The organism is Alloacidobacterium dinghuense (assembly GCF_014274465.1).
In the GTDB taxonomy this organism is placed as follows: domain Bacteria; phylum Acidobacteriota; class Terriglobia; order Terriglobales; family Acidobacteriaceae; genus Alloacidobacterium; species Alloacidobacterium dinghuense.
The window spans coordinates 1845483-1903153 of sequence record NZ_CP060394.1 but is presented as its reverse complement, the minus strand read 5'-3'; the positions used below and the strand labels follow the sequence as shown (position 1 = coordinate 1903153).

The following is a 57671-nucleotide window of genomic DNA, read 5'->3' as shown; positions in this document are numbered from 1 at the left end:
CAATCTCTCGTCCTACCTGGTGGAGTTGGCGAGGCCCAGTCATCTGAATGCGAATCCGTATCTGCGCGGCTTCTATTTCACCGGCGTGCGCGCGCACATCGTCGAGCAGATGGTCAGCGCTCCGGCCGCGGTGCGGCAGACGGCACCGGCAGACGCAAGTGCCACGCGCATATTCTCTGTCCAGCAGATGCAAGCTGCGCAAGCAGCTCCGGCTCCGCAGGTGGTATCGCAGAAGATCGCCCAGTGGGCCTTCCTGCCGAAGCTCTTCCCCGTTGTCATCCTGCAGGATCGAAGCGCGCTTTCAAGCACCAGCAACAGTGGGCGCACACATACGTTCCGTCGCATCGTCTTCGGGACGGTTTCCGCCCTGCTGCTGATCTACCTGCTTTGCCTGGTCATTTCCTACGGCAACAACTCCCACCTGGAAAAGCAGATTTCGTCCGCCGCCGAAGCGCTCCCGCCGAGGACTGTGCCTGCAACCATGCTGGCTTCAACGCAGGATCTTTCGTCGCTCGACCAGCTTCGTTCGGCTGTTCTCCAGCTTGAGGGCTATCAGCAGAACGGGCCGCCACTGATGTATCGCTGGGGGCTGTATCACGGCGACAGCCTGCTCGAAGCAGCACGACGGATTTACTTCGATCGTTTCCAGCGGCTCCTGCTGACCAATACGCAGGTCAACATCGTCACCATGTTGGGCGGACTTCCAGCTACACCGCAGGCGGGAGCCGATTACTCGGCGGCTTACAATCCGCTGCGCGCGTATCTCATCACCACCTCGAATGCGGATAAGAGCACAGCGGAATTTCTTACTCCGGTGATGATGCAGTATTGGCTCAACGGCCGCACTCCTGAAACCGAGCAGCAGAAGCAACTGGCGCAACAGCAGTTCGATTTCTATGCCAATGAACTAAAGCGTGGGAACCCGTATTCCATCGCGCCGGCAATGCCAGTGGTCACGCATGCGCGCACGTACCTCGGCAGCTTTGGCGGGTACGACCGCATTTACCAGAACATGCTTGCTGCGGCGAACAAGGCCAATCCTTCGATTGATTTCAACCGGATCTATCCCGGCTCTTCTGTCGTTGTTGTCGAGTCGCACGTCGTTCCAGGAGCGTTTTCACGTAACGGCTTTGCGTTCATGCAGGATGCAATTCTGCATCCGGACCGCTACTTTAGCGGCGAGGCGTGGGTGCTGGGCGATCAGGCTCCTCCGTCGCTCGACCGCGCCAACCTCACACAGGAGCTTGCTGGCCGATATCTGGCTGATTACCTCAGCGAGTGGCGAACCTACTTGAAGCAGGCCTCTGTCGTGCGCTATCGCGGGCTTCCGGATGCGGGACAAAAGCTGCAGATTCTTTCGAATCCCAATTCCCCGCTGCTGGCCCTGGTCTGCACCGCTTCGCACAACACGGCGGTCTCCAACCCGGACATTCAAAAGGCGTTTCAGCCGACGCAGGCGCTTGTTCCTGCCGACTGCACGGAACATCTCGTATTTCCCAGCAACAGCGGGTACATCAATGCGCTGGTCGGGTTGCAGGGCGCGGTTTCCCAAGTAGCGCAGAGCCCGAATCCTACCGATCCCAACGCTGCGCAGCCGATTATCGGCGCTGCCGTCAGCGCTCATGGCGCGGTCAGCCAGGCGTCGCAGGCGTTCAATATTGATCCGCAGGCGCACGTGGAGCAGACGGTGATTGCGTTGATGCAGGCTCCCATCAACTCCGTTGAAGATGCAGTGCGCGGCGCGCGGCCCGAGCAGGCGAACGGCGGCGGCAAGAGCTTCTGCGGCGGCTTCTCGGCGCTGATGGCGAAGTTCCCCTTTGCGCCAAACTCAACAGTCGAGGCGAGCACGGCCGAAGTTGGCGCCGTCTTCCAGCCGGGGACGGGGTCGCTCTGGCAGTTCTACGATGCGACGCTGAAGCCGATGCTGCAGCAGCAGGGCTCGACATACGTTCCCGCGCCGAACGCTCCCATCAAGCTGAATCCGGCGTTCCTGCACTTTTTCAACCAGGCGACGGCATTGTCGTCGGCGCTCTATCCCGCGGGTTCGACTTCCCCCGCGCTGAACTTCACGGCGAACATCCTGCCTTCGAAAGGCATTCAGAGCGTCACGCTGGCCGTCGATGCGCAGCGGCTCTCGGGGGCCAACATTTCAAAGCAGCTGACTTGGTCGGCACAGTCGGCGCAGATGGCACAGCTGGTGGCGAACTACGGGTCGAATAGTTTGCCTTTACAGTTCAACGGCACGTGGGCGCTTTTCCACCTGATCGACAAGGGCAAGGTCGAGCAGCCGGGCAATCCGGTGCGGCTGGCATATCCGCTGGAGATTGCGAATACGCCGATTGTGGTCGACAACACCCCGCTGGTTGTGCGGATCGAGCTTTCCGGACCGAACGCCGGACTGCTCATGCCGGGCGGGCTCGCGATGCGCTGCGTGTCGGAGGTTGGGCGTTAGTCCCCCTTGTGTTTTTGTAAATTCTTCCAAATACAGGTACTTCCGATGAAGTACGGTCAAGATCCGCGTCTGTCCCAACTTACGGAGATCTGCCTGGCTCTGCCTGAAGCCGTGCGGTGCGATCAGGGGCAGCACGCGGCTTTCACCGTACGGAAGAAGAACTTCGCGTACTTTCTGAACGACCATCACGGCGACGGTATCGTTTCGGTCTGCGCGAAGGCTCTGCCGGGAGAAAACAGCGCGCTAATCGCTGCCCATCCCCAGAAGTTTTATCTGCCGGCTTATGTCGGTCCGCGGGGCTGGGTTGGGCTTCGGCTTGACCGCGGGAAGATCGACTGGAACGAGGTTCGCGACCTGATCACTGCCAGTTATCTTCAGGTTGCGCCCAAGAGGCTGGCCGCTCAGGTTGAGGAAGGTCTGGGTTAGGCCCCCCTATATTTTCGTAAATTCGTCCAAATAAAAATACTTGGCGGCATTACCGTTACCACCGCTGGAGCGGAGCAATTGAAAAAGCCCGCCAAGATCAGCGGGCTTCTTTGCTCCTATTTTCAGGATAGCAAATTTAGGCATAATTTCACGCCAGTAGTTGTTCGAACAACGATTATTTCACTGTCTATCTTCCCATTCTGGAACGAAGCTTAGATCAAATCGAGGGCCCTATGGCTCCATACCACTTGAGAATTTCCTCGAAGAGGCTGGCCATACAGGTGGAGTCAACTTTGCGGTAGATGCTTCGTGGCAGCCGTCCAGTATCCACGTCGTAGTCTCTTACGCTTCCTCGAAAGCGGTATCGCAAAGTCACAAGATTCTGTGAGTTGAAAAACGCTCCTTCTAGTGTTGTTTGCAAATCGTTTACCGGCCATCATCGTGGTATCGGATGAAGGAGTAAGCCATGAGCGCCGCCGATTTTTTCTTGACGCCAGAGCCTCTGGAGAGGCATGGCGGAAAATATGGAATCTCCAGCAATCAACCCCGGATCAGCCGGAAGAATCAAAGAATAGGAAAGCAATGAGATTCCGTATCTATAAATCGGGCACGCTCTGGATCTTTGCGGCGATCGACTTGCTCATCGGGCAGATTCCGCTTGCTACGTCGACCAATTGGTTGGTTCTCACGGTGATGGCTGATCAGGTATCGGTGAATTACCGGCTTCAATCGCTTTCGCGCTGCTAAAGTAAATCCCATGTCTCAAAATCGAGACATGGGGCACCCGCCCTTCGCGGCTCCATATTTCAAATGGAATACGCGCCTGAATCTCCTTCGGAAAAGTGCAGCAATACGCAGGTCACGTTGTCTACCGCTCCCTGTACTTTAGCGGCGTCAATCAGCGCCTGACACGCCTGCTGCAGGTTGGCCTGCCCGAAAATCAGCCGGGCTATGGCGTTGGCGTCGGCGTAGCGGGTGAGGCCATCGGTGGTGAGCAGAACGATGTCGCCCGCTTCCAGTTCCGCGCTGAAGAGGTCCGGTTCGACGGAATCGGTGGTTCCGATAGCGCGGGTGATGAGCGACTGCAGCGGCGAGGCTTCGGCGTCGTCTTCAGTCATGACGCCATTGCGGATCTGTTCGGCGAGGTAGGAGTGGTCGAGGGTGATCTGCACGCAGCCTCCGTCGCGCAGGAAATAGGCGCGGCTGTCGCCTACGTTGCCGATGACGATCTTGCGGCCATCCAAGCAAGCAGCTACCAGCGTTGTGCCCATGCCGCGCAGGTCATGGTTGGCGCGCGCGAGAGCGCAGACTTCCTGATTCGCGGCGGCGATGGCGTAATAGAGGCGTTCTTCGATGGTTAAGGATTCGGCTACCGGCGAGGTGGCCATCTCGCCGAAGGATTGAATCAGCTTGTGGACGGCGGTGCTGCTGGCAACTTCTCCGGCGGCCATTCCTCCCATGCCATCGCAAACAACAAAGACTTGCGAGGCGAGGTCGTAGCCCAAACTGTCTTCGTTGTTGGTGCGTTTGCAGCCAACGTCGGTCAATCCCGCGACTTCGAGCTTCAATCCGGTTTGGCTTTCCATCTTGTTGAGAGACTTGTTCCCAATGCAAATTGTCTCGCCGATTGCAATCGGATTTACAAGCCGGCTGCTGGATAAGACTGCCAGATGCGTGAGTGTCTGTAAAGATTACAAGACAAGGATAGTGGTTTGGTTCGAATCGAGAGAGCTATTTGGAATTTTCGTCAACTATGTGAGGCTGGAACCATGACGCTCCGCCGAATGGACTGTGGCTGGCAAAATCCGGAATAGGCGGAAGGTGGCCGCTCTTGATATCTGAGGTCTCCTGCATCCAACGCAGGCTATACTGCGCGCTCGGACCCGATTCACACCAGCAGCACGCGAGATGTCCGATCTCTGTTTGCCATGATGATTTCATTGCAGCCAACCTCGGTCGTTCTGCGGGGCCGATTATACCCCTTGCGGCCTGCCTCATCCCATCCGGAATTTTGCCCGCGACTCGAAATCGCTTCATAACCTTCTACCCTGCAACGATCAAAGCCCGGCCTGCACCATTTTCCGGAGCAGCAAAATAGCCGGTCCGGGACGCTTGATACGCGAGCTGCGAAATGGTCGCGGAGTGCGACTTTTTTCGGGCTTATGCACCGGAAATGGGGTACACTCGGGGCGTTCAGGCAGTTTGGCCCCCTCACTCCCCCGGCACAACTTACCCCCCGCAGAGGCCCATAATATGGCACTTGAGGTTGGCCAGCGCGTCGGTGACTATGAAGTTCTGGCGCTGCTGGGTTCGGGCGGCATGGGCCGCGTCTACAAGGTCCGAAACATCATCTCCAATCGCGAAGAAGCGATGAAAATCCTGCTGCCCGACTATGCGTCGGAGCCGGAGCTTGCCGCGCGCTTCATGAGCGAGATCCGGACGCTGGCGGGCCTGGAGCATCCGAATATCGCACAGCTGCGCACGGCGTTTCAGTTCCAGAATCAGCTGGTGATGATCATGGAGTTCGTCGAAGGCGCCACGCTGGAAGCACTGGCGAGCCAGACGCGCATTCCTCCGGATCGTGCGCTGGATTTTTCGACACAGGTACTCTCGGCGCTGAGCTACGCGCATGGACGCGGGGTGACACACCGCGACATCAAGCCCGCGAATATCATGATCACGTCGCACGGGCTGGTCAAGCTGACCGACTTCGGCATTGCCAAGTCGGCGAATGACATGCAGCTGACCAGGCCGGGAACGACGATGGGGTCGGTCTACTACATGTCTCCGGAGCAGGTGCGCGGTGGCACGGTAGACCAGCGCTCGGATCTTTACTCGTTTGGCGTGACGTTATACGAAATGCTCACCGGACGGAAGCCGTTCCAAGCGGATACCTCATACAGCGTATTGAATGCGCAGCTCAATGAAGCGCCGAAGCCTCCGGTGGAGATTAATCCAGCGCTCTCTCCGGAGCTGAACAACATTGTGCTGCGGGCTATGGTCAAGAATCCCGATGGGCGCTTTCGCACCGCTGATGAGTTCCGCGATGCGATTAAGAGTGTGCAGGGGAAGGCTGCCGCCGGCCAACAACCAGCGCAACCTGTGGAGCAGCAACAGGGATTCGCGCCCGTTTCCATGAGCGCTCCGGCTGGGCTAGGTGCGAACTCCAGCGCTAAAAGTCATCGTGGGTTGTGGATCGGACTCGGAGCCGTGGCGGCGATTCTGGCTCTGGTCGCGGCGGCTACGTTGCTCCCGCATCTGTTTAAGACGAACGCCAGCCCAAAAGCTGCAGCCGTAACGGATACGCAGACTGCAAACCCTCCTCCTGACACCAGCACCGCGCAGCCAACAACTCCAGCAGTGGATACGGCACAGCAGCCGAATCCGCTGAACACGGCAACGCCGCAGCCCAGCACTCCTACGAGTACGAGTGCGAGTCCGGCCGTTACATCGCCCGCGCATCCGGTAGTAACAGCCGCGAAACCTCACCAGACGCCCATCGCGAGCACGCAGCCTGCCGCGACAGCGCCGGCTGTTCCCGCTCCGCCCACAGGGCCTTCAGCGCAGGAGGTTCGCGACGCGCATGATCGCTATGCAAATCTTGAAGCGCGGGCAGACGCGGCTCGCAGCGGCGTGCAGCAGCTTCGCAGCCAGCAGCAGGCGCAGGGATTCGATATACGCGGCGACATCCTCGGTTCCCTCAACAGAATGAACAGCTCGATGAGCGAGGCGAATCGCGCACTCGGGCAAAACGACCTTCAGGCAGCGAATGACTATATGGATCGCGCCGACAAGGAAGTTTCGACTTTGGAAAAATTCTTGAACATCAAATAGGAGACAGTATCCATGCGTACCGTAGTTTCGGCTCTCTTCACATTTCTGGTAATGGGCTCGACGGTTGTCGCGCAGCAACCGGTCAAGCACAAAGTAGCGGTGCTCGATTTCAACTATGCCACGGTGATGTCGGCGTCGCAGGCGATCTTCGGCACGAATGTCGATATCGGCAAGGGAATCTCGGACATGCTGATCAACGAACTGGTAAACGACGGGACCTATCGCGTGATCGAGCGCAACCAGATCGACAAGATTCTGAATGAGCAGAATTTTTCGAACAGCAATCGTGCGGATTCGGCGACAGCGGCGAAGATTGGGCACGTTCTGGGCGTGGACGCGGTGATCACCGGCGACATTACGCAGTTCGGGCGCGACGACCAGAACAAGAACATCGGCGGCATGCTGGGCAAGTGGGGCAGCGGCTATGGGCTGGGCGGCGTCGGAACGTCGAAGTCGAAGGCTGAAGTTGCGATCACCGCTCGCATGATTGACGTCAATACGGGCGAGATTCTCGCCTCGGCCAGCGGCAAGGGCGAATCGGCGCGCTCGGGCGCGATGCTGAGCGGCGGCGGCGCCGGCACTGGCGGCTTTGGCGGCGGCGGTGCAGGAATGGGCAGCAGCAACTTTGCCCAGACGATTATCGGCGAGGCCACGACGAAGGCGGTCACGGATCTGGCAACGAATCTGAATGCAGACAGCGCGAAGCTGCCCACGATTGTCGCGCCCACGGTTTCGGTCAACGGCCTGATCGCGGATGCGTCGGCTCCGGACAGCGTGATTGTCAACGTCGGTACCTCCGCTGGTCTGAAGGTTGGCGACAAACTCGCGGTTTCGCGTGTGGTGCGCGTGGTGAAAGACCCGGCAACCGGCAAGCCGCTGCGGTCGATTGAAAACGCAGTGGGGCAGCTGACGATTACCAGCGTCGACGCGAGTTCGGCGGTTGGTACCTTCAGCGGATCGGGCAAGCCGCAGACAGGCGACACGGTAAAGACTCCATAGCATGAAGGCCGCGGCCATCGGCGTTCGCGTGCACTCCGGCTGGGGCGCGCTGGTGGCTGTTTCTGGCGACACTTCTGCGCCGCAGATCGTTGACCGCAAGCACATCGTCGTCATCGATCCCACGAAGCCTGGAGCAAAGCAGCCGTATCACTTTGCGGAAAGCATGGCGATTGCGGCGGCGGAAAAGCACATCTCAGATTGCGCAGCGGCTTCGAATCGGTTGGCGCTTGCGATTCTCGATGCGTTCCTGAGTGATCTGCGCGGACGTGGCTGTAACCTTGCAGGCTGCGCGCTGTTGCTTGCTTCTGGACGCGCTTTACCGCCTCTTCCTGACATTCTGGCTTCGCATGCTCTCATTCACACGGCGGAGGGTGAATTTTTCCGTCGGATTTTTCGTGAAGCTTTTGAGAAGCTGTGTGTTCCGGTCACTGGATTTCGTGAGCGCGACTTGGATACAGAGACGATGAGCCGCCTTTCGGCTCTAGGGCGTTCGATTGGACCACCATGGACAAAGGATGAGAAAACAGCCGCGCTCGCGGCGTTGATGCTTCTTGAAAAAAACTAGCCTGACTTATCGCGGCTGCATCAGAGTTGCACCCGCTGCTGGTGGTTCATTTGTGAGGTGCTCCATAAACATGCGCAGCACTTCCTGACCGGTTCCCGAAAAGTAATCGCCTGGCTTTACGCCGCGCTTGCCCCAGGCAAGCAGAAAAATCAGCGGCATCCATCCGCGCGGATCGCGCGTTAATTCCTGGCCCATTTTGTACAGTGCCTGCGACAGCATGATCGGCAGGTGAATTGCGCTGATCTGATGAACCGAAGGGTCCTGACAGAGTTCTGCCGGGGAGGTGACGAGATATTCGCGACAGATGAGCGGACGGATCGGGTGGATGCTGCAACTCTCGTCCTCAAGAAACGGACATGGAACACCCGCGTGAAAATAATCGACCGCCATCTGCACGAAAGACTTTTCATCGGTGCCCCAGTTCGGGTCCATGATCTTGTCGAGCACACCGGCCTCTTTGAGACGGATGAGCGCGCGGCGGAAACGTTCTTCAAGCTCAGCCTGGCGCTCCACTGGTAGAGTGCTGAACCATTTACTGAGAAACTCCGCCTCGAAGATGCTGAGCGGGACCATCTGGCGGCAGCATGCACCGCATCCGGCACGGCAGGAGACGGGATGTCCTGCCCCCGTGGCCTCGCTCACAACGTGATCGATTATGCTGCTGTCGAAGTTCTGCAGAATAGGGAGCAGCTCGGTCAGTGTGGTCTTGCCTGCCGGAACGTCGAGCTTGGCGTTGAGCGTCCCCTCGCCAATACGCAGCGAGAATGCGACTTCTACCGCGGGCGAGGGCTGGGGAGTGTCGGACATAATCAAGGCGCGTTGCCCATTGTATCTGACCTGATTGGGGTTGCCCTGAAGCCGCAGTTTTGGCATCGATGAGGCTGGACGATATTCTAAGTAAGCTATGACGACTGCGACACGCCTCACTCCTCCCGTGGCAAAGCCCCAACACACCGAAACCGCGCTGCACGGCCACACGCTGGTTGACAACTACGCGTGGCTCCGCGATAAAGAGAGCCCCGATACGCTCGCCTATCTCAAGGCAGAGAACGATTACACTACTGCGGTTCTTGAGCCGACGACGGAGCTGCAGGAGAAGCTCTATCGCGAGATGTTGAGCCACATCAAGGAGACCGACGTCTCGGTTCCCTTTCGCGATGGCGACTACTGGTACTACACGCGCACCGAAGAAGGGCTGCAGTATCCAATCTTTTGCCGTAAGCCGGGCTCCCTGGATGCTCCAGAAGCGGTGATTCTGGATGTGAACAAGCTCGCCGAGGGTGAGAGCTTCATGGCGGTCGGCGCGACAGCCGTCTCCGATGACGGCAACCTGCTCGCCTATTCGGTCGACAACAAGGGCTTCCGGCAGTACACGCTGCAGGTCAAGGATCTCCGCACAGGTGAGCTTCTCTCCGAGCGCGTCGAGCGCGTCGGTTCCATCGTCTGGGCCACAGATAACAAGACGCTCTTCTATACCGTCGAGGATGAGGAGCAGAAACGGCAGTATCAGCTTTTTCGTCACACGCTCAGCACTTCGCACGCGCAGGATGTGCTCGTTTACGAAGAAACGGACGAGCGCTTCAACATCGGTGCTGGACGCACGCGCGATGACAAATACATCGTGCTTGAGGCCGGAAGCCACACAACGAGCGAGGCGCAGTTCCTGCCAGCGGATACGCCAGAGGCCGCGTTTCGCCTGGTAGCTCCACGCCGTGACAACATTGAGTACTACCTCGACCACCGCAACGGGCTGTTCTTCATTCGCGTAAACGACACAGGCCGCAATTTCCGGCTGGTGACTGTTCCGGTGGATAGCCCGGAGATCGTGAACTGGACAGAAATGCTTCCCCACAGAGCCGATGTAATGCTTGAGGAAGTTGATCTATTCAAAGGATTCTACGTTGCCTGTGAACGCCGCGACGGCCTGCAACACTTGCGTGTGCTGCGCTTTTCCGGAGATGGCACGGAAACGCCGAACTCGGTGGAGATTGCTTTTCCCGAGCCGGTCTACAGCGCGCATCCGCATCAGAATCGCATCTTCGACACCACGACGTACCGCTACGCCTACCAGTCCCTGGTTACGCCGAGTTCGGTGTACGAATACGACGTCACGACCGGCGAATCGAAGCTGCTCAAGCAGCTTGAAATTCCCGGCGGCTTCGATCGCACGCTGTACGCTTCGGAGCGCGTCTTTGCCTCGGCTGCTGATGGCGTCACCGTTCCAGTTTCGCTGGTTTACCGGAAAGACAAATTTGAGCGCGGCAAGAATCCGCTCTACGTCTACGGCTACGGCTCGTACGGATATTCGCTGCCAATTGGATTTAACGGCAACCGCCTTAGCCTGCTCGACCGCGGCTTTGTGATGGCCTACGCGCATATTCGCGGCGGAGGCGATCTGGGCAAGCCGTGGCACGATGCCGGACGGCTGATGCAGAAGCGCAATACCTTCACCGACTTCATCGCCGCGGCCGAATACCTGCTCGCAAACGGCTACGGTGAACCCGGACGGGTTGCCATGGAAGGCGGCAGCGCTGGCGGATTGCTGATGGGCGCCGTCGCCAACATTCGTCCCGATCTCTTCCGCGCCGTGATTTCGCATGTTCCCTTTGTCGACGTGATGAACACCATGCTCGATGCCTCGCTACCGCTGACAGTTCCTGAATATGAAGAGTGGGGTAATCCGAATGAGAAAGCAGCATTCGACTACATGCTCAGCTACTCCCCGTATGACAACCTTGAGGCGAAGGCGTATCCAGCAATGCTGGTGAAGACGTCGCTCTACGACAGCCAGGTCATGTATTGGGAGCCAGCCAAGTATGTGGCGAAGCTGCGCACTCTCAAAACGGACGACAATTCCCTGCTGCTGCACACGAATATGACAGCCGGACATGGCGGCGCATCGGGACGCTACGACTATCTGAAGGAAATCGCGATGGACTACGCGTTTTTGCTGAAGCAACTGAACGTGGCTTGAACGAGCCCGAAACGATCTCCGTGCAAAGCAGTGGGAGGGGGGGCAGTTTATTTTGCCTTCCCTGTCCACTTCGACCACATCTGCGGATCGGCCAACATTTTCATATAAACGCCGCCGACCACAGACCGCGCCTGGAAACCCACCTGTTTGCCATCCGTTGTCTCAAACCAGTCGCTCAGCGGAACGCGCGTCGGCGATTCGGTCATGAATTTGTACAGCGGGTCAGTGAGCGCAATGAAATCGTTCTGTTTCGTGCTCAGTGTTGCCGTCCAGACAATCCAGTCGAGCTTGGTGTAGGTCTTGCGGTTGTCGAGCGGCAGGCCGAAGGCATTCTGGTGCTTCAAGTAAAAGGCGAGTTCCTGATCGACGATTTGCGGAGAGAACAGGTGCAAGCCGAGCACGCGGTCCCACACCAGGTTGTACTTCTGGCTCCAGCTGCCGGATTGGTCAAAGGCTAGCTTGTAGTGATCGCCATCGACGGCCATATCTTTCCATTTCGCAGCCATCTGCTCGGCGAGCTTGCGGTATTCGGATGCCTCCTGCTTTTTCCCAAGGCGGTCGGCAAGCTGCGCATAGCTGCCGAGGGCCTCAATGGCCTTGATGGAGAGGTTGGTGTTGTGCGGGAGGTGTCCGGCGAAGTCGTCGGTGCTGAGCTGGTTCTCCGGGTCCATGCCCTTTTCTTTGAGGTATTGGGCCCACTTGGTGAGCACCGGCCAGTATTTCTGCGCGAAGTCCCCTGAGTTTTGCGCATGTGCAAGAGCGTTAGTGAGAATGATGAGGTTGCCGCTCTCTTCGACCGGCATCTGGTCTTCTTCGGTGCGCTCGCCGCCGCCGTAGACCTGTCCGTTAGCCAGCGGATAGGTGCCGAGATCATGCGGCGCGAACGGCCAGCGCCAGCGAGCCAGACTGGCATAGGCGAACATCGGTTCCAGTTGCGCCTGCAGCAGCTTTGGATTGAGCAGCAGGAAAAATGGCGCTGACGGGTAGGTTACGTCGACGGTGTCGATGCAGCCGTTGCTGAAGTTTTCCTTTGAAAAGAGCATCGGCGTGCCATCGACATCGGCGACGAGCTTGTGAGCGGCGATGGTCTGCCGATAGGCGAGCGTTGCCAGTTGTGCATAGTGCGCGCCGCCTTCGTGTTCGAGGTCCGCGACAAGCTCTTTGTCAAATGCCTCGGCACGCGAGCGCAGCGATGATTCCTCGGCCTCGGCCTTCTGCAGCATCTCAGCGGTCGTCATACCGTTGCGACGCCAGTAAGCGCGCAGGCGGCGATTGAGGTATTCGATGGAAAAACGATCGTCGTATGCCAGCAGAACGCGGCGCGAAACAGGAGTGCTTCCTACGCTGCCGAGACCGAAGCGCACGGCCAGCAGCGGCAGCCCCTGCTTCACAGCGCTCGGCATATCGAGATCGTCGCTCGTGGGCAGCGTTCCGTCTTTGGCGAATTGCTCGCGGGCAGCGTAGCTGCTGGCTGCTGTTTCTGTGCCCGCTTGTGGCGGAACAGCCACGTACAACCAGCCCCAGTCGATACGCAGGTTGTCGCCTGACTTCGCGAGCACGGGCTGCGCGTTCGTGCCAATGCGCAGTGCCTGCATGTCGCCAACTCGTTCGCGGCCCCAAACGACCGTGTCATCGTCGGTGTTCGTGGCCAACTGTGCGGAAGCATCAAAGTAGAGCGATGTTGCGTGCGGTTGGTCGTCTATGGAGCGTACATCCCAGCTCACGTAGGTCACAGGGTGCGAGAGCACGTCGAGATCCTGCGGCAATGCTGGTGTGAAAAAGGTCAGGGTGAGGTGAATTCCAGCATCTTCGAAATCGTAGATTGTGCGCGTGGGCCAGATGGCGCGAGAGACTTGTTTCAACGCGGGCGTGTCGCGGTCATCACCAAGAAAGCGAAAAGTCTTTCCATCAATGCGTACGAGCCCTGCCATCTGCTGACGCGTGCCCGTCCAGTGTCGTGTTGGACCGGCGGTCAAGTCATCATCAAATGACCAAACGCTGAAATACGGATCATGCAGGACAAGCGGTGTTGCGGGCGTGCGAGCCGTTACCGGCTCCTGCGACCGCGCAACACAAGGGAGAAACGCTGAGAGAAGAACGACGCAAAGGCCAAGTGCAGATCTCGAAGAGTTGGCAGTTCGCATGCACTCTTCTTACACGATCCGCATCTTGATGTAAACGCTTCCAGAGCGTGCGTTCTAATTCTTCCCTGCCAGCTGCTGCGCCTGCAGCGTTACGAGATTGCTCAAATCGGCTTTCTCCAGTCCGTGTACGGTTTTGTTGAACTCATCGACTTTGCTGGACCAGTTCATCGAGCAGAATTTCGGGCCGCACATGGAGCAGAAAGCTGCTTCCTTGTAGTAGTCGTCCGGCAACGTCTCGTCGTGCATCGAACGCGCAGTTTCTGGGTCGAGCGAGAGGGCGAATTGCTTTTCCCAGTCGAAGGTGTAGCGCGCGTAGCTGATGGCGTCGTCGCGATCACGCGCGCCTGGACGGCGACGCGCAATGTCGGCAGCGTGGGCGGCGATCTTGTAGGCAATCATGCCGTCCTTCACATCTTTTTCGTTAGGCAGGCCGAGGTGCTCCTTCGGCGTCACGTAGCAGAGCATGGATGCGCCGTGCCAGCCGATCATCGCCGCGCCGATGGCCGAAGTGATGTGGTCGTAGCCCGGAGCGATGTCGGTCACGAGCGGCCCCAGCGTGTAGAAAGGCGCGCCGAAGCAGTATTCCACTTCCTTGTCGACCTGCTCCTTGATCTTGTCGAGCGGCACGTGGCCAGGGCCTTCGATCATCACCTGCAACTCGCTCTCCCAGGCTTTGGCGGTCAGCTCGCCCAGTGTTTTCAACTCCGCGAACTGCGCTTCGTCGGAGGCATCGGCTACGCAGCCGGGACGCAGGCCGTCGCCGAGCGAGAAGCTGACGTCATACTTCGCCATTATCTTCACGATGCGGTCGAAGTGTTCGTAGAGAAAATTTTGCTTATGGTGATGCGTCATCCATTGCGCCAGAATTGCACCACCACGGCTCACGATTCCGGTGATGCGCTTGGCCACCATGGGGACATACTGGATGAGCACGCCAGCATGGATGGTGAAGTAGTCTACACCCTGCTGCGCCTGCTCCTCAATGACTTCGAGATAAAGATCAATGTTGAGGTCTTCGAGCCTCTTGACGCGCTGCAGTGCCTCGTAGATCGGCACGGTTCCGATGGGCACAGGCGAGTGCCGCAGGATGGCTTCGCGAATCTGCGGAATATTGCCTCCGGTCGAGAGGTCCATCACCGTGTCCGCGCCAAACTGCACCGCCATGTGCAGCTTGCGCAGCTCTTCGTCAACGTTCGAGGTCACAGCCGAGTTTCCGATATTTGCGTTGACCTTGCATCTTGAGGCAACACCGATTGCCATCGGCTCCAGCTCAGGATGATTGATGTTGGCTGGGATGATAAGGCGGCCGGCGGCGATTTCGTCGCGGATGAGCTCATCCGAAACATTCTCACGCTTCGCCACATATTCCATTTCTTCGGTTATGCGGCCCTGTCGCGCAAAATGCATCTGCGAGACATTCGTATCGCCGGTGCGCTCGACTTCAGCCTTGCGGTTCGCGATCCATTCCGCACGAGGTTGCAAAATTTCCTGTGCCGACTGCACATCAGAGTTGGTTTGAGTGCCGTTACCGTTGCCGCTCATATATACCTCGCAGATGGAAAGGAGTGATTTCCGACTTAGATGATGAATGAATGCAAGAAGAACCCTGAAAAGCGATTATAAACATCGTGAAACTGCTTTGATCTCTTAAAGGTAGATCGTTTCTGAATCCGCAGTAAAATAGTGACAGCTATGAAGAGCACCAATCAGGGCACGCGCATCGGCATCGCTATCGTAGTCATTCTTGGCGCCATCATCTACCTTGCAGTGAGCGGCGTTCAGGCCAACAAGAGCTACTACGTCACGATTCAGGAACTGCAAGGGATGGGTAACAAGGCTTATACGCGCCATTTGCGCGTTGCTGGAAATGTGCAGCCCGGCTCCATCCAGCACAAGGGCTCCGACGCCGATTTCGTGCTCGTTGAAAACACCCGCACGCTTCGCGTTTCCTACAAGGGCGATGAGCCGCCGCCGGATACCTTCAAAGACAATTCGCAGGCTCTTGCCATCGGCACCTTTGGACGTGATGGGGTATTCCACGCGACGCAGTTGCAGGCCAAGTGTGCCTCGAAGTATGCTCCGCCCCCGCCAGGTCAGGCTCCGGCGGCCACACCCGCAAGCACGGCATCGGTCGTTCCACCTCGGTGACGCGGGAATCAGGCTTATGGGCCCTGAGCCTGTAAACTGATTTTTGCGCATGTCGATCACCGCACAACTGGAGACCGTCTCGAAGCTCTACGGCACATTTGCCGCGCTGCGCAAGGTTTCGCTCACCCTCGAAGCGGGTCGCTGCTACGTGCTTCTTGGAGAAAACGGCGCCGGTAAGTCTACCTTGTTACGCATTCTCGCCGGATTACTGCGGCCTACATATGGAACGGTCAAAGTGCTGGGAACCGCTTCACATGACGCGCGCGATCGCATTGGCTATATGAGCCACGCTCCGATGCTCTACGACGAATACACGGCTGTGGAGAACCTTCGCTACTTTGGCGATCTTTATCGTGCAAAGGTATGCCTGGTGCCGGAAGAGGCTTTGCGCTCCGTTGGCCTCGATCCGGCGCTTACTCGTCCGGTGGGGCAGTATTCACAAGGGATGCGTCAGCGGGCAGCGCTGGCTCGTGTTCTGCTTTCGAAGCCGGATCTGCTACTGCTCGATGAGCCTTTTTCCAACATGGACATCGGCAGCGCGCACCAGATGCTCGATCTGCTGGCCGGAATCAAGGCCGAGCAGCGGACGATTGTGCTGACGACGCATCAGCGCGAGCTAGCCGAGCCGCTTGCGGATTCGCTGATTACGTTGGTTGCGGGCAGCTTGAGCGCGGTCGTTGAGAAACCACAGAGAAGCGCGATCCACGCATGAAGACCAACGCCGCCCGCTATCTCGACTCTCTCGGTATTCAATATGAGCTGCGTGAATACGAACTCGATAGCGAAGACTTCTCCGCTATTCTTGTCGCGGAAAAGATTGGGCTTCCGCCAGAGCAGGTTTTCAAGACGCTGCTCTGTGTTACCAGCGACAAGGAGCACGCCTTTGCCGTGGTTCCCGGCAATGCCGAGCTCGACTTCAAGAAGCTCGCGAATGCTGCGGGAACCCGTAAGGCCGAAATGGTTTCTCTCAAAGAGATTCAGCCGCTCACGGGCTACATTCGTGGTGGTGTCACCGTCTTTGGCGCTAAGAAGAACTTCCCTGTCTACGCCGACGAGACGCTTGAGCTTTTCGATGTGATCTCCGTCTCGGCGGGAACGCGCGGCACCCAGATCATTGTCTCGCCCGTCGACTACATCCGCGCATCCCACGCTACGCTGGCTGATCTCACAAAGGAGCACGCTTCGTGAAGGCTCCTTACTTTGTTACACATTTGTTGAAAGACCTGCGGCTGGAGTGGCGGTCGAAGGATGCCATCAACTCCATGCTCTTCTTTGCATTGCTGGTGGTGGTGCTTTTCAGCCTGGCCTTTGATCCGACGCGCGAGTCTTCGCGACAGATTGCGGGTGGAATACTCTGCGTTGCTACCATGTTCGCGTCGGTGTCGGCGCTGAATCAGGCGTGGGCGCGGGAGCTGCGACATCAGGTGCTCGACGCGCAGCGGATGACGCCAGCCCCAGCGGCTTCGCTTTTTCTGGGCAAGGTGCTGGCAAATTTTCTATTCGTAACGGTAGTGGAGTTGATTCTTGCGCCGGTCTTCATCATTTTTTACAACCTGCACGCCCTGGGAAACGGCTGGCTGCTGGCGCTGGTTCTGCCGCTGGGGACCTGGGCTTTGGTAGCGAATGGAACATTCTTTGCTGCACTCTCCATTCGCACACGCAACCGCGAACTGCTGCTGCCGCTGATTCTCTTCCCGCTGTTCATTCCAGCGCTGCTGGCGATGGTCCTCGGCGCGAGCGCGATCCTTACGGGCGAGTCAGATCCGGGGCTCTGGATCAAGTTGCTGGCTGGCTACGATGTGATTTACACGACCATCTGCCTCCTGCTTTTCGAGATCGTCCTCCACGCCGAATAGCTGGCCCTAGCTCTGAGGCGGCTCCTGATAAAGACCGACAACATTGCCTCCGGGATCACGGAAGCGCGCTGTGATCTCGGGCGCGTCTGCTCCGATGCGCTGCACAATCTCGCAGCCATTCGCCACGACGGCATCGATGGTTGCAGCGACGCTGTCCACCCAGATGTAGATCATAAAACCTGGCTGCGCGGCGGCCGGACGTCCCGTGACCCATGCGCCACTCACTTGGCCTACTGCGTCATCGAAAGCCGTGGCGCCATCACCTCGTTGCCGGATTTGCCAGCCAAAGACCTTGCTGTAGAAATCAGCCGAGCGTGCGACGTCAGTTGCGGGTATTTCGATGTAGCAGATTTTTCCGTTGGCGAGTGTGGGTGGCATGCTGGCTCCGAAATACTTGACGACAACGTTTTAGCACGCTCACGCGCGCTAGCCCAATTCAGAAAGCGACAAAGGCCACGCCGCGCATCGTGGCCCTGTCTTCCGCCAGCCATCATTAGCAACCTTTAAAAGAAATGAATTCGCCCAGGGGATTCGGCAGAACCGGATTGAACGGCTCGAACGGATACGATTTGGAGGTATCAAATCCAGCCTTCTTGGCCGCAGTTTTGTCGACGAAAGGCATGAGTGCGGCAAGTGCCTGATTGATGTTGGTCCAGCATAAGGTTCTTTCATAGCCGTTGTTGTTAGGGGGATCGACGCTCTCTGCTACTCCCTGAGCGCCGGTGATCATCTCAATTGGGCCGGCGTCCTGCGCCGCCACGCCGGGGCCTATAACGCGTGCCAGCGTGCGATGATCGCTCTCGATGCCCATAATGCGTGCCGCAGTCACACGCAGATGCGTTGTGCTGAAATTGCGCACGCCCACCAGATAAGCAGCAATGAATGCATCTTCCAGCGTAACGAGCGTGTTCAGTGTCGTCTGCGCGTCGGCAAACATCTTGGGCGGATAGAAGAAAGAAGTGAATGGGGTGAACTCGTCAGTGACCTCCTGCTCCAGCAGGTAGTGGGACATCTCTTCCTGCAGAGCAGCCATCAGGTAGCCCTGATCGTCGGATTCAAGCCTTGTGAAAAACGGCGCGGTATTGATGATGTTGGAATAGGTTGTAACCGCGAGTGCCTCGGCAACTTCGGCAGCAACCAAAATGTCGTGGTCGCCCTTCTTTAACGAATGAGGACCGAAGCGTTCATCTCTTGCGTCTGCATCGACTTCCTGGCCGGAAGCAGCGCCCAGACCGACGAGGCCGCTGAGTGCAACCGCACTTGTGGCTCCGGCAATTGTGGCGCGCTTGAAAAATAATCTACGTGACATACCGGATGAGCCGTCGCTGGCCGGGATGACGATTTCGGTATCTTTGGACAGATTCATGATCCAGTCTCCTAGGGAGGGATTTTCCGGAGAACTGGAGCGCATCCTGCGGATGTTTTTCATGGGCCCGATCACGGCGCCCAATTCCCTGGCGTTTTTAGTACGCCTGCAAGTGGTAAGTGGATTGGCAGAGTAAAGGTTTTTTTTGATGAGCCGTCTGATTTTCATTGAACTGATTCGTATGAATCCTATTTCCTGTTGCAACATCTGAACACTGAGCAGGAGGGCCTAATCAAATGGCTAAGGAAAAGAAGGTTGCTTTTATTACCGGTGGAAACAGGGGCATTGGCCTGGAAACTGCACGTCAATTGGGGAAAGGTGACGGCATCAAAGTTGTGATCGGATCCCGCGATCTGGGGAAGGGACAGGCGGTCGCTAAAGAATTGCGCGCAGATGGCGCCGACGTGGACGTTATCCGCTTCGACATCACTAAGCCAGCCGACTACAAAGAAGCTTACGATTACTTTGACAAGAATTATGGCAAGCTTGACATCCTTATTAACAACGCCGGCGTATCGAAGGAAACATTCATGGCGCCGAACAACACGAGCACAGTCACGCAAGCCGTCCTGCGCGAAACATTCGATACGAATTTCTTCGGCACCATTGAATTAACACAGGTTCTGTTACCGCTCATTAAGAAGGCTCCGGAAGGCCGTATTGTGAATCTTTCGAGCATCCTCGGATCCCTCACTTTGCACGCCGATCCAGATTCGCCTATCTATGGCGCCAAAGCCTTGGCATACGACGCTTCAAAGGCCGCGCTCAACGCATTCACGGTGCATCTTGCGCATGAGTTGCGCGACACAAAGATCAAGGTGAATTCGGCACATCCCGGCTGGGTTAAGACCGACATGGGCACAGATGCGGCGCCCATGGAACTTCCAGACGGCGCAAAAACAAGCGTCCAGCTCGCCACGCTGGCTTCCGATGGTCCGACAGGCGGCTACTTCCACATGGGTGAAGCTCTACCCTGGTAATTTGCTTGGTGAACGCGGAGATTTCGCTATTTTCCGTGACTACCCGCAGAATCAAGGGGAGAGTATTCAGGATCAGCCGTGTCTCCCCGCCGTTTTACCTAAAGGTTTCAGCGATACCAGTAATCGCCTTTTGACTGAGCGCTCTCTGGTGGACCATGCCTGCCCCAATTAATCTTTGACCGCCCTGCGCCATAAGCATTCACAAAATCTTTCGGTGCAGAGAGCGGACCCCTTCCGCTAAATAGATTCATCGGCAGTCCAACTTTGTACGCATCGTTTCCAGTAGATCGATAGCCACCTGATTCATTTGACCAGCTAATGAGCACACCAGCAGCGCCTTCACCCATGCCACCGAATTTCAGTTCACCGGCGAACGCTACTTGGCTGGCCATTTGTGCAATAAAAGCATGATTGACCCCCGTGCTCGGAAGCGGACGTATCTCGATACGTCTAAACGTGGGCCCGATACGGCATTCGCCATTAATCATAATGACAAACGGCACAACGCCTTTCGGCTTTTCCGCTCGAAAAGGGTTTCTCGGGCCCGGTCTTGCCGTCGCAGCCTGACCAACTAGAATCGCGGCCTTTGCCTGCTGGTCAAGAAGGAAATACGGGAAATGACCTAAATTCGAAAAATAGCGAATGTATTTCAACAGGCGATCAGTTGTTCCCGCCGAGGTGCCTCTCAAATCAAGAAAACCATGACCTCGAAACGGTTCGATACGGCGCGCATCTTCCTCGCTCCACAAACCGCAAGTTTCGAGCAGTTTGGTCGTTGAAAGTCCAGCGAGCAGATCCATAACAACAGGCCTGTCTGCGATCGGTATCGTCGCCCATTCGGGTCCGGCGAATGGGTCTCTTGGAAGCGGAGGGACAGGCAAGGAAGGAGGAAACGAGCTCATAAAAGCTCTCCTTACTTTAGAGCGACGCCAGTATAAGTCATCCAGCCATTTCCCGCTAACCGAGACACAAGTCAGGGCAGAGACACTAGCGTAGAGTGAAGGCGGAACTGCCAGTCTCACTCACTCGGAGTGCGCTTCGGAGGCTTCATGCCAAGCTCAGCCATTGCGATCTGCAGGTCGGCCCACGCTTCCTTCTTCTGCCGCGGATCGCGCAACAAATATGCAGGATGGTAGGTAACGATCAGTTTCGATCCGCGAGCCTCATGCACACGCCCACGCAGTGCACTGAGCGGAGCCTTACCGCCGAGCAGGTAGGTTGCAGCGGTTGAGCCAAGGGCGACCAAAATCTCCGGATGGATGACGTCGATCTGCCGAAAAAGAAACTGCGAGCAGGTGTTTGCCTCAACCGGCTCGGGGGTTCGATTCTGCGGCGGACGGCACTTGACGATATTGGCGATGTAAACGTCTTCGCGCTTCAGCCCCATCGCCGTAATCATGTTGTTCAGCAACTGCCCCGCCCTGCCCACAAATGGCCGGCCTTGCGCATCTTCATCAGCGCCCGGCCCTTCGCCGACGAACATGAGACGCGCATTCGCATTGCCCTCCCCGAAGACGATGGTATGCCGCCCCGCAAATGCCAGTGGGCAACGAGTGCATTCACCGATGTCTTCACGGATGACGCGTAGCGCGCCCTCGCGCTCTGCTGGCGGAATGACCGGCTGTGTTGCCGGTAAAAGATCGTTGACTGAGGGTTGAGACTGTACGCGGGACTGCTTTCTGGGCATGGTTTCGTCTGGATTTGTAACTTGCAACGATACGTTCTCCGGCGTGGCTTCGACGACGGCATCACCGCGGCGATAGAAGTCGAAAACACCCAGATCGCGATAGTAACGTATGCGAGCGGCGATTGCCTGTTGTTGTTCGGAATCGAGGCGAGGCATCGTTACCGTTCTGCAACCACTTTCTGCGGACGGCGCAAGGCCATGACCTCTTCGAGAATACGGTCTGCTAGCTCACGCTTGCTCATTTCCGGAAAGTCGATCGCAGTCTGTTGTGTCAGAAAAGTGACGGCGTTGCGATCGGAGTCAAAACCGACACCTGGCCGGGAAACATCGTTCAGGACGATTGCATCGGCGCCTTTGCGAAGGAGTTTGTCGCGCCCATGAACAAGGGCGTTTTCGGTTTCGGCGGCAAAGCCGATCACAAGCATGCCCTCGTGACGACAGCGAACGACTTCCGCCAGAATATCTTCGGTTGGTTGAAGCTCGATCGTGAGAGGACCGCTGCGCTTCAATTTCTGCTCGGCCTGCATTACCGGACGATAATCGGCTACGGCAGCGGCTTTAATCACGATGGTCGCCTCGGCAAGCCTGCCGAGCACCGCGTCGCGCATCTCTTCTGTCGTGACGACAGGAACGACATCGCAGTTTGCCGGGGCTCGCAGCGCGGTTGGCGCGGTAATCAGAATGACCTTTGCTCCGCGCTTCGCGGCTGCGTCGGCAAGGGCATATCCCATTTTGCCGCTGGAACGGTTACCCAGAAAGCGCACCGGATCGAGGGCTTCACGCGTGCCGCCCGCAGTAATCATCACCGTTTCGCCAGCCAGATCGTTGCGGTGGTTGAGGATGTCGAGCACCGCTTGCACGATGGCGTCGTTCTCGGCAAGGCGTCCACTGCCGATCATGCCACACGCCAGATAACCACTCTCCGGAGAGACGATGCGCACGCCGCGCTCCTCAAGCAACGACAGGTTTGCGCGCGTAGCTGGATGGTTCCACATATTGACGTTCATTGCCGGAGCGACGATCACCGGAGCGGTCGTGGCCAGGTACATCGTGGTCAAAAAGTCGTCGGCAATTCCATGTGCGAACTTGGCGAGAATGTTTGCGGTCGCCGGAGCCACGACCAGCGCATCCGTTGTCTGAGCGGCGTCAATGTGCTCGATTGCTGAATCGAGATTGCTCTCGTCGGAGTCGCCGGCCCAGAGGCTGGTGATGACTTTGTGGCCCGTGAGCGAAGCAAAAGTGAGCGGCTGTACAAACTGCTGCGCGGCTTCGGTCATCACCACGTGAACATCCAGCGCCTGCCGCTGCAGTGAGCGAACAAGTTCAGCTGCCTTGTAAGCAGCGACGCCGCCAGAGACTCCGACTGTGACCTTCATATGTGTGATTTTACGCTGGATTCACGATCGGTTCCTATTGAGAAATCAGGCTGCCGTCTGAGGAAATCCGGGTACGAATTGGGTAATTTAGAGTGAGTTGAGAGATGAGAATTGGTGTCATTTCGGATACACACGGACTGCTGCGGTTGGAAGCCGTAGAGGCGCTTCGCGGCGTCGAACATATCCTCCACGCGGGCGATGTTGGCGATGCCGCGATTCTCGATGAGCTGCGGCAACTCGCTCCAGTTACAGCGATTCGAGGCAATGTCGATCGGCGCGGCGCTTGCGCCAAACTGCCGGAAATCGAATTGGTTGAACTCGGCGGCTGCTCCATTTACATGCTGCACGACCTTCAAGCGCTTGATCTTGATCCGGTTGCTGCCGGAATTCACGTTGTTATCAGCGGGCATTCCCACAAGCCGTTGATCGAATGGAGGAAACGCATGTTGTACTTTAATCCGGGCAGTGCGGGACCGCACCGCTTTTCGCTGCCCGTTTCGATTGGATTTCTTGATATCAGCGGCGAAGTTGTCGAGCCAAAACTTGTAACTATCGTTTGATGGATGACTTCTATCAATTCCGGATACGCGGATTCACGACCATATAGAGCACGTCGGTGAGCAGGTTCACCAGTACATAGGTCAACCCAACGGCCAGGATGCAGCCCTGCACGAGCGCATAGTCACGGTTTGAGATAGCGGAGACAGTGAGGCGTCCGAGCCCGGGCCAGCTGAAAATCGTCTCGGTCACGATGGCTCCGGCCAGCAGCGCTCCGAATTGCAGGCCGATCAAGGTGAGCACCGGAATCATTGCGTTGCGCAGCGCATGTTTATAGACGACCGTTCGCTCGGATAGCCCTTTGGCTCTGGCGGTACGGATGTAGTCCTGGCCCAGCTCTTCGAGCATCGATGTGCGCACCATGCGCGTGAGGATGGCAGCAAGCGCGCTGCCCATGGTGATGGCTGGCAGTACGAGATGGTCCCAACCACCGGCGCCGCTGACCGGGAGCCAGCCCAGCTTGATCGAAACCAACAGGATCAGAATCGGGCCTAAGGCAAACCCGGGAAACGACAAGCCAAGCAAGCTGATGACGCCGACTGCGTTGTCCTTCCACCGTCCGCGATGCAGCGCCGCCGAGATTCCTGCCGGAATTGACAGCAGTAAGGCGACGGTCAACGCGGCAGCGGTGAGTTCCAGGGTATATGGATAGCGGGTGAGCACCAGATGAGTAACGGTATCGTTTAACCGAACAGAACGGCCAAGGTCGCCGTGGATCGCGCCACGCCAATAGCGGATGTATTGCTGGCCGAGCGGAATATCCAACCCATATGCGTGACGCAGGGCTGCGATGTCCTGCGCTCTGGCGCCCTCTCCAAGCATTTGCTCGACAGGATCGCCTGGCACAATGTGAATCAGGAGAAAAACCAGCGTTACCACCAGCCAGACAACCGGGATGGTATACACCAGTCGCATGATTAGCGACCGCAATGCCCGCATCAGGAAGCTTTCTCCGGCTGGAAGGGCTCCTGTTCGTCAGTCGGGGATTTGTGGTTTTCGACGACGACCTTGCTGATGCGGTTTCCGTTCATCTCAGCGACAGTGATCTTGCGGCCTTCAAATTCGACCGTTTCTCCACCCTTGGGTATCTTGCCGAGACGCGTGAGCAGGAAGCCAGCCAAAGTCTCTACGCCGCCATCGCGGGGTAGATGCCAGTTCATCTGTGTTTCCAGATCGCGCAGGTTCACGCCGCCGTCGAGCACCACGCTTCCACTCGCCGAGGTGAGTGTGGTCTTCGCTGTGACATCGAATTCGTCCTCTACTTCGCCGACGAGTTGCTCAATTGCGTCTTCTACGGTGACCAAACCGACGGTTGTGCCGAATTCATCGACCACGATGGCAAGATGACGCCGGCGCTGCTGGAATTCGATTAAGAGGTCGAGGACCGGTTTTGTTTCTGGTACGACCAGCACTTCACGCATCACCTGCCGAAGACGAAGCTCCGTGAACGGCGCATCAGCAAAGCGAGTGCGGGCCGAAGCGCGGAAGTGCATGAGCCTGGAGATATCTTTCGAGTAGACGACGCCGACGATGTGATCCGGCCCGCGCACTGGATCGTATACCGGAATACGGGAATGCAATTCTTCCACGATGCGCGCGCTGGCTGCTTCGATCAGCATGTCTGCCGGAAGGGAGAAGATGCGTTGCCGGGGTGTCATGATCTCGCGCGTTGGAATCTCATTGACTTCGACGGCGCGGTGTATGAGCGCTTCCTGAAACTCAGGCAGCATGCCGACGCGCCGTGCCGCAGTTGCGATGAGCTTCAGTTCTTCCGGCGAATGAACGGTGCCCTCGTGAACCCTCTGGGCGCGAAAAAGCCGCAGGACGAAGGCTGCGGAGATATTCAGCAGTCGCACCGCTGGACGCGTAAGGTGGATGAAGACGTCCATGGGTCCCGCAACGCCGAGCGCCACCTGATCTACCTTGCGCAGCGTGAGTGATTTTGGCACGAGCTCGCCGAGCAGCACATGGAAATAGGTAATCAGAGCAAACGCCACTGGGACGGCAATCAGGTGGGCATAGATATTCACGTGCGGCAAATACGACAGCCATTCACGGAAAACAGAAGCGACGACTGGTTCGCCGATCCAGCCGAGAGCCAGGCTGCAGAGTGTTACACCAAATTGAACGGCTGGTAAAAAATCGTCCAGATTCTGCTGCAGGCGGCGAACGGTCCGCGCCCCGGGACGGCGCTGCGCGATCAGTTGCTCGACGCGGGTCTCGCGCACGCTGACGAGCGCGAATTCCGCCGCGACGAAGAATCCGTTGGCGAGAATCAGCAGCGCGATCGAAACGAACCGGAAGAGCAGCAAACCAGACATTTTTCTCTGAGTTTAACAGTTCATATCAGGGAACTAACGGGTTGGCGTTCTCGTATACCACTTCGACATGAACCTATCTGCGCGTGATAAGTCTAAGAAGCGGGAGCATGGTACGTGACTACGCAGCGTAAGCGAAAGAAAAGATGGTGGCTCTGGGCCATCCCGGCAGTCGTCGTGGTCCTGCTCGTAATTATTGTCGCGGTGGCTCGCGGAAGCGGGAGCAAGATGGACCCCAGCAAGCTGGCCAAGGCCACGCGCGGCGACATTGCCAAGAGCGTCGTGGCGACAGGCAAGATTCAGCCCATCACGAAAGTCGAGCTTAAATCCAAGGCAAGCGGCATTGTCGAACAGCTTTTCGTTGACATTAATCAGCATGTTCATAAGGGTCAGGTCCTGGCGCAGCTTGACCAGCAGGAGATTCTCGCCCAGGTTGCAGCGCAGAAGGCACAGCTTGCCGCGTCTGAGGCCAACGTTGTGACATACAAGGCGAACATCGATCAGGACAAGGTTGCTGCCGCGGCCCCTGATCTTCCGATGTATAAGTCCACCTATGAGCGCAACCTTGCCATGTCAAATGACGGCATCGTTTCCAGGCAAACGCTCGATGATGCGCAGCGGAACTATGTTGCCGCCGAGAACAAGCGCGACTCTTCCGTAGCCCAGATCAGTGTCGATCAGGCGAAGTTGAAACAGGCGCAGGCACAGGTGCAGCAATCACAGGCCAGCCTTGATCAGTTGAACGAACAGCTCAGCTATACCACGCTTGTTTCTCCGATGGATGGCGTCGTCCTTTCCCGTGACGTGGAGATAGGCGATGCTGTCAGTTCGATTCTTGTGCTTGGATCGACAGCTACTCTGGTAATGACGCTCGGCGACACCACCCAGGTGTACGTTCAGGGCAAGGTCGATGAAGCCGACATTGGCAGCGTCTATCTTGGCCAACCGGCTCACATTCGCGTCGAGTCGTTTCCGAATAAGTCCTTCAACGGCAAGGTCACGAAGATTGCTCCCCTCGGCGTGGAGAAGGACAACGTGACAACATTCGAGGTGCGCGTCTCTATCGACAATCCGACTGGTGAGCTGAAGGCTAATATGACTGCAAACGCCGAGATTCTGATTACCGAGCACAAGAATGCGCTCAGCGTTCCGGAGCAGGCCCTGGTCTATGACAACCAGAAAAACGCCTCCGTTTTTGTCCCCGATCCTAAGCAGAAAGATGGTCAGCGCAAGATTGCGGTAAAGTCAGGTATCTCAAATGGCAGCAGAACCGAAATTCTGGACGGACTGAAAGAAGGAGACACGGTCGTCCTTCAGCAGTAAAGTAGGTGTGCTGGCTCTTCGCAGCCAATAAGATCTATTTCACATCGCTATGTCAAGCAAAGGACTTCGTTATGCATCTTCATAAAGCACTCGCGCTAACGGCGCTGCTGTTGACGCCTGCGGCACTTCTTGCAGCAGACGGAACCTTCGACAAGACGCTGCAGACGAACGGGGCGGTTACGCTCTCCGTGAATACTGGTTCCGGTTACATCCACATCACGCCCGGTTCGGATTCGAGCGTTCACATCATTGGCCACGTGCACGCGGCTAAATGGAACAGCTGGATAGATAGCGGTTCGCCGGAGGAGAGAGTTCGCCAGGTCGTGGCGAACCCACCAATCGAGCAAACCGGAAACACCATCAGTATCGGCAAACATACCGAGTACAAGAACATTTCGATCGACTATGACGTCACGACGCCAAAGGGCACCGATCTTTCCGCGAATAGCGGATCCGGAGACATTCACGTTTCCGATCTGAGCGGCCCTGCGAAGCTCAATACCGGGTCGGGCTCCATCGATGCCTCCGGCTTAAGCGGGCGAACGGCATTGCAAACTGGATCAGGTGATATCCGTGCAGAGCTGCAATCGTCCACGGACGTGAAAGCTGAGACTGGCAGCGGCTCCATCCGTCTGAAGGGCGTGCAGGGCGAGCTCTATGCTGAAACCGGCTCGGGCGATATTGAAGTTCAGGGACAGCCTACATCGTCCTGGCGACTACAGACCGGATCTGGTTCGGTAACTCTCGGCACGGGCAGTGCGCGGTTTTCACTGGATGCGCAGACGGGCTCGGGCTCCGTCCATAGCGATCCGCCGATCACCACGCACGGAAGCTTCGAGAAGCACCACATTACCGGTGATGTGAACGGTGGCGGTCCCACTGTGCGTGTCGAAACTGGCTCCGGCGATATTCGGATCCATTGACTCATTTGAGTCATAGGGCACAGCTTTCCAATAACACTGGGCCAAATCGGAGATGAACCGGTTTGGCTCATTGCCCATCTAACCTAAACTCTTTCCCTCCTGATTTATTCCAGCCATCACTCCAATTTTGATGAATTGATGACATTCAACTGACAATCCTGAGACATATCCAAGCGTTGCGTTTCTTACTCTGTAACCACCAGCATGAAGCGCAACTTGAAAAAATCTCGGAAAATCGTCTTCTTTTTCCCTTCGTTCGCGAGTTCCGAAGCTACGGCTCCGCTCGGGATTCTAGCTGTTGCCACTCCTCTGCTCCGTGCCGGCTTTGAGGTAGTGCTGATCGATTCCACAATCACCCCAAATTTCAAACAGCGGGTGCTCACTGAGGTCCAGGACGCACTTTGTCTCGGCATCTCTCTCGTAACAGGCCCCATGATTCGGGAAACGGTCGAGATCGCAAAGGCCATCAAGGCCTGGAACCCCGACTTCCCGATCATCCTCGGTGGATGGCATCCGTCCCTGCTTCCCAAGCAGACGCTTGAGGCGCCTTACCTCGACTACATCGTTCGCGGTCAGGGCGAGGACTCACTCCTTGAGCTTATTCAACACATTGCGAGCGGCTCCGCGCCGGACTTTGTAGCTGGCATCGGATTCAAGCGCGACGGGCGGATGATTATGACCCCTGAGCGGCCTCTGAGACAGCTCGTCGAAATGCCACCCAAGGCCTATCACATTGCTGACTTCGATGCTTACGAGCGTACTTGCGGTAGGCGCTGGGCAATGTATACATCCAGCCTGGCGTGCCCATTCAATTGTGCGTATTGCACAAACGCGGGCGTCTACGGGCGTAAATGGAATGCTCTGCCCGCTGAGCAGTTTGTGGAGGAGACAGTTGATCTCAGTCGCAGGTACGCACTGGAGATGCTCTGGATCGTCGATGACAATTTCCTGGTTGATCTCGATCGTGCGCGGGCGATAGCCGAGGGTCTGGTGCGAGCCAATTCGCATTATCGCTGGAGCATTCAGGCGACGACCAATTTAACCTCGCGACTCTCGACCGAGGACCTGAAGCTGCTGCGGCGTGCCGGGCTTCATCAGGTCTGTCAGGGAGCGGAATCAGGGTCGCCCACAGTGCTGAAAGCAATGCAAAAGAGCTGGCAGGACGTTGAATCGATTTACGAGAGTGCCGCGCGTTGCCTTGAGGCTGGTATTCGTCCCTCCTTCAACATCATCTTCGCCTTTCCGGGAGAAGGGAGAAAAGAACGGCGTGAAACCATCAACTTCATGATGGACATGTGCCGCCGCCTTCCCGGCACTGAGTTTTGGACCAACATTTTTACACCGTATCCAGGCTCGCCAATCTTCGACAAAACAGAGAAACTTGGCATTGAGGTTCCAAAGTCTCTAGAAGAATGGGCGGATTTCTTTCCGCGCTACACCCGGCTGCCGTGGCTGGATGGAGCCGAGCACAAGCGCCTGCAGGTAACGAGGGACTATCTGCGCATCGCCTTTGACCGCATTCCAATTGCAGCGGACAAACGCGGCACAATCACTCGTCTCGCGCAAAAGTGTATTTCGTTCCCTGCTCGTTGGAGACTCGACCGCGATATCTACAAGTTCCCTGTCGAACTGTGGGTGAACAACAAGCTGAAGAAGTACACGGCAATGAAACCGGCCGTGGATGCAAAGCGACTTGCGAATACTCCGGCGGAGGCGGCGTGCTGATGAGCGGCGTTGAAATGCAGGAACCCGCTGATGTGCTGCTTACGCACTCGTATCATCTTCCGTACGACCAGAAGCAGATGCGTAAGATGCAGCCGTACTCGCCGATTGGAACGTTGTATGCGGCTACTGCGCTGCGGGCAAAGCATATATCTGTTGCCGTCTTCGACCCGATGCTTGAGGACCCGATTGCCGGCATACAACGCGCGATCGAGGCTCATCGCCCGCGAATTGTCACTATCTACGAGGACGACTTCAATTTCCTCTCCAAGATGTGCCTGACTCGGATGCGTGAGGTTGCATTCGAGATTGCCGCAATGAGTCGCTTGAGCGGCGCCACCGTGATCGCTCATGGCTCGGATGCGACAGACAATGCCAGACTGTTTCTTGAGAATGGCATCGACTACATTCTGCAAGGAGAAGCCGAGCAGACGCTGGCAGAGTTGTGCTCAGCTCTTTTGCGCTCAGAGCCTGTCGGCGACATTCCCGGGCTAGTGCGACTCGACGTACAAAGACGACTGGTGCACACTTCGCAGAGGTTTTCACGAAATCCGGAATGGGCGAATCTGGCAGCACCTTCACGAAACCTAATCAATCTTGAACCCTACCGCAAAGCGTGGAAGGAGGCACACGGATACTTCTCGGTGAACATGGTTGCCGGAAGAGGATGCCCATTCCATTGCAACTGGTGCGCCAAGCCGATCTCGGGGAACAAGTATCATCTGCGTCCTGCGGTAGAAGTCGCCGAAGAAATGCGCCAGCTTAAGAAGGTGGCACGGGCCGAACACATCTGGTTCGGCGACGACATCTTTGCTCTCAATCAGCACTGGATGCAGGAATTTGCAGCAGAAGTAAAGGCTCGAAACGCTTCACTGCCGTTTAAGGTTCAATCGCGTGCGGATCTGATGAGCGAATCAACCGTCGCGGCGCTGAAGTCGGCTGGATGCACCGAGGTGTGGATGGGGGTGGAGTCCGGATCGCAAAAGATTCTGGACGCCATGGACAAGCGGCTGAAACTCTCGTCAGTCGTTACCGCACGTCAGCGTCTGCAACATGCCGGCATCCGCGCCTGCTATTTTCTCCAGTTTGGATATCCAGGTGAGAGCTGGCACGAACTCCAGGAGACAATCGCGTTTGTCCGCAAAACGCGGCCCGATGACATCGGCATTTCTATCTCGTATCCGCTGCCTGGCACTGTCTTCTATCAACGCGTGCAGGCGGAACTAGGAGCAAAGCGGAACTGGACGGACAGTGATGACCTCTGCATCATGTTCAAGGCTGCGTACACAACTGATTTTTACCGCGCTGTGCGCGATGCGTTGCACGCAGAAGTCAGCGGTTGGTACTCAACATCTGCCATATCCTCTCTTTCCACCGCCGAAGAGTTGTGGCAACGCGTCCATCTGTTGGAACCTTTGAGCAGAAACGCGGAGTTCACAGAACTGGCCCCGCACGCTACAGAATCAGGGCTGTTTCCGGTGAGCGGATTGATTGCTGCGAGGAGTGCGTGAATGCGCGATCTTCTGCTTACTCACGGGTACTTCCTATTTGAAGACCCAAAGGAGCGGCAGATTATGAAGCCGTACGCTCCCTTGGGAATTCTCTACATCTGCTCCCATCTTCGGAACAAAGGTTTCGCCGTAGATGTCTTCGACACAACATTTTCCAGTCGCGAAGAACTCTTTACCCTGCTTCGCACTGAAAAGCCATCTCTGTTAGGTGTATATGCAAACCTGATGACGCGCAGCAATGTCATTGAGATTCTTGGCGTTGCTCGCGAAGCAGGATGGAAGACCGTAGTAGGCGGCCCTGAGCCGGGCGCCTACACGCTTGAATATCTGCAGGCTGGCGCTGATTTTGTCGTCTCGGGTGAAGGCGAACTGACGCTCGAAGAGCTTCTGGAGGCCATGCGCGCGGGCGAAACTGACTTTTCGAAGGTTGCAGGCCTGGCGTTTCTCGATAGGGATGGGGAGATGCGCCAGATGCCGCCACAAGCCCAGATCGCCAATCTTGATTTGCAGCCGTGGCCCGCGCGCGACGCCATCAATATTCAGCGCTATGTGGACACTTGGCGAACGCATCACGGAAGCGGCTCGATCAATTTCATCACCGCGCGGGGATGTCCTTTCCGTTGCAATTGGTGCAGTCATCAGGTCTTCGGGCAATCGCATCGCCGGCGCGATCCGATTTTAGTTGTGGACGAGGTTGAATGGCTTCTCCAAAACTACTCACCGGATATGGTCTGGGTTTCCGACGATGTGTTCACCATCAATCACGCTTGGCTTCGCTCGTATGCGAACGAGATGCGTCGACGGAATCTGCACATTCCGTTTGAGTGCATCTCACGCGCCGATCGTCTGAATGCTGAAATGTTGGATCTTCTCGCCGATCTCGGCTGTTTTCGTCTCTGGATTGGCTCGGAGAGCGGTTCACAGCGCATTCTCGACGCGATGGACCGCGGCGTGAAAATAGAGCAGGTCCAGAATGCAGTGAAAATGAGCCGCGAGCGCGGCATACAGAGCGGTATGTTCCTAATGTGGGGTTATGAAGGAGAAGACCTCGAAGATATTGAAGCAACGATTCAACATGTAAGCGTGTCACAGCCGGATATTTTCTTTACGACCGTCTCATATCCAATCAAGGGAACGCCTTATTACAAGAAGATATCTGATCGCCTCGTTCAGCTTGAGCCGTGGGGCAAGACCTCCGATCGCGAGTTGAAGGTCAAGGGAAAGCACACGAAGGCCTTCTACAGCTTTGCAGACAAGCTGTTGCGTGACGAAGTGGCTCGCGCGAAGCTTATTCAGAATGATGGCGTAGGCGAACCATCTGAGATTGGCGTTCTCGATCAGCATATTCACGAATGGCGTGCTGGACTGTTGTCTACCTATCACGAGGTCGAACAATGACCGTCGTTCTTGATTCTCCCCACGCTGCAGGCGCAGCGTTCGACACGCTGGCTACCCACTACGATGATTTGTTTACCTTCACGATCATCGGTCGTGCACAACGCGAAATTGTCTGGAATCGCGCAGCTTCAACATTCCTCCCCGGCGACCACGTCCTTGAGATTAACTGCGGTACAGGTGAGGATGCGATCTTTCTCGCTCAGAGAGGCATTCGCATCACAGCTTGCGACGCTTCAGAACAGATGGTTCGACATGCGCGCGCACGACACCAGCTTGAGGTACCGCATTCCCCAATTAGCTTCCAGGTGCTGCCTACTGAGCGCATCCATGAGCTTCCTGAGCAGCATTTTGACGGTGTGCTCTCGAATTTTTCAGGCCTCAACTGCGTCGAAGATTTGCACGGAGTTTCCCGCGATCTTGCCAGAATCGTTCGACCCGGGGCAAAACTCCTGCTGTGTCTCTCAACGCGCTTCTGCCTCTGGGAGGCCCTGCACTACACACTCAAAGGCAACTTTCGCAAGGCCATCCGTCGATGGGGCGGAAAATCCCTCGCCAGCTTTGAAAGGCACCCTTTTTTCGTCTATTACCCGACGCTAGCGTCGCTGCGTAAATCCTTCAGCCCCGAGTTCAGACTACGTTCGATCACTGGTATCGGCATTACGACTCCACCGTCGTATTTGGAAGGCTGGATCTCTGAACACACGCGCCTGCTTGCTGCAATGAAAAAAGTCGACAAACTCCTGTGTGATCTTCCGTTCTTTCGTAGCATCGGAGATCACGTGTTGTTGTCGATGGAGAGAGTGTAATCGTGGCAAGTACACTCTGCGAGATGAGGAGTGAGACCTTGCATGCTGCAGCTGATAGCATCCAGTTGCAGTGTGTCGGCTGTGCTGCTACCCTCGGGCATTTGTCCTTGTGCAAGTCTGCAAACCCAACCGACGTCCATTGCTCAAATTGCGAATTTGTAATGCGCAACGAGAAGGACATCGGGCAGGCGATCCCATCCGCGAGGCTTGCTCACTTCTCTCGGTTTATTGAGGACTATCAAACGATTCGAGCGGCAGAAGGCCGCGGTAGCCTCCAGGAAGATTTCTATCTGAATCTCCCCTATCAAGATGTAACCGGCAAGAACGCATGGCAATGGAAAATCCGCGCACGCACCTTTGACTGCCTTATCAAAAAGGTGCTGCCGCAAATCATTCATGATCGTAAGCAATCGCCGATAGTGCTTGATCTTGGCGCAGGAAATGGATGGATGAGTTATCGCCTTGCACTGGCAGGATACAAGCCGATAGCAGTTGATATTTTGACGAACGATCAAGATGGATTAGGTGCAGCCGTCCATTTCGAAAAGCATCTCGATCATCTATTTCCTCGCTTCCGAGCGGAAATGTCCCGGCTTCCTTTTGCTGATGATCAGTTTGATGCAGTGATCTTCAATGCTTCCTTTCACTATGCCGAGGATGATCAGGCAGCCATACGTGAAGCATTGCGGTGCACCAAGAAGCATGGAGCCGTCATCATTGCCGACTCTCCGTGGTATTCCGCGGCCAAGAGCGGCGAACAGATGGTTGCCGAGCGCCAGGCTGCCTTTACTAAGCAATACGGTACCGCGTCAGACTCAATCGCAAGCGTTGAGTATCTAACGGACAAAAGACTCGCACACCTAGAGCAGGCTTTCAATGTGCGATGGGAGCGCGACACCCCCTTCTATGGACTGCAGTGGACCGTGCGTCCGTTGTTGGCAAAGTTGCGCGGCAGACGTGAGCCCTCGCGTTTCCGGATCTACAGTGCGAGGAAAACTGCGTGATCATTCTCTTCCATCCGCGTGCTACCAAACCTCGCAACTGCCGCCTTCCGCTTGCCATACTGGCTTTGGCTGCTGTCCTGGAAGGCCGTGAAGAGTACGAGATTATTGATGGCAACCTGGACGACAAGCCGGTTGACTCCATTCTTTCTTTCATAGACAGCCGTAAGGTTGATCTCGTCGGCGTTTCCTGCATGCCCGGCCCGCAAATGGTCGCCGCCATGGAAGCTTCGCGAGAGATAAGGCGGCTGCGCCCGCATATCAAAATCGTTTGGGGAGGATACTTCCCTTCTATCTACCCCGACTCAACTTTGAATGCAAAATACGTGGATTTTGTGGTGCGAGGTCAGGGTGAGGAAACACTGCTTGAACTGATCGATGCGCTGCGTGGCAAGCGATCGTTCGACAGTATCCTTGGTCTTTCCTACAAAGACACTTTCGGCCTGCATCGCACGAACGCCGAGCGTCCGATGAAAGGACCAGACAGTTTTCCATGGTCACCATTCCATCGGCTTCCAGTGGAGCAGTATCTTCGCCCATCGTTTTTCGGGAAGCGAACTGCCGTTCATCATGCAAGTATCGGTTGCCCATTCAATTGCAGCTTTTGTGGGGTACACGCAGCCTACGGACGCGAAGAGCGCATGGAGTCGCCAGAGCGAACTGTAGACATACTCAAGCACCTCGTATCCAAATATGGTGCTGACTCGGTCCAGTTCTACGACATGAATTTCTTTCTACGGGAAGATCACGCACGGAAATTGATGGACCTGATGATGCCGCTGAATCTGCGCTGGTGGTGCGAGGGCCGCGTAGACATCATGTCGCGATATTCCGACGAAACGATGGCGACGATCAAAGGGGCTGGTTGCGCCATGATCTTCTTCGGCGCAGAGTCGGGATCGGACTGGGCGCTCAAAGAGATGCAGAAAGGCATCACGACCGAGCAGACGTTGATCATGGCGCGTCGCACTCGTCAGTTCGGCATTATTCCCGAGTTCTCATTTGTCGTGGGTAATCCCAAAGACCCGGAGCGCGATACCCGGGAGACGCTGCGCTTCATCCGCAAGATCAAGCGGATCAATCCTGATTCGGAGATCATTGTTCAGCACTATACCCCGACACCGCAGCGAGGCTCGATGTATGGAGATGTCGATGGACAAATATCCTTTCCCGACACACCTGCGGAATGGGCAACGAAGAAGTGGATGGACTTCACTCTTCGTATTGATACCAGCGCACCCTGGATGAAACGCAAGACGAAGAAGCTCATTGATAATTTTGAGATTGTTGTTGGCTCGCGCTGGCCCACTGTTCAGGACATTCGCGCGCCCCGCTGGAGCAGGACGGTTCTAAAGACTCTCAGCGCCTGGCGCTACGCACTGAGAATTTACAGTTTCCCCATCGAGTTGCAGTGGGCACATCAATTTATCCAATTGCGAAAACCTAAACGTGAGAGCCTGTGAGCGCGATTTCTCAACTTGAAACCAGAACGCAACCGGGAGATGTGTTCTCTGCGTGGGCAAGCGTCTACGATCGGCAAGAAAACCCTCTGCTGATGCTTGAAGAGCGCTACTTATCGCGAATTCTTCCGAGAATAGACGGGCGCGACGTTCTCGACGTGGGTTGCGGCACTGGCAGATGGCTCGCACAGTTCAGCCAATCATCACGACCCCAATCGCTACACGGTGTAGACCCTTCGCCGGAGATGCTTGCACAAGCGGCCGCAAAGCACATTCCGGAGCTACAACTCTCTTTGGCCGGGTCCGCCAACCTGCCGTTCAAAGACTCCACAATGGATGTAATGCTCGCATCCTTTGTTCTGAGCTATGAAGATGATCTGGGCAAAGCCGCCGCAGAATTCGCGCGAGTAGCTCGGCCAGGCTGCGATGTTTTTATATCCGACATGCATCCAGAAACGGCGACGAGCCTTTGCTGGAAGCGGTCATTTCACATAGGCGAATCCGAACTGGAATTGCCCGCGAAATGCTGGGCTCTCTCAGAGATATTGAATGTCTTCAAAGCCGCGGGTTTTTCGGAACGGGCAGTCATAGAACCCGCATTTGGATCGCCGGAGAAAGATCTTTTCGCGTCGCATAACCGCTTGGAGCGTTTCGCCGAGGCAGAGGGGCTTCCTGCGATTTATCTGCTGCATCTCACGAAGCTCGAGGCAGATAATAATCGTTCGCTCGTTCCAGGTGAGGAGAAAGATCGGCTTCTTCTCTCTGGAGCAAGATGCGCTCTAGGGCCACGCGAAGTAATCGCGACGTCCATAACAACGAATAACGGAAGCGTTGAGATAGTGAGCAGTCACCCCCCGACAATTGCCTCTCAGACGATCACGAGCATTGACTTAACCGGCTACCTTATCTTTCCAGGACTGATCAACGCACACGATCACCTGGAATTCGCTCTCTTCCCCAGACTTGGAAGAGGAGGTTACAAGAACGCAGCCCAGTGGGCTCAGGATATTCAGCGGAGTGATGCCGAGATTATCGCTGTACATCGAAGAATTCCGAAGCGCACACGCCTGTGGTGGGGAGGCATTCGCAATCTCCTGAGTGGAGTAACGACCGTCTGTCATCACAATCCCATTGATCCATCCTTATTAGCGCAAGACTTTCCCGTGCACATTGTCTCGGATCTTGGATGGGAACACTCGCTTGCCTTCGCCACAGATATACAGGCCGCGCACTCTAGTAGCGGAGAAGACCGGCCGTTCGTGATTCATGCTTGCGAAGGTATTGACGATCAGTCGAACGAGGAGCTAGTGTCTCTCGACACGCTCGGGGTGTTGGATCAGAAGACGGTGCTCATTCACGGGCTTGCTCTTGATGTTAGAGCAGCAGACTTATTAAACTCTCGTGGCACCTCGCTCATTGTGTGTCCCTCGTCGAATGATTTTCTCTTCGGAAAAACTCCGCGGCTTGAAGTTTTGAATTCAGTTGAACGGCTGGCCCTTGGCAGTGACTCGCCTCTCACAGCGGCAGGAGATCTTTTGGATGAAATCCGCTTTGCGTACGAAACATGTAAGCTGCCAGCGCAAAAGTTGTTTGCCATGGTGACAGACTCTTCCGCTTCGATTCTGCGGATCAAGGATGGCAGAGGCTCGATTCGCTCGGGATCTCCGGCTGATTTGATTGCAGTGCGTGACAGGCAGGGCAGTCCAGCGGAAATCCTTTCTTCGCTTTGTGCAAGTGATATTGAGCTTGTACTGCTGTCAGGGCGCGTACAGCTGGCCTCTCAATTTATCTTTGGGCGTCTGCCAGATGTAGACCGAGACGGACTAGAGCCTCTTTCCGTGGATGGCGATATTCGCTGGCTGCGGGCGCCAATTGAGGATCTGCTACGCGAGTCTGAGAGCGTTCTCGGCGAAGGAGCTGTGCGACTGGGAGGAAAATCCGTATGTCGTCCCAGTTAGTTCACGTCGGGTTGGCTGAAATCAAGCCGACACTGCTCGCATCGGATCGCCTACAGAAATTGCCGATCTTGATCTTGAATGTGCATGAGCGGTGCAACTGCCGCTGCTTGATGTGCGACATTTGGAAGCGCAGCAACGCTGGAGAACTCACCACAGAAGAGCTCACGCGCCACCGAGAATCAATCATCAACTTGGGCGTACGACAGGTTGTGTTAACCGGTGGCGAGCCGCTGTTGCACAGTCACCTTGAAGCGCTCTGCTCTTTTCTGCGGGAATGCGGAGTCACGATCACTCTTCTTTCGACTGGACTGCTCTTAAAGAAACGTGCAGAGTTAGTGGCGACGTTGACGGATGAAGTCATCGTCTCACTCGATGGACCCGAAGAGATACATGATCGCGTGCGTCGCGTGCGCGGCGGCTTTCAGCTCATACGCGACGGTATTCTTGCCCTCCGACAGTTGAACCCCAGCCTGCCAATCCGTGGGCGCAGCACAGTGCAAAGAGCCAACTACTCATCTCTCAGACAAACGGTACAGGCTGCGCGATCACTAGGGCTTGACTCGATTTCATTTCTTGCCGCAGATGTCACCTCGCAAGCATTCAATCGCGAACTAGTGTGGCCTGGAGAACGCCAGAATGAGATCGCGTTATCAGCAACTGAGATTCTGGTGCTGGAGAGAGAGATTGATCTATTGATCAGCGAGCACGGCAATGACTTTAACAGCAGATTCATTGTTGAATCCCCAGAAAAACTTCGCCGGATTGCGCGCCACTTCCGCGCTCATCTGGGGCAAGTTTCCTCGGAAGCGCCAAAGTGCAATGCGCCCTGGGTTTCTGCTGTGGTTGAGGTCGATGGATCAGTGCGGCCTTGCTTCTTTCACCCAAAGACAGGCAGCCTCGAAGCTTCAACACTCGAAGAAGCGCTCAACAACGAGGAAGCGCGAGCCTTCCGAAGCACACTGAATGTCCAGGAAAACTCCACATGCAAGCGTTGCGTGTGCTCGCTTCACTATACGCAGGCGAGTTGAGAACAGCCTGATGTAAGTGCAGTCCTGTCCAAGTGGCGCAGACTGACTCTCTAAAACTGATCAAATTATCGGGAAAACTCCGGCTTCGCGGCAATCGGAGCTGTGCGGGAGACTTTCTGAGCCTTGTCAATCATCGGTTTCGGGGTTAACATTTGCTTTCGTTTTATCGAGTGACTACTTACGCATTATGAAACGAAACAACAGAATGGTAAGTGGATTCGGAGCGGTTCGAAGACCGCAATAAAATGCCAAAGACAACAGAAACTGAAAGGCGAAGGTTGAACATGGTCAAGGCCCACGCTAACGTGCCAGTTAAGAATGCAAACCGCAACGGAGCCATCGAAGAGCAGGTTGCGGATGGAATGATGGCCGAAGAGCGGCGCTCGCAAATTCTGCAGATTGTTCGCAGTGAAGGCCGGGTACGGGTCAATGACCTGGTGAACAAGTTCAACACCTCGGCGGTCACCATTCGCAACGACCTCAATGAACTGCATCAGCGCGGCGTAGTGCTTCGCTCCCACGGTGGCGCGGTGCTCCCCGACCGCATCCTGCGCGAGTCTCCCGTCACCGAGCGGCTAAAGGCCCACGCCGAGGAGAAGCGGCGCATTGGCGCAATGGCGGCCACGCTCATCAACGACGGCGAGACCATCATTCTTGACTCGGGTACCACGACACTTGAAATAGCTCGCCAGCTCAAGAACAAGCAGGCGCTTCAGGTCATAACCAACGGAGTGAACATCGCAGCCGAGTTGCTCGACGCACGCGGTGTAACTACCTTCATCGTCGGCGGCACCGTGCGCGGTGAGTCGGCATCGATTATTGGCCGATCCACTGAAGACATGCTCGAACAATTCTCTGCTGACAAGCTGTTTCTGAGCGGCGCGGGATGCGATCCGGACTTTGGCGTCAGCGGTGCAAATCTCGAAGAGACAACCGTCAACCGGGCGATGCTGCGAATTGCGCGCGAAATCATTCTGGTGGCAGACGCCAGCAAGTTCACCATGCGCAGCATGTCGCGTATTGCCGCTTTTTCCGAGATCGATACCGTCGTGAGCGACACCGGCCTGCGCGATGAAATCCAGGCCAAGGTGCGGTCGCTAGGCTGTACCTTAATCTTGGCGTAGAACGCCGACGCTCTCGCGCGTATGTGTGATCAGGCCTCTTCTGGGGGCACTTCGAAGGTGACGAGCTCAGAGCGGAACCCGCGTGTGCGAATCGCTCCGTAGGTAATTCCTGCAACCATCCACAGCGCCCCGAGAACTAGCGCGGGCCTGCTGAGATGAACCCAGATAAAGCCGCAGATCACAAAGCCGAGCACAGGCACGAACAGATGGCTCAGGTTGCGGTTCCTGCCATGCAGCCAGTAGTGGACAAATGCCGCTGCATTCACTCCCATAAATGCGATGAAAGCGCCAAAGTTCAGCGCCTCCGCACCGATTTCATAGGCGCCTCCTCCGAGACGACTGGAGAAGAATTCAAGAATCCCCGCCCCGGCGAAAGCAAACAGCCCGACCGCCACGATGTTGTTGCGCGGAATACGTCGCTTCGGCTCAATGGCTCCGAAAAATGATTTCGGCAAAGCGTTGCCGCGTCCCATACCGTAGAGCAGGCGTCCAGCGGCGAGCTGCGATCCCATGCCGGACCCCATATTCGCCACCAGCAGTGTGAAATTGATGATCTGAAAGAGTAGCGCACCTCCTGCTTGCCGAGCGATGAGAGCAAATGATGATTCCACCTGATTGCTTGGAAAAGGCTTCGATCCCCAAATCAACTGGGCCGCATACACTTCGACGCCTGATAACAGACCCGTAATCAGGCAGACCAGGACGGTCGCAAGCAGAATATTGCGTCGCGGATTCTCCGCTTCCTCCGAGAGCGTCGATACCGCATCGAACCCGATATAGGTAAGCACTGCGACAGACGTCCCAGCGAAGATGCTGGAAGGGTGAAAGCTTTGCGGATCATAAAAGGGCCGCGTGAAAAATCCGGGATCGTGTTGCATGTGCCAAACTGTTCGGACAACAGAAACCAGAAAGATTGCAACCACGATCACCATGCCCGCGCAGAGCGCTTCGTTCATGCGTGCCGAGGTCTTCACACCACGCAGATTCACCCATGTGAAGAAGGCCGCGAAGATAACGATCCAGACGTAGTAGGACAGTCCGGGAAGAATATTCATCGCCGCCTTTGCGCAAAATGCTGTGCAGATCAGTGGATTCAGCAGGTAATCCATCACCATGCCCCAGCCGACGACATAGCCAAAAGCCGAGTGGATCTCCTGCCCCACATACGTATAGGCTGAGCCTGCGCTGGGATAAACGCGCGCCATACGGCCGTAACTGATGGCTGTGAGCAGCATTGCGACCATCGCGATGAGAATCGAAGTAACAACGTGGCCATTGGCCTTGTTGCTGATGACGCCATAGATTCCCATCGGCGCCGTAGGCTGGATGATCACCAATCCAATGATGATCAGATTCCACAGGCCGAGCGTCCGGTGAAGGCTCGCTGTTCCGCCTTCCGCTGATGCGGAAACTGTCTGTTTCTGTTGCGCCAAGCTCGTGCTCCCAGAAAGATAGATTTGTGCAGTCGCTAGCGCCAGCACATGCGGGAGTCACCTCCGCGCGTACGGGAGTCAGCCTCTGTCGGAGGTCACAGGATAAATTCTGACCCCCTGAACTACACGGTTGATGATACCGTCTGGGCTTGGATTATCAGGATTCAAACCAATACTGAGGCTTAAATGGTATCCGAGAAGCTGTGGCGTGACGATCTCAAAGGAAGTGCGCAAGTCATCCGGCAGATGCGGAGCGACCGCTGGCAGCACGTTGTCGAATAGATCTCCCGCTTCTGCCGCGTTCTCTTCTGTAGCCTGTGTGATGCCTACCAGCCTGCCAATCTTCTTGGCGCGTAACTCGCGAATCAGGTCCACTTCGTACATCCGACGCACCGGATCGTTGGATAGCAGGCACAGGACGAGCGTCTGCGGCTTAACAAAAGACATCGGACCGTGGCGCAACCCGAGAAAACTCTCCGTTACGACGGAAAAGTGTCCCGCGGTCATTTCGAGCAATTTAAGCCCGGCCTCGCAGGTCCAGCCACGAAAGGGCGACGAGGCAAGTATTACGACGCGATCACGAACATCCGCCGAAATGCGCTCGCAACTTATATTGATCGATGGCAGCAGCTCAGCCACCCTCTTGCTCACGGCACCGACAGTGGACGCAATCTCGTCAGATCGCGCAAGAGCGAGCCCAGCCAGCACCAAATTTGAAAAGGAGCTGGTCATCACGAGGCTGCGATCATTTGTCTTCGGATCAAGAACAATCAAGCCGTCCAATCCCGATTGCGACAGAGTACTTTCTTCGTTGCACGTGATCGCTAACTGAAGAATCTCCGGACGCACCGCCCGTACTCGCTTGACTACGGCAGCGCTCTCCGGGCTGTTTCCTGAACGTGCCAGAGAGATGACCACATCCATGTCGGCGAGATAACGCTCGGCGTCCACCAGCAAGTCCGTCGTTGGAACCGCTACGGCCCGCGGCCAGGCCGCGGCGATCGAGGCCGCCGCATAGGCTGAGGTGCCGGCCCCCGTAAGCAGCACCCGCACGTTCGCCAATCTCGTTGTAAGATTCAACTGCTCAACTGCAGCACGAACCCGCTCGACCGTATTAAGCCACAAATCGGGCTGCTGCATGATCTCCTGGAAGGTGTAGAGCGTTTGGATGACGCGATCAAGCTCTGTGCTCGCATGATTGGAAATCGGCATTGGAATATGATTCTCTTTTTTCATTATGCGTGGGCTAGAGGGTATCAAGAGAAATATGCTCTATCTTGTCGCCTTGAAACTATTATGAAACACTACGAAAGTATATCGCTACATTACGTAACCAGCAATCAGTTTCGAGTGATAGATATCGAAGGATGCAGATCTCCTCAATAAACTACGCCTTGTTATATCTTCTCTGGAGCCATGACGAAGACAATGTCTAACTCACAAGTCGCGCAAGCCGACGTCAGTATCGTCGGCGAACTCAACGCGGATCTCATTTTGTACGGCATCCCGCGCGATTTGCCGGAGGAACGGGAAATCCTGGCTAGCGGCTTCACCATGACGCTGGGCAGTTCCTCGGCCATCCTTGCGCACAACCTCTCCGCAATGGGCACCCGCGTGAGTTTCACCTCGCGCATTGGCCCCGACGCGCTCGGCGAGATGTGCTGTCGGCGGCTCCACGAAGTTGGAATTGACTTGAGCGGCGTGGTGCGCTCCACCACCGGAAGTTCTACCGGCGTTACCCTGATTCTGCCCCTGACCGACACACGGCGCATCCTGACCTATCCCGGAGCAATGTTCGAGATGGGCATCGAAGACGTTGACATCGACCGCCTCGCATCCGCCCGGCACTTTCACATGTCGTCGATCTTCCTGCATCGCAAGCTCACTCCCGACATCCCGGAAATATTTCGCGAAATGAAGCGTCGCGGCTTGAGCACCTCGCTCGATACGAACGACGACCCGGAAAATAAATGGGCTGGAGTGCTTGAAGAGGTGCTCACGATCACCGACCTGCTCTTCTGCAATGAAGAGGAACTAATCAAAATCGCCGGGAAAGACGACGTAGAAGCCGCCATGGCACAAGTCGCCGCGAAAGTTCCGCTGCTCATCGTTAAGCGCGGATCGCGAGGCGCCTGCGCGTGGCGTAATGGCAAGCGCATCGATGTGGACGGCATCCGCGTCAACGCCGTCGATCCCGTGGGCGCAGGCGACTCCTTCGACGCCGGCTTTCTCCATCAGTGGGTGCGACAGGCTCCGCTCGAATCATGCCTTGCTTACGGCAATCTTGCCGGCGCATTGTCCGTCACGCGTTCCGGTGGAACCGAAGCCTTCCGCGACGCAGCCTATCGCGAACAGTTTCTCGCCGCTCACTGGCGCGATAAGGCTCTCATTCCCTGAGACGGAACACATCTGCCAGGAAAATTACACCCCACCTTGCTCGCAAAACCATCTGTCCTAGAAGTAGAACTTCAACCCAAATTGGATCAGGCGCGGATCGTTGGCCGCTGTCGTGTAGCCGAAGCTCGGAGTTCCCAGCACCGTCGCATTGTTCGAGTTCTGCGGCCCAGGAGCGGCAAACAGAAAGTTTGGGTGGTTGAACACGTTATAGAACTCGCCGCGAAACTCCACCCTGCGGCTCTCGCCCATGGGAAAAGTTTTCAGCACCGAGAAATCAACGTTCTCAACCCCGGGACCGCGCAGTGTGTTCAGGCCCACATTGCCGAATGAGCCTTCCGCCGGATCCTGAAACGCGCAGGTGTTGAAGAAAGTTCCCGCCACGCACGGATGTCCATTCGCTCTTTGTCCCGGCACCACATCCGGACGCTGCTGTCCGTCGGAGTTTGCAAAGTTGGCATTGGCATCCGTCACCGTGTACCAGGTTCCCGAAGACAGCGTCACGATTCCCGCAAGCTGCCAGTTGCCAATCACCGCGTTGACAAAGGAATTCGCGTCGGATGCAAGCGCCTTCCCTCTACCCACCGGCAGATCCCACCATGCGCTTGCAACCATGCGGTGCCGGTTGTCGAAGTCGAGGTTGCCGTATTCCCACTCCGGATGCTTGCTCCAGCGGAAGCTGTCATTGTTCTGCGCACCGAGATTGGCATTCGACGAATCGCCCAGTGCGTGGCTGTAGGTATAGTTGATCAGCGCTGAAAGCCCGCTCGCGAACCGGTGTTGGAAGCGAAGCTGCAAAGCGTTGTAATTCGAGAAGCCATTCGACTGCAGCCACCCGATGGAGGAATCGACATAGGGGAACGGCCGCCGCGGAGCTGTCGGCGCTGACGGATCTGCTGTAGGCGCCGCCTGGTTCAGGTTAGCGAACGTATAGAGCTTGGTTCCCTTCGATCCGACATAGGCAGCCTCAACAACCGTCTTGTCTCCCAACTCATATTGCAAACTGGCATGCCACTGATCTACGTACGGTGTGCTCAGCTTGCTCTCGGAAAACAAAGCGGGTGTGTTCGGGTCAACCAGCGCATCGCTCGGAAACCCGTTCGACAATTGGCTCAGGCCATCAATCGCGCAGCTTCCGGCATTCGGGTTGTAGGATGACAGGCCGCACGGAGCAACGTAGTTCTCCGTATCAAAGTACGGTGGATTAAACCCCGGGCTGGGATTGCTGTACGGCCCGTTTTCGTCCCCGTTGAAGAAGATGCCGAATGCCGACCGGAAGACCCAGCGCGGACTGAACTGATACGCCAGGCCGACCCTGGGTCCAAAGTTCAAATTGGGGGTAGGGATCAGCGAATCAGATGCCGTGTGATTGACAGGTATTTCCTGCGCCAGTGTGGGAGTGAGCGAGACGTGGCTGTTTGTGGGAATATCCAGCACGCCGGTTATAGCATTGAAATTTGCCTGCGCGTTATTCTCTTCCGTGATTCCAGAGAAAAGCTCGTACCTCAACCCAAGTTCTACCGTCAGCTTGGGCATCGCCCGCCAGTTATCTTGAACGAATGCCGCCCACACCGTACGCCGATAATTAATGTTGTTGATGTTGTTGATGGTCCCGCCGCCGGGCTGACCGCTCAGCAATGTTGCAAACCCGCTGCCGCCCGTTCCTTCATCCGCGGGATTATCCGTGAACTGTGTGCCGAAGTTCATTGAGCCGCGCGACGCGGCCGGTTGCAGAATGGCAAAATGCTCTGGCCGGAAGGATCCGCCCAGCTTGATGCTGTGATTGCCTCGCACAAGCGTCACAGTATCTGTTACCGAATACGTATCCTGACTTTCGTCCGAGGGCAGATACGTCGGGCTTCCAAGGGTTGACATGTCGCTGAACGTCAACTGCGGCAAACCACCATTGTCTGTGCCTGAAACGTACGGCACTCCGGGAAAACCTACCTGCGATGAAACGTCGGTGCCGTAGTTGAACTGGAATCGGGTAGTGTGGAGGTGGTTGTACCCGAACCGCACCTCGTTGACCAGTGACTGGGAAAAGATGTGCGTCTCGCTGGCAGCCACGCTGTACGCATCATTGTTCTCAATGCCGGTGAAGAACCCTCCTCCATCGGCAAGTCCCGGGAAAGGTGATGGAATCGTCGCCGGCTGACGTCCCATGCTGAAGCGATAGAATGCGCTGTCCTTGCTTGAAAACACCTGGTCCACACGCACATCGCCCTGGTTGCGGTCCTTGATCAGTTTGGGGTTCGAGAGATAGTTGTAGCCCAGCCCGCTCGCATTTGGAGCCGGGTAGAGCGCGGCCAGCGTAAGCCCCAGCGAATCGAGTTTCGATTGCGGAATCACATTTGACGGAGTGACTCCGTTCGCCGCATACGCAAAAGGCACACCACAATAACCGGTTGGACTCGCCGCACTGACTTGCGTCTGCTTCGTATCGAATAACTCGCCCGCATACGTCGGTTGACCGTTGCAATCAAGCACGCCGGTTGGAGAAGTGAGATCCAGTTGCGATGAGAAGTCCCCAATCCGCTGCGCTGCAGTTGGTACAAGAGCGGTATTGGTCTGCCCCTGCGAAATTCGAAGCCCCTCGTAATCGACAAAGAAAAAAAGCTTGTTGTGGAGAATCGGCCCACCAAGCGTCGCGCCGAACTGGTTCTGGTGATACGACGGCTGCACCGTGTCGAAGAAGTTCTTTGCATCCAGATTTTGATTGCGCAGGAATTCATAGACTACGCCGTGAAACTGGTTCGTCCCACTCTTAACGGTCGCGTTGACCACCGCACCGGTAGCCCGGCCAAACTCGGCGGAATAAGAATTGGTTTCCACGCGAAATTCCTGCAGCGCGTCGACCGAGGGCATAAACACATAGTTCGCCTCGTTCAGCAAATCGGGCAGATTGGAGTTGTTGTCGATACCATCCAACAGGAAATTGTTCTGCAGGGAACGCGAACCATTCGCACTGAAGCCGTAGCCATTAGAATCGCGTGCCCCGGGCTCGCTGGTCGTTACTCCTACGGTCAGCTGCGCCAGTTGTACCGGATTGCGGCCATTCAAAGGCAGCGTGACCATCGTCTGGCTGTCGATCAGGTGGCTGCGCTCAACCGTGTCAGTTTCAAGCGACGATGCCGCTCCGGTTACTTCTACCGTCGAGGTCACCGCGCCCGGCTTGAGCTCGACATTCACGCGCTGCCGCTGCTGCACGTCGAGCGTTACCGAATCGACTACGCTCTTCTGGAATCCTCCCGCTGTAACCGTAACGCGATAGGTCCCGATGTGCACAGGACTGGCATACCATTCGCCATCTTTATTCGATGTCACATGGTAGGTGTAGTTCGTTTCGATGTTCATTACATCTACAGCAGCCCCTACAACGGACGCTCCGGAGCTGTCCGCCACCCGTCCTTCAATCGACGCGGTGTCGAGCTGGGCGAAACTTTCTGCAACGCAGGTACCGAATAAAAACAGGAGAAGACAAGATATGCGCTTCATTTTGCTTCGCATTCCTTTCAACCAGAGAGGGACGAGCTCAGCTATTGGTTTCAATTGCTTTCGGTATTTGAAGGAGTGTGAATGAATTCGATGGCCGAGTCAAGATGTTTTTGACCAGTCACAAACGAAATCGATGCGCCGAATAAACAAGGAAGTGGCGGGAAGGAGGCCTTTTGGTCGGATATCGCGAATGGAAAGTTTGGGGAGAAACGGCGGGGGTTATTACATCGAGCTGTGGCCTTGGCACTGCAGCACGCCCAGGAACCTGCTCCACGGACCTACCGCCTCGCGGTATTGGTGGGCCAGAATTCTTGAGATCTGATGCAGATGGGTGAGGTCATGATCTGCCCAGGTGGCCAGCAGCTGCGAAAGAGTAACGACCCCAAAGGTAGGATGCCGTCCGCGCCGCTCCAAATCTTCTTGCCTAAGGTTCAAGGAGCGCAGTTCTTCGAGATTCTCTGCACGTAGACGAGCAAATTCATCCAATAGCTGCTCCAGGGACTTTCCTGCGGTCTGACTCAGGTGCTGCTCACGATCAAACGGCTCAAACGTTCGAGACTCACCAAACTGCAGCACCATCTTCGCTCGTGGCATCCAGTCAACGCGTTCACCGTCGATCAGATGACCGACAACATCAAACGCGCTCCAGGTGTTTCCGCCTTCGCTTCCTCGCGTCCACTCTTCAGGCAAGTCGCGCAGCAGTGCATCGAGGGCTGCGGGAGTACGACTGAGCAGCGCTATCGTGCGGTCCAGACTCTGTTCCATCTTGCTCCTTAGTTTGCAGCCAGCCGAGACCTCAATCCCCTTACATCGTTGCGGTGGCCGTGTCATGACACGAAATGCTCGAACCCGCCGTAGACATTTTGGCACTCCTCTGATCGCTGCTGTGCGTTGCCACTGAGGCACTCTTCACCCCTTTGAGCAGAGTCACGAGGCGAGTAAACGCTTGTTCGCGAGCCGTCTTGTTCGCGGGCACCGTGTTCGTCGGATCTTCACCGGCACGCATGAAGCCGTGACCCGCACCATCATAGGTGACTGGCTCATATGTTTTGCCCGCAGCCTTCATTGCCGCAGTCGTTGCGGGAATTGTCGCGCCGATGCGCGTATCGTTGCCGGCATAAAAACCATATACGGGTGCCGTAATGGTCGATACATCCGCCGGGCCTGGGCCATAAAAGACAAATGCCGCTGAGAGGTCTTTGTGATGGGCAGCGAATGCAAAGGACTTTCCTCCGCCCCAGCAGAATCCGATGACTGCAATCTTGCCGTTGCCCGCCGGAATGTGCTTCCCATAATCTGCCGCAGCATCGAGGTCAGCATTGACTACATCGGGATCAAGGCCGGAGACAGCTTTTACCGCCGCGTCCTGATTGGGAAATTCACTCGATCCGCCACCATTTCGGCCAAAGCCGGAAAGCAGATCGGGAGCAACGACAATGAGGCCTTGCCCGGCAAGCTCATCCGCCATTTCTTTCGCCCAGTCGCTAAGACCGAATATCTCGTGAATGAGAATCACCACCGTGGCTTTCTCTTTCACTTCTGGATAAACGACAAATGCCTGCACCGTACGGTTGCCATGCTTTAAGGGCACGTATTCATGGTGACGCGGCGAAGCTTCCAGGCGGGCTTTCGCCCACTCTTGCGCGTGCGCGGAGGCTGCGATCACCCCGAGCAAAAGGGCGAACCACTTGAGAGCAGGCAATGTCGTCGATGATTTCATGGGGAAAAGTGTAGTAGGAGCAGCGGAACACCACAAGGCAAACGATTTAAACGCTTCTCTATTGTCAAAACCATCCACGATCTTTCATCGGCGCACCCGATTTTCCTACTACAGCTACGCGCACCATCGAATGGCGTGTCGTCTTTTGCGTGCGGCTTTCGATATTCAATGCGAGGGCATACCAAGTGGCCTTAACACTACAGCCGACAAACCTGCAGTAGAACCAGAGGAGAAAGTCTATTATGAAACGTATTGTCGCAATCATTTTCTTCGCATTGGCAGTCATGGTCACAGTTGGCACAGCGAGTGCGCAACAGCATAAAATCCGCGTCACCATCCCATTCGACTTCAACGCCGGCAATACAAAGCTTCCTGCCGGAACTTATACGATCTCTTCGACAGATCTCATCGCAGTCGTAATCCAGAATCATGAGCACACAGTCACGCTCCTGCGCACCTCGCCTGTGGAGGACAACCGATCCGAATTCGGCAAAGTAGTCTTTGACAAATCCGGAGACCAATATTTTCTAAGGAAGATTCTCGCTTCCTATGCGCATTTGAATCTCGAGTTGCCGACTTCACGCTCAGAGAAGAGCACTCGACTGAACCATGCGAGTCTGCGAGCAGATCACCAGGTTTTCATCGCTCTAAAGTAGCAGGGCGCCAGCTCTGCCATAACGCGACCCGGAACGAACCATGCTGGGTCACTTCCCGCCCTATTCCGCAACCACGGAATCGGAAAATGGTTTATACGGCGAGACCGATATCCTCCGGCGCCGCTGTTAAGCCCAAAACAAAAGGCCACACGCCCAGATCGGCGTGTGGCCTTTTCTGCTTGTTCAAACATTCTGCCCTCAGTTTCCCTCTGTCCGCATCTGATTAATCTTGTACTCGGTTTCGACACTGATCTGCCGAGCAACTGTAAGTCCATCGTCATCCAGGAAGAATGTTGTTCCGGTTTCATCATTCGTCGCGCGATGCTTCACATTTTTGAGAGTTACCAGCGGGGTCGGGTTCGCCGCAGAGATATCGATCACCTGAAAGTCGCGGGCGACTGCAGGAATGTATTTGTATGATTCGTTCGCAGCGAGAAGGCCGCTCTGTCCCAAGGTCTCACCAGTATAGAGATTGGCTGTACTCGATATGGTGCGGAGTACTGGTTTGGTCGCCCTGCGCAAATCGAGGATTCCTACCTTTTGGCCATCGCGGAAGTATACGATCTCCGCATGATCGCCAAGAGCGCGAACGAAGTCGAATGCGCCCTCTGCAGGCAGCGGTGTGCTGGCTGCTACCTTGATATGAGCCGGATCAGTGACGTCAAACACCGTTAGCCGCGCGCCCTGCTGCTGTTCAACATAGAGGTACGTGTTGCCTTCGCTGTCTGAATGAAGAAAGAGCGAGTTGCCTTTCATTTGCGCCTGCTCTGGCAGATCACGAGCTTCCATGATTACCATGTCCTTCGACTTTGAGTGGACCTCCGCCTGCGATGGAAGCGCGGGAAGAGCCAAAACTGCGGTTGCCAGACTAAGTGTGAGTGCGGACTTAATGATGCTGTTCATTGTGTTTCTCCTTTACGAAATCCAGTTTCGATCCGGAGAGGCCGCCGCGTCCAAGTAGTAATACTGATACCCGATAAGCGCAAGCCACATAGAAAAGCATCGCCTATACCGTATTAGAATTTGCGAATTCCATCGGTGCAGAGTTCCACCTAATGTCGAAGTATTATGACGACATCGAACGAACTAACCAGGACAATCGCAATCATAGGGGGTGGAGTAAGCGGGGCACTTACAGCTTTCCATCTTATTCGGCAAAGAACACAAGCCCGACTCATCATCATCGACCGGCGACCTGATCTCGGCCTTGGCTTGGCCTATTCGACGCCCAGCCTGCGTCATCTGCTCAATGTTCCGGCAGGAAAGATCAGCGCACTGCCAGATCAGCCAGATCATTTTCTCAACTGGCTGCGCAAGAATCATGACTCCGCAGCAACCGAAAAAACCTTTGCGCCACGAGCTGTCTTTGGCCGATACATCCAGTCTCTCCTGGCAACGACGACCGGACTCAGGCACGAGATTGCAACGGTTACCGATCTTCAGCCGTATGACGCCGGCGCCGTCCTGACGCTGGATAACGGGTGCGAACTCCGGGCCGATCTGATCGTTCTTGCAACTGGAAACTTCGATCCTGCTCCCCTTCCCGGAATCACGAAAGCCGCAACTGAGTCTGGCTTGTATCACAACAATGCATGGTTATCAGAAACCTATGCACGATTGGGTCCGTGTGAGCCTGTGGCTCTCGTCGGAACAGGTCTTACAGGCGTTGACGTTCTGCTCAGATTGCGTGAGCGAGGCCACAGGGGAAAGATCATTGCCGTATCCCGTCACGGCGTCTTTCCGAATAGACATGAGGACTACAGCCCTCTGAATACAACCGCAATTCCACTGAGTACACCCGCAACCTGCGTCGCGTATCTCCGCGCTCTGCGGACTGCGATTCGAAACAGCGCCGAATGGAGAGCGGCCATAGACAGCCTCCGTGAGACGACGAATGACTTGTGGTTACGTCTTCCGATTGAGGAACAGAAGCGTTTCCGCCGTCATCTCCAGCGTAGGTGGGAAGTGGTACGCCACCGCATGGCCCCGCCAATCGCCGACATCATTGAAGCTGAGCTCCGGAACGGAACTCTCGAGATCCGCGAAGGCCACCTGCACGCTGTTGATGCTTCTCCTGCGGGAGCTCAAGTGACGGTCCGTACAGGCATCGGCAAGGATAGCTTCTACGCCGATCGAGTAATCAACTGCACTGGGCCGAGCATGAACTATCGCCGTACTTCCTCGACTCTGCTCCACAATCTGTTTGAGAAAGGCCTCGTGATTCCCGGCCCTCTGGGTGCGGGATTTCATTGCGCAGAAAATGGAGCCCTCATCGATGCGAGTGGGCAAGCTTCGGAGACCATCTTTAATCTCGGGCCCGGGCGTCTCGGTGACCTGCTTGAATCCATCGCCATTCCGGAGATCCGTCAACAAGCCGTCGATCTTGCCTTCACACTGAAAGCGCGCCTGAGTCAACAAAGCGCACATGCCCAGGAAATTGAGACAGATATCCCAACGACTGATGCCGTGGGCGAGTGGGTAGCGGCATGACAACCGCGACACTCACCAAAGCCGAGGCAACAGAGAATGCTGTAACAACATGGCTGACATCGGCTGCATGGGCGGCACTCCTGGGGGTAGCAAGCGGATCGGCTTGCGTCGCAGTGAGGCTTTTCTTCCGCCTTCTACAGTGGATCTTTGTACAGCAGACCGGGATGTTACCCGTAGCGGCGACAAGCTTCCAGCCTGCGCGTCGAGTCCTGACCCCGATCATCGGAGCAGCATTAGCGACTTTTGTGGTCTGGCTCATGCGCCGCTTGAGGTCAGGTCTTGACTTCGAAGAATACGTCGAGGCTGTTCGATTGAAAAACGGCCGGATTCCTTTTCTTTCGACGCTTTGGCGAACTGTCGCATCCGCCTTTCCCATAGCCACCGGCGCGGCAATTGGGCGCGAAGGAGTCATGATCCAGTTTGCCGCTGCAACTACCTCGTGGGTCGGCGGCCGATTCCCCACACGAAATTTTTCTCTCTCGCGGCAAGTTGCCTATGGCGCTGCAGCTGCAGTTGCGGCAGCCTATCAGGCGCCGATTGCCGGAGCATTCTTCGGAGCAGAGATTGTCCTCGGAGAGTGTGCCTGGATCGACATTCTGCCATTGCTGCTGGCTTCCGCCTCTGGGTGGATTGTCAGTCGTGCGGTGTTGGGCGCCGGACCTCTCTTCCCGATAGCAGGAAGGCTGCCTATGACACCGGAATTGTTATGGGTTTTTCCATTGGCTGTCATCCTTGGCGCCTCCGGCCCCGCCTATCAAAAGCTTCTTCATCTTTCCAGAGCCGCAAGCCGCTTGCCGCTTGCATTGTTGTGGAGCGGGTTGGCGGTTGGCCTGCTTAGCCTGATCGAGCCGAGAGTCTGGGGAAACGGCGACGCCGCGCTCGTAGGAATACTTCGAAACAAAACAACACTCCTCAGCATCATTAGTGCATTGGGGTGTCGCATCGCCGCTACAACCTTCTGCGTGGGAACCGGCACAATTGGAGGTGTCTTTACTCCAACGCTTTTCGCCGGCGCTGCCCTTGGTCTCGTAGCAGGTCATTGTCTGCACTTGTCCTATGCCTTGGTGCTGGGGCTGTGTGGCATGGGAGCTCTGATGGCTGCCGTGACGCACGCTCCGCTGATGGCAGCTCTGATGGCAGTAGAGTTGACCGGCCAATGGCACCTTCTGCCAGTCATCATCCCCTGCTGTCTGCTTGCCTCTTTTGTTGCGCGTACGATATCACGTGATTCCTTATATGGAATTGCCAGCCCGGAGCCTGCGCAATAAAACAGAAGATCGAGATAGAGTTGAGCGCCATGAGGAGATGCGGACCCGGGTCAAACCTTAAAGAAAGAGGAGACGGAACGGGTCATGATCGAGAACTTCCGCATCCGGGTATTCAGAACCGTTGCCCACCATCTGAACTTCAGCCGCGCAGCCGAGGAACTGCTCCTTACGCAACCGGCAGTGACCCAGCAGATAAAGGCGCTGGAAGATGAGTTCGGTCTCCCACTTTTCGATCGGGGAGGCGGCCATATCGCGCTGACTGCCGGTGGAAAGGCTCTATTGCCTTTTACCGAGAAGATGAAGGAGCTTTCCGACGAGGCCGTCGCTGCAGTCAATGCGGCGTTCGGGCAGCAGGCAGGCGAACTGGCATTGGGAGCCTCTCAAACCATCGGTTACTATGTGTTGCCGATATTTGTTGCCGGATTTCGCCGGACAAACCCCAGGATCAGAGTCACGGCTCGCAGCGGCAACACAGACGAGATGCTTGAGGCTCTGCTTGCCCGCGAGATCCATCTCGCTCTTATCGAAGGGCCGGAGCAGCGTAAGGACCTGCATATCGAACCTTTCATGGAAGATCACATGATCCTTGTCGTTCCGGCAAACCACGGTTGGGCTAACCATGAGGTAGAGTTGGAAGATTTGAAAAGCGAACCTCTGCTCATGCGTGAATTTGGCTCCGGCTCAAGGAGAGTCGTTGAGCAGGCATTATCGAAGGCCGGAGTGAAGACGAAAGATCTGAACATCAGCATGGAGCTGGATTCGACGGAAGGTCTGCTCAGTGCCGTAGAAGCTGGCCTTGGAGTCTCGTTCGCTTCACGGTGGGCTGTACGAAATCAGCTTTCACTTGGATCATTAAAGGTCGCGAGAGTAAACGGTCTCAAATTGTCGCGACGATTCTCGATGGCATATCCCTCAGGCCCGGAACCCACAGGAGTGCTTGGAACCTTCCGCAGGTTTCTGCTTTCTCAGGCGATGGAAATGGCGCCGAGGAAAGCTCGCGCCACTTAGATCCCTAGCATGTCCGAATTTGCTGTATCGATGTCATGGCGCTCTCAATCTATGAGAGCTACTGTTGATCCTGTGAGTCCCTCACAGGAGAATCAAATGGCCAACACAATCACTTCCATTGCAGGCGTTAGCATTCCCGACACCAGGCTCGCGAGCGAAATCCAGGAATTCATCCGAGACACGGAGACCGAGCTTCTCTTCAACCATTCCAGCCGCGTTTACTACTTCGGAGCAATCGCAGGCAAACAGAGCGGCCTCAAGTTCGACCCCGAACTTCTCTATGCCGGTGCAATGTTCCATGACATTGGTCTCGTGCCTAGCTACAGCACCGCAGATCGCTTCGAGGTGGACGGCGCCAACGCCGCGCGTAACTTCCTGTGCGAACGCGGCATCTCGCAACAGGACATCGACACCGTATGGACCGCGATTGCCCTGCATACGACACCGGGCATTCCTCAATACATGCATCCGGTCATCGCACTCGTAACCGCAGGCGTCGAAATGGACGTGCTGGGCATTGCGTATGAGAAATATTCCGACGATGTGCGTAACGCCGTAGTCGCCGAATACCCGCGGACCCCGAACTTCAAGGAAGACATCCTCCAGGCTTTCTACAACGGCATTCACAACAGGCCCGACACCACCTTCGGTAATGTCAAGGCCGATGTCCTCGCGGACAAGGATCCAAAGTTCGTGCGCGGAAACTTCTGCAGCGTGATCCGCAACTCCAACTGGATTGGCTGATCGCCCCGAGCCCCCGGATACAGACAGAAGGCCTTGCGCCAGCGAGCAGGGCCTTTCCTTCCCGCACATTCGGACGGAAAAATTAAGCTTTCACACGCTTGAATCGTTCCATATATTCGCCTGCGGTGATTCCCATCACACGCTGAAAGGTGCGGCGCATCGAATCCGCAGATCCAAAGCCACACGCGTCCGCAATTTCCTTCAATCCCATCGACGAGCTGTCGATCATCTGCTGTGCTGCTTCTACGCGCAGACGATCAACGAACTGCCCTGGATTCATCTTCATCTCCCGCAGACAGACGCGTGAAAAATGTCTGGGGCTCATCCCGATTCGCTCGGCCAGAGCTTCAACCGAGAGATCAGCCTTGAGATTTTCGAGCATGTAAACCTGCAGCTCGCGCAGGGGTTCGAAAGTCGTTGCCTGTCGGGAGAGCATGTGGCTGTACTGTGCCTGACCTCCGGGGCGAACGAGGAACATAACAAGTTGCCGTGCAACGCTCAGCGCTGTCTGATGCCCATGATCTTCTTCGACGAGAGCGAGGGAAAGATCAATTCCTGAGGTAATGCCCGCCGAAGTGTAGATCGAACCGTCGCGAAGAAAGATCGGATTAGGCAGAACGTCGACTTTGGGAAATTCGCGCGCCAGCCGGTCGCAGAAGCTCCAGTGAGTGACGGCTCTCTTGCCGTCGAGCAGGCCGGCTGCAGCGAGCACAAACGCTCCCGTACAGATGGAGGCAACACGCCGAGACCTCCGGGCCACCTCGGCAACCCAGCGAAGATAGTTGGCGTTGTATTCGCCGCTCTCGGCGCCCGGGCCCCCTGCGATAACGAGAGTGTCGATAGCGCCGGAGACGCTCTCGCGCGACACAGCATTCCCGATACTGATACCCCGATTGGTCGCGAGGTGATCCGAACCATCCCAGGAGACCACCTCTACCTGATAGTCGGGAACATTCGAGAAGACCTCCAGTGGGCCCGTCACATCAAGGACCTGGACCGGCGGTGGACCACTGATGACCACCCTGCGCATACCCGCATTCTATGCGGACGAGTGTGCGGCGGGCTCGGCGGCCGCGCCTGATTTCCGAAGAATCTTCCTCCTTGACTGTCTAGGAGTGTCACGCTATCCTCCTAGTCAATCTAGGAGAACGCGTGGCGCCCAAACAAAATGATCTTCTGCAAGGCACCCTGGACATGATGGTGCTCAAAGCTGTTTCCCTCAGCCCGCTGCATGGATACGGTGTGCTTCTGCGTATCCAGCAAATCTCCGGCAATCGGCTTGAGATCCAGCAGGGTTCGCTTTATCCCGCGCTATATCGACTGGAACACGAGGGTTGGATCGCAAGCGAATGGGGTCAAAGCGAGAACAATCGCAAGGCCAAGTTCTACCGGCTCACTGCCGCTGGCCGCCGCCGCCTGCATACTGAGACAGAAAAATGGAACCACATGGCCGACGCCATCGGCGCAGTCCTGAGCGCCAAGCCGGAGGAAGTATGAGGCTGGTGCACCGCATCGCCACGTGGTGGAAAGCTGTGACACGCCCCGAACAGCTGAACAGCGAGATGGAAGACGAGCTCGCCTTCCACATCGAAGCCTACGCGAACGATCTGATGCGCAGCGGGCTTCCTCGCGAAGAGGCTTTTCGGCGAGCGCGAGCCGAATTAGGCGGTCTCGCCGCACAAAAAGAAAACTGCCGCGCCGCCTGGGGAACGCGCGCATGGGATGAGCTGCGCGCCGACCTTCGCTATGCGATACGCATGCTGGCAAAGAGTCCAAGTTTCACCACAATCGCGATATGCTCCCTGGCCCTCGGAATCGGAGCCAACACCATCATCTTCACCGTCACCAAGTCAATCCTCCTCGACAGACTGGCAGTTCCTCATCCGGAAGAGCTGCGGCTCTTCGCGCTGACACAGGGCGACAAGGGGGTAGTTCACGGCTCGTGGGGATACTATGATGAAACTCCATCTGGAAAGACGCTGATCACTTCATTCTCCTACCCTGTCTACCAGCAACTTCGTCAACACAACCATGTTCTTCAGGACATCTTCGCCTTCAAAAACTATGGACGGATGACAGCGACCATCGACAATAAGGCGGAAGTTATCACTTCACAGATGGTTTCAGGGAACTACTATCGCGACCTTGGCGTCCGGCCCTTGCTTGGGCGTTCCATTGTAGAAACAGATGACGGTGCGGTAGGCAGTGGTCCTGTGATGCTCATCAGCTATGGGTACTGGTCCCGACGTTTTGGACGATCGCCGAATGTCATCGGCAAGAAGATCGAAGTGAACTCCACGCCGATGACGATCATCGGCGTCAACCCGCCTGACTTTACCGGCGTTTATGAAGTGCAAAGCTCGCCCGACATTTTTTTACCGTTTAGCATGCAGCCCATCGTTGCGCCAAAATTCAGCGCCTCTCTGCTCACGGACAGAAATCTTTGGTGGGTGATGATGATGGGCAGGCTTAAACTGGGCATTTCTCCAGAGACCGCGCGAGCGGCGCTCGATGTGGATCTGAGCG

Annotated in this window: 50 protein-coding genes (2 of these 50 cut by a window edge); 32 read left to right on the top strand and 18 right to left on the bottom strand. The window is 56.2% G+C overall.

Going from position 1 to position 57671, the window contains the following annotated elements:
- The 3 genes from H7849_RS07680 to H7849_RS07670 all read left to right on the top strand — a co-directional run.
- On the top strand, nucleotides 1–2452 hold the 3' portion of the coding sequence (locus tag H7849_RS07680; RefSeq protein ID WP_186745441.1) for an ImcF-related family protein. 977 nt of this gene lie to the left of the window's left edge; 2452 of the gene's 3429 nt are visible here — the last part of the coding sequence; its start codon lies off the left edge, out of view; its stop codon occupies nucleotides 2450–2452.
- 45 nt (nucleotides 2453–2497) lie between these two features.
- Nucleotides 2498–2878 carry an MmcQ/YjbR family DNA-binding protein gene (locus H7849_RS07675; protein ID WP_186745439.1) on the top strand — a complete coding sequence of 127 codons (381 nt, stop codon included), beginning with the start codon at nucleotides 2498–2500 and terminating at the stop codon, nucleotides 2876–2878.
- 582 nt (nucleotides 2879–3460) lie between these two features.
- Nucleotides 3461–3625, top strand: coding sequence for a KxYKxGKxW signal peptide domain-containing protein (locus tag H7849_RS07670; RefSeq protein ID WP_186745437.1), 165 nt, complete (start codon nucleotides 3461–3463; stop codon nucleotides 3623–3625).
- A 59-nt stretch (nucleotides 3626–3684) separates the two neighbouring features.
- Here the strand turns inward: H7849_RS07670 and H7849_RS07665 are convergent, their stop codons facing one another.
- Nucleotides 3685–4464 carry a Stp1/IreP family PP2C-type Ser/Thr phosphatase gene (locus tag H7849_RS07665; protein WP_186745435.1) on the bottom strand — a complete coding sequence of 260 codons (780 nt, stop codon included), beginning with the start codon at nucleotides 4462–4464 and terminating at the stop codon, nucleotides 3685–3687.
- Nucleotides 4465–5131: 667 nt separating this feature from the next.
- Here H7849_RS07665 and H7849_RS07660 point away from each other — a divergent pair.
- From H7849_RS07660 to H7849_RS07650, 3 genes are read left to right on the top strand one after another with little or no spacing between them, the layout of a single operon-like run.
- A complete protein-coding gene (locus tag H7849_RS07660; protein ID WP_186745433.1) occupies nucleotides 5132–6712 on the top strand; it encodes a serine/threonine protein kinase in 1581 nt (526 codons plus the stop codon).
- Between the two features lie 12 nt (nucleotides 6713–6724).
- On the top strand, nucleotides 6725–7711 hold the full coding sequence (locus H7849_RS07655) for a CsgG/HfaB family protein (RefSeq protein ID WP_186745432.1): 987 nt from the start codon (nucleotides 6725–6727) through the stop codon (nucleotides 7709–7711).
- 1 nt (nucleotide 7712) lies between these two features.
- Nucleotides 7713–8276, top strand: coding sequence for a hypothetical protein (locus tag H7849_RS07650; protein WP_186745430.1), 564 nt, complete (start codon nucleotides 7713–7715; stop codon nucleotides 8274–8276).
- Nucleotides 8277–8282: 6 nt separating this feature from the next.
- Here the strand turns inward: H7849_RS07650 and H7849_RS07645 are convergent, their stop codons facing one another.
- A complete protein-coding gene (locus H7849_RS07645; RefSeq protein ID WP_186745428.1) occupies nucleotides 8283–9149 on the bottom strand; it encodes a YkgJ family cysteine cluster protein in 867 nt (288 codons plus the stop codon).
- Nucleotides 9150–9180: 31 nt separating this feature from the next.
- On the opposite strand from H7849_RS07645, the gene H7849_RS07640 reads away from it, so the two are divergent.
- On the top strand, nucleotides 9181–11250 hold the full coding sequence (locus tag H7849_RS07640) for a S9 family peptidase (protein ID WP_186745426.1): 2070 nt from the start codon (nucleotides 9181–9183) through the stop codon (nucleotides 11248–11250).
- A 47-nt stretch (nucleotides 11251–11297) separates the two neighbouring features.
- On the opposite strand, the gene H7849_RS07635 is transcribed toward H7849_RS07640, so the two are convergent.
- Both H7849_RS07635 and thiC read right to left on the bottom strand, forming a co-directional pair.
- Complete coding sequence (locus H7849_RS07635) at nucleotides 11298–13394, bottom strand: glutaminase family protein (protein WP_186745424.1); 2097 nt, start codon at nucleotides 13392–13394, stop codon at nucleotides 11298–11300.
- A gap of 54 nt (nucleotides 13395–13448) precedes the next feature.
- Nucleotides 13449–14936 carry a phosphomethylpyrimidine synthase ThiC gene (thiC, locus tag H7849_RS07630; RefSeq protein WP_186745422.1) on the bottom strand — a complete coding sequence of 496 codons (1488 nt, stop codon included), beginning with the start codon at nucleotides 14934–14936 and terminating at the stop codon, nucleotides 13449–13451.
- A 150-nt stretch (nucleotides 14937–15086) separates the two neighbouring features.
- Here thiC and H7849_RS07625 point away from each other — a divergent pair, with 150 nt between their 5' ends.
- The 4 genes from H7849_RS07625 to H7849_RS07610 are packed head-to-tail and all read left to right on the top strand — an operon-like array spanning nucleotide 15087 to nucleotide 17398.
- Nucleotides 15087–15542, top strand: a complete 456-nt coding sequence (locus H7849_RS07625) for a cytochrome c maturation protein CcmE (protein WP_186745421.1) — start codon at nucleotides 15087–15089, stop codon at nucleotides 15540–15542.
- A gap of 49 nt (nucleotides 15543–15591) precedes the next feature.
- Nucleotides 15592–16254 (top strand): heme ABC exporter ATP-binding protein CcmA, encoded by a 663-nt coding sequence (gene ccmA / locus H7849_RS07620; protein ID WP_186745419.1) that lies wholly within the window; start codon nucleotides 15592–15594, stop codon nucleotides 16252–16254.
- Complete coding sequence (ybaK, locus tag H7849_RS07615; protein ID WP_186745417.1) at nucleotides 16251–16730, top strand: Cys-tRNA(Pro) deacylase; 480 nt, start codon at nucleotides 16251–16253, stop codon at nucleotides 16728–16730. The genes ccmA and ybaK overlap by 4 nt, the downstream gene beginning before the upstream one ends.
- Nucleotides 16727–17398: a heme exporter protein CcmB gene (locus H7849_RS07610; protein WP_186745415.1), complete on the top strand. Its 672-nt coding sequence runs from the start codon at nucleotides 16727–16729 to the stop codon at nucleotides 17396–17398. The genes ybaK and H7849_RS07610 overlap by 4 nt, the downstream gene beginning before the upstream one ends.
- A 6-nt stretch (nucleotides 17399–17404) precedes the next feature.
- Here the strand turns inward: H7849_RS07610 and H7849_RS07605 are convergent, their stop codons facing one another.
- Both H7849_RS07605 and H7849_RS07600 read right to left on the bottom strand, forming a co-directional pair.
- Entirely contained in the window at nucleotides 17405–17776 is a 372-nt protein-coding gene (locus tag H7849_RS07605; RefSeq protein WP_186745413.1) for a VOC family protein, read from the bottom strand.
- Nucleotides 17777–17891: 115 nt separating this feature from the next.
- Nucleotides 17892–18764: a ferritin-like domain-containing protein gene (locus tag H7849_RS07600; RefSeq protein WP_186745411.1), complete on the bottom strand. Its 873-nt coding sequence runs from the start codon at nucleotides 18762–18764 to the stop codon at nucleotides 17892–17894.
- Between the two features lie 236 nt (nucleotides 18765–19000).
- On the opposite strand from H7849_RS07600, the gene H7849_RS07595 reads away from it, so the two are divergent.
- Entirely contained in the window at nucleotides 19001–19744 is a 744-nt protein-coding gene (locus H7849_RS07595) for an SDR family oxidoreductase (RefSeq protein ID WP_186745409.1), read from the top strand.
- A 107-nt stretch (nucleotides 19745–19851) separates the two neighbouring features.
- Here H7849_RS07595 and H7849_RS07590 read toward each other — a convergent pair whose 3' ends face one another.
- The 3 genes from H7849_RS07590 to coaBC form a co-directional block, all read right to left on the bottom strand.
- Nucleotides 19852–20646 carry a hypothetical protein gene (locus tag H7849_RS07590; protein ID WP_186745407.1) on the bottom strand — a complete coding sequence of 265 codons (795 nt, stop codon included), beginning with the start codon at nucleotides 20644–20646 and terminating at the stop codon, nucleotides 19852–19854.
- A 116-nt stretch (nucleotides 20647–20762) separates the two neighbouring features.
- Nucleotides 20763–21587 carry a uracil-DNA glycosylase gene (locus H7849_RS07585; RefSeq protein ID WP_186745405.1) on the bottom strand — a complete coding sequence of 275 codons (825 nt, stop codon included), beginning with the start codon at nucleotides 21585–21587 and terminating at the stop codon, nucleotides 20763–20765.
- Between the two features lie 2 nt (nucleotides 21588–21589).
- On the bottom strand, nucleotides 21590–22807 hold the full coding sequence (coaBC, locus tag H7849_RS07580) for a bifunctional phosphopantothenoylcysteine decarboxylase/phosphopantothenate--cysteine ligase CoaBC (RefSeq protein ID WP_186745403.1): 1218 nt from the start codon (nucleotides 22805–22807) through the stop codon (nucleotides 21590–21592).
- Between the two features lie 104 nt (nucleotides 22808–22911).
- Here coaBC and H7849_RS07575 point away from each other — a divergent pair, with 104 nt between their 5' ends.
- Nucleotides 22912–23367 (top strand): metallophosphoesterase family protein, encoded by a 456-nt coding sequence (locus tag H7849_RS07575; RefSeq protein WP_186745401.1) that lies wholly within the window; start codon nucleotides 22912–22914, stop codon nucleotides 23365–23367.
- A gap of 13 nt (nucleotides 23368–23380) precedes the next feature.
- Here the strand turns inward: H7849_RS07575 and nikB are convergent, their stop codons facing one another.
- Nucleotides 23381–24304, bottom strand: a complete 924-nt coding sequence (gene nikB / locus H7849_RS07570) for a nickel ABC transporter permease (RefSeq protein ID WP_186745399.1) — start codon at nucleotides 24302–24304, stop codon at nucleotides 23381–23383.
- Nucleotides 24304–25686, bottom strand: coding sequence for a hemolysin family protein (locus H7849_RS07565; protein ID WP_186745397.1), 1383 nt, complete (start codon nucleotides 25684–25686; stop codon nucleotides 24304–24306). Before H7849_RS07565 ends, nikB begins: the two co-directional genes overlap by 1 nt.
- Before the next feature lie 114 nt (nucleotides 25687–25800).
- On the opposite strand from H7849_RS07565, the gene H7849_RS07560 reads away from it, so the two are divergent.
- From H7849_RS07560 to H7849_RS07510, 11 genes are all read left to right on the top strand, one after another.
- Nucleotides 25801–27006, top strand: coding sequence for an efflux RND transporter periplasmic adaptor subunit (locus H7849_RS07560; protein ID WP_186745396.1), 1206 nt, complete (start codon nucleotides 25801–25803; stop codon nucleotides 27004–27006).
- 71 nt (nucleotides 27007–27077) lie between these two features.
- Entirely contained in the window at nucleotides 27078–27929 is an 852-nt protein-coding gene (locus H7849_RS07555; protein ID WP_186745394.1) for a DUF4097 family beta strand repeat-containing protein, read from the top strand.
- 216 nt (nucleotides 27930–28145) lie between these two features.
- Nucleotides 28146–29654, top strand: coding sequence for a B12-binding domain-containing radical SAM protein (locus tag H7849_RS07550; protein ID WP_251106680.1), 1509 nt, complete (start codon nucleotides 28146–28148; stop codon nucleotides 29652–29654).
- Complete coding sequence (locus H7849_RS07545) at nucleotides 29654–31162, top strand: B12-binding domain-containing radical SAM protein (protein ID WP_251106679.1); 1509 nt, start codon at nucleotides 29654–29656, stop codon at nucleotides 31160–31162. The genes H7849_RS07550 and H7849_RS07545 overlap by 1 nt, the downstream gene beginning before the upstream one ends.
- On the top strand, nucleotides 31163–32560 hold the full coding sequence (locus H7849_RS07540; RefSeq protein ID WP_186745390.1) for a B12-binding domain-containing radical SAM protein: 1398 nt from the start codon (nucleotides 31163–31165) through the stop codon (nucleotides 32558–32560).
- Nucleotides 32557–33366: a class I SAM-dependent methyltransferase gene (locus tag H7849_RS07535; protein WP_186745388.1), complete on the top strand. Its 810-nt coding sequence runs from the start codon at nucleotides 32557–32559 to the stop codon at nucleotides 33364–33366. The genes H7849_RS07540 and H7849_RS07535 overlap by 4 nt, the downstream gene beginning before the upstream one ends.
- Nucleotides 33367–33527: 161 nt before the next feature.
- Complete coding sequence (locus tag H7849_RS07530) at nucleotides 33528–34370, top strand: class I SAM-dependent methyltransferase (protein ID WP_251106678.1); 843 nt, start codon at nucleotides 33528–33530, stop codon at nucleotides 34368–34370.
- Nucleotides 34367–35830, top strand: coding sequence for a B12-binding domain-containing radical SAM protein (locus tag H7849_RS07525; protein WP_186745387.1), 1464 nt, complete (start codon nucleotides 34367–34369; stop codon nucleotides 35828–35830). Before H7849_RS07530 ends, H7849_RS07525 begins: the two co-directional genes overlap by 4 nt.
- Nucleotides 35827–37785 (top strand): methyltransferase domain-containing protein, encoded by a 1959-nt coding sequence (locus H7849_RS07520; RefSeq protein ID WP_186745385.1) that lies wholly within the window; start codon nucleotides 35827–35829, stop codon nucleotides 37783–37785. Before H7849_RS07525 ends, H7849_RS07520 begins: the two co-directional genes overlap by 4 nt.
- Nucleotides 37770–38813, top strand: coding sequence for a radical SAM/SPASM domain-containing protein (locus tag H7849_RS07515; protein ID WP_186745383.1), 1044 nt, complete (start codon nucleotides 37770–37772; stop codon nucleotides 38811–38813). The genes H7849_RS07520 and H7849_RS07515 overlap by 16 nt, the downstream gene beginning before the upstream one ends.
- Before the next feature lie 284 nt (nucleotides 38814–39097).
- Nucleotides 39098–39937 carry a DeoR/GlpR family DNA-binding transcription regulator gene (locus H7849_RS07510; protein ID WP_251106677.1) on the top strand — a complete coding sequence of 280 codons (840 nt, stop codon included), beginning with the start codon at nucleotides 39098–39100 and terminating at the stop codon, nucleotides 39935–39937.
- Nucleotides 39938–39966: 29 nt separating this feature from the next.
- Here H7849_RS07510 and H7849_RS07505 read toward each other — a convergent pair whose 3' ends face one another.
- Together H7849_RS07505 and H7849_RS07500 are read right to left on the bottom strand one after the other, a co-directional pair.
- Complete coding sequence (locus H7849_RS07505) at nucleotides 39967–41370, bottom strand: APC family permease (RefSeq protein WP_186745381.1); 1404 nt, start codon at nucleotides 41368–41370, stop codon at nucleotides 39967–39969.
- Between the two features lie 78 nt (nucleotides 41371–41448).
- Nucleotides 41449–42582 carry an SIS domain-containing protein gene (locus tag H7849_RS07500; protein WP_186745380.1) on the bottom strand — a complete coding sequence of 378 codons (1134 nt, stop codon included), beginning with the start codon at nucleotides 42580–42582 and terminating at the stop codon, nucleotides 41449–41451.
- Nucleotides 42583–42798: 216 nt separating this feature from the next.
- Here H7849_RS07500 and H7849_RS07495 point away from each other — a divergent pair, with 216 nt between their 5' ends.
- Entirely contained in the window at nucleotides 42799–43767 is a 969-nt protein-coding gene (locus tag H7849_RS07495) for a carbohydrate kinase family protein (protein WP_186745378.1), read from the top strand.
- A 57-nt stretch (nucleotides 43768–43824) separates the two neighbouring features.
- On the opposite strand, the gene H7849_RS07490 is transcribed toward H7849_RS07495, so the two are convergent.
- The 3 genes from H7849_RS07490 to H7849_RS07480 all read right to left on the bottom strand — a co-directional run bounded on the left by H7849_RS07490 (nucleotide 43825) and on the right by H7849_RS07480 (nucleotide 48979).
- Nucleotides 43825–47259 carry a TonB-dependent receptor gene (locus tag H7849_RS07490; protein WP_186745376.1) on the bottom strand — a complete coding sequence of 1145 codons (3435 nt, stop codon included), beginning with the start codon at nucleotides 47257–47259 and terminating at the stop codon, nucleotides 43825–43827.
- A gap of 222 nt (nucleotides 47260–47481) precedes the next feature.
- Nucleotides 47482–48024: a DinB family protein gene (locus tag H7849_RS07485; RefSeq protein WP_186745374.1), complete on the bottom strand. Its 543-nt coding sequence runs from the start codon at nucleotides 48022–48024 to the stop codon at nucleotides 47482–47484.
- 40 nt (nucleotides 48025–48064) lie between these two features.
- The gene (locus tag H7849_RS07480) at nucleotides 48065–48979 is read right to left on the bottom strand and encodes a dienelactone hydrolase family protein (RefSeq protein ID WP_186745373.1); all 915 of its coding nucleotides are present in this window, start codon (nucleotides 48977–48979) and stop codon (nucleotides 48065–48067) included.
- Between the two features lie 242 nt (nucleotides 48980–49221).
- Here H7849_RS07480 and H7849_RS07475 point away from each other — a divergent pair, with 242 nt between their 5' ends.
- Nucleotides 49222–49635: a hypothetical protein gene (locus tag H7849_RS07475; protein ID WP_186745372.1), complete on the top strand. Its 414-nt coding sequence runs from the start codon at nucleotides 49222–49224 to the stop codon at nucleotides 49633–49635.
- Nucleotides 49636–49833: 198 nt separating this feature from the next.
- On the opposite strand, the gene H7849_RS07470 is transcribed toward H7849_RS07475, so the two are convergent.
- Nucleotides 49834–50538 (bottom strand): LVIVD repeat-containing protein, encoded by a 705-nt coding sequence (locus tag H7849_RS07470; protein WP_186745371.1) that lies wholly within the window; start codon nucleotides 50536–50538, stop codon nucleotides 49834–49836.
- 165 nt (nucleotides 50539–50703) lie between these two features.
- Between H7849_RS07470 and H7849_RS07465 the strand changes: the two genes are divergently transcribed.
- From H7849_RS07465 to H7849_RS07450, 4 genes are all read left to right on the top strand, one after another.
- Nucleotides 50704–52125, top strand: a complete 1422-nt coding sequence (locus H7849_RS07465; RefSeq protein WP_186745370.1) for an FAD/NAD(P)-binding protein — start codon at nucleotides 50704–50706, stop codon at nucleotides 52123–52125.
- A complete protein-coding gene (locus H7849_RS07460; protein ID WP_186745369.1) occupies nucleotides 52122–53393 on the top strand; it encodes a chloride channel protein in 1272 nt (423 codons plus the stop codon). The genes H7849_RS07465 and H7849_RS07460 overlap by 4 nt, the downstream gene beginning before the upstream one ends.
- Before the next feature lie 84 nt (nucleotides 53394–53477).
- Entirely contained in the window at nucleotides 53478–54401 is a 924-nt protein-coding gene (locus tag H7849_RS07455; protein ID WP_186745368.1) for a LysR family transcriptional regulator, read from the top strand.
- Nucleotides 54402–54497: 96 nt separating this feature from the next.
- Nucleotides 54498–55145, top strand: coding sequence for an HD domain-containing protein (locus tag H7849_RS07450; RefSeq protein ID WP_186745367.1), 648 nt, complete (start codon nucleotides 54498–54500; stop codon nucleotides 55143–55145).
- An 82-nt stretch (nucleotides 55146–55227) separates the two neighbouring features.
- On the opposite strand, the gene H7849_RS07445 is transcribed toward H7849_RS07450, so the two are convergent.
- Nucleotides 55228–56175 (bottom strand): GlxA family transcriptional regulator, encoded by a 948-nt coding sequence (locus H7849_RS07445; RefSeq protein ID WP_186745366.1) that lies wholly within the window; start codon nucleotides 56173–56175, stop codon nucleotides 55228–55230.
- 122 nt (nucleotides 56176–56297) lie between these two features.
- Here H7849_RS07445 and H7849_RS07440 point away from each other — a divergent pair, with 122 nt between their 5' ends.
- Nucleotides 56298–56642, top strand: coding sequence for a PadR family transcriptional regulator (locus tag H7849_RS07440; RefSeq protein ID WP_285288937.1), 345 nt, complete (start codon nucleotides 56298–56300; stop codon nucleotides 56640–56642).
- A protein-coding gene (locus tag H7849_RS07435; protein WP_186745364.1) for an ABC transporter permease crosses the window boundary here: on the top strand, nucleotides 56639–57671 show its 5' portion. It continues 1709 nt past the right edge of the window; 1033 of the gene's 2742 nt are visible here — the first part of the coding sequence; it begins with the start codon at nucleotides 56639–56641; its stop codon lies beyond the right edge, outside the window. The genes H7849_RS07440 and H7849_RS07435 overlap by 4 nt, the downstream gene beginning before the upstream one ends.

Coding starts and splice junctions, on each gene's coding strand:
- H7849_RS07675 (WP_186745439.1), top strand. CDS start 2,498: ATGAAGTACGGTCAAGATCCGCGTCTGTCCCAACTTACGGAGATCTGC.
- H7849_RS07670 (WP_186745437.1), top strand. CDS start 3,461: ATGAGATTCCGTATCTATAAATCGGGCACGCTCTGGATCTTTGCGGCG.
- H7849_RS07665 (WP_186745435.1), bottom strand. CDS start 4,464: ATGGAAAGCCAAACCGGATTGAAGCTCGAAGTCGCGGGATTGACCGAC.
- H7849_RS07660 (WP_186745433.1), top strand. CDS start 5,132: ATGGCACTTGAGGTTGGCCAGCGCGTCGGTGACTATGAAGTTCTGGCG.
- H7849_RS07655 (WP_186745432.1), top strand. CDS start 6,725: ATGCGTACCGTAGTTTCGGCTCTCTTCACATTTCTGGTAATGGGCTCG.
- H7849_RS07650 (WP_186745430.1), top strand. CDS start 7,713: ATGAAGGCCGCGGCCATCGGCGTTCGCGTGCACTCCGGCTGGGGCGCG.
- H7849_RS07645 (WP_186745428.1), bottom strand. CDS start 9,149: ATGCCAAAACTGCGGCTTCAGGGCAACCCCAATCAGGTCAGATACAAT.
- H7849_RS07640 (WP_186745426.1), top strand. CDS start 9,181: ATGACGACTGCGACACGCCTCACTCCTCCCGTGGCAAAGCCCCAACAC.
- H7849_RS07635 (WP_186745424.1), bottom strand. CDS start 13,394: ATGCGAACTGCCAACTCTTCGAGATCTGCACTTGGCCTTTGCGTCGTT.
- thiC (WP_186745422.1), bottom strand. CDS start 14,936: ATGAGCGGCAACGGTAACGGCACTCAAACCAACTCTGATGTGCAGTCG.
- H7849_RS07625 (WP_186745421.1), top strand. CDS start 15,087: ATGAAGAGCACCAATCAGGGCACGCGCATCGGCATCGCTATCGTAGTC.
- ccmA (WP_186745419.1), top strand. CDS start 15,592: ATGTCGATCACCGCACAACTGGAGACCGTCTCGAAGCTCTACGGCACA.
- ybaK (WP_186745417.1), top strand. CDS start 16,251: ATGAAGACCAACGCCGCCCGCTATCTCGACTCTCTCGGTATTCAATAT.
- H7849_RS07605 (WP_186745413.1), bottom strand. CDS start 17,776: ATGCCACCCACACTCGCCAACGGAAAAATCTGCTACATCGAAATACCC.
- H7849_RS07600 (WP_186745411.1), bottom strand. CDS start 18,764: ATGAATCTGTCCAAAGATACCGAAATCGTCATCCCGGCCAGCGACGGC.
- H7849_RS07595 (WP_186745409.1), top strand. CDS start 19,001: ATGGCTAAGGAAAAGAAGGTTGCTTTTATTACCGGTGGAAACAGGGGC.
- H7849_RS07590 (WP_186745407.1), bottom strand. CDS start 20,646: ATGAGCTCGTTTCCTCCTTCCTTGCCTGTCCCTCCGCTTCCAAGAGAC.
- H7849_RS07585 (WP_186745405.1), bottom strand. CDS start 21,587: ATGCCTCGCCTCGATTCCGAACAACAACAGGCAATCGCCGCTCGCATA.
- coaBC (WP_186745403.1), bottom strand. CDS start 22,807: ATGAAGGTCACAGTCGGAGTCTCTGGCGGCGTCGCTGCTTACAAGGCA.
- H7849_RS07575 (WP_186745401.1), top strand. CDS start 22,912: ATGAGAATTGGTGTCATTTCGGATACACACGGACTGCTGCGGTTGGAA.
- nikB (WP_186745399.1), bottom strand. CDS start 24,304: ATGCGGGCATTGCGGTCGCTAATCATGCGACTGGTGTATACCATCCCG.
- H7849_RS07565 (WP_186745397.1), bottom strand. CDS start 25,686: ATGTCTGGTTTGCTGCTCTTCCGGTTCGTTTCGATCGCGCTGCTGATT.
- H7849_RS07555 (WP_186745394.1), top strand. CDS start 27,078: ATGCATCTTCATAAAGCACTCGCGCTAACGGCGCTGCTGTTGACGCCT.
- H7849_RS07545 (WP_251106679.1), top strand. CDS start 29,654: ATGAGCGGCGTTGAAATGCAGGAACCCGCTGATGTGCTGCTTACGCAC.
- H7849_RS07540 (WP_186745390.1), top strand. CDS start 31,163: ATGCGCGATCTTCTGCTTACTCACGGGTACTTCCTATTTGAAGACCCA.
- H7849_RS07535 (WP_186745388.1), top strand. CDS start 32,557: ATGACCGTCGTTCTTGATTCTCCCCACGCTGCAGGCGCAGCGTTCGAC.
- H7849_RS07530 (WP_251106678.1), top strand. CDS start 33,528: ATGCGCAACGAGAAGGACATCGGGCAGGCGATCCCATCCGCGAGGCTT.
- H7849_RS07515 (WP_186745383.1), top strand. CDS start 37,770: ATGTCGTCCCAGTTAGTTCACGTCGGGTTGGCTGAAATCAAGCCGACA.
- H7849_RS07510 (WP_251106677.1), top strand. CDS start 39,098: ATGGTCAAGGCCCACGCTAACGTGCCAGTTAAGAATGCAAACCGCAAC.
- H7849_RS07500 (WP_186745380.1), bottom strand. CDS start 42,582: ATGCCGATTTCCAATCATGCGAGCACAGAGCTTGATCGCGTCATCCAA.
- H7849_RS07495 (WP_186745378.1), top strand. CDS start 42,799: ATGTCTAACTCACAAGTCGCGCAAGCCGACGTCAGTATCGTCGGCGAA.
- H7849_RS07490 (WP_186745376.1), bottom strand. CDS start 47,259: ATGAAGCGCATATCTTGTCTTCTCCTGTTTTTATTCGGTACCTGCGTT.
- H7849_RS07485 (WP_186745374.1), bottom strand. CDS start 48,024: ATGGAACAGAGTCTGGACCGCACGATAGCGCTGCTCAGTCGTACTCCC.
- H7849_RS07480 (WP_186745373.1), bottom strand. CDS start 48,979: ATGAAATCATCGACGACATTGCCTGCTCTCAAGTGGTTCGCCCTTTTG.
- H7849_RS07475 (WP_186745372.1), top strand. CDS start 49,222: ATGAAACGTATTGTCGCAATCATTTTCTTCGCATTGGCAGTCATGGTC.
- H7849_RS07470 (WP_186745371.1), bottom strand. CDS start 50,538: ATGAACAGCATCATTAAGTCCGCACTCACACTTAGTCTGGCAACCGCA.
- H7849_RS07465 (WP_186745370.1), top strand. CDS start 50,704: ATGACGACATCGAACGAACTAACCAGGACAATCGCAATCATAGGGGGT.
- H7849_RS07460 (WP_186745369.1), top strand. CDS start 52,122: ATGACAACCGCGACACTCACCAAAGCCGAGGCAACAGAGAATGCTGTA.
- H7849_RS07455 (WP_186745368.1), top strand. CDS start 53,478: ATGATCGAGAACTTCCGCATCCGGGTATTCAGAACCGTTGCCCACCAT.
- H7849_RS07450 (WP_186745367.1), top strand. CDS start 54,498: ATGGCCAACACAATCACTTCCATTGCAGGCGTTAGCATTCCCGACACC.
- H7849_RS07445 (WP_186745366.1), bottom strand. CDS start 56,175: ATGCGCAGGGTGGTCATCAGTGGTCCACCGCCGGTCCAGGTCCTTGAT.